The sequence below is a fragment of the Rhodanobacter sp. UC4443_H10 genome, from assembly GCF_052978325.1.
Map to the genome: position 1 here is coordinate 3,576,741 of NZ_CM129668.1, position 56,374 is coordinate 3,633,114.

Annotated in this window: 50 protein-coding genes and 1 tRNA gene (1 of these 51 running past the window's edge); 37 read left to right on the plus strand and 14 right to left on the minus strand. The window is 68.8% G+C overall.

Annotation, left to right across the window (positions count from 1 at the left end; genetic code table 11):
- Positions 1–940 carry the 5' portion of a carbohydrate kinase family protein gene (locus ACVCMB_RS16140; RefSeq protein ID WP_447105695.1) on the minus strand. It extends 56 nt beyond the left edge of the window, so 940 of the gene's 996 nt are visible here — the first part of the coding sequence; its start codon is at positions 938–940; its stop codon lies off the left edge, out of view.
- On the minus strand, positions 930–2,246 hold the full coding sequence (gene fucP / locus ACVCMB_RS16145; protein WP_136259663.1) for an L-fucose:H+ symporter permease: 1,317 nt from the start codon (positions 2,244–2,246) through the stop codon (positions 930–932). The genes ACVCMB_RS16140 and fucP overlap by 11 nt, the downstream gene beginning before the upstream one ends.
- A gap of 155 nt (positions 2,247–2,401) precedes the next feature.
- On the opposite strand from fucP, the gene ACVCMB_RS16150 reads away from it, so the two are divergent.
- The 4 genes from ACVCMB_RS16150 to ACVCMB_RS16165 all read left to right on the plus strand — a co-directional run bounded on the left by ACVCMB_RS16150 (position 2,402) and on the right by ACVCMB_RS16165 (position 8,641).
- Complete coding sequence (locus ACVCMB_RS16150; protein ID WP_447105696.1) at positions 2,402–4,699, plus strand: GH92 family glycosyl hydrolase; 2,298 nt, start codon at positions 2,402–2,404, stop codon at positions 4,697–4,699.
- A 66-nt stretch (positions 4,700–4,765) separates the two neighbouring features.
- Positions 4,766–6,562 carry a sensor histidine kinase gene (locus tag ACVCMB_RS16155; RefSeq protein WP_447105697.1) on the plus strand — a complete coding sequence of 599 codons (1,797 nt, stop codon included), beginning with the start codon at positions 4,766–4,768 and terminating at the stop codon, positions 6,560–6,562.
- Positions 6,559–7,005: a response regulator gene (locus tag ACVCMB_RS16160; protein ID WP_395116774.1), complete on the plus strand. Its 447-nt coding sequence runs from the start codon at positions 6,559–6,561 to the stop codon at positions 7,003–7,005. Before ACVCMB_RS16155 ends, ACVCMB_RS16160 begins: the two co-directional genes overlap by 4 nt.
- A gap of 76 nt (positions 7,006–7,081) precedes the next feature.
- Positions 7,082–8,641: a response regulator gene (locus tag ACVCMB_RS16165; protein WP_395116776.1), complete on the plus strand. Its 1,560-nt coding sequence runs from the start codon at positions 7,082–7,084 to the stop codon at positions 8,639–8,641.
- 150 nt (positions 8,642–8,791) lie between these two features.
- Here ACVCMB_RS16165 and ACVCMB_RS16170 read toward each other — a convergent pair whose 3' ends face one another.
- Positions 8,792–10,186, minus strand: a complete 1,395-nt coding sequence (locus ACVCMB_RS16170; RefSeq protein WP_395116778.1) for a sigma-54-dependent transcriptional regulator — start codon at positions 10,184–10,186, stop codon at positions 8,792–8,794.
- A 91-nt stretch (positions 10,187–10,277) separates the two neighbouring features.
- Entirely contained in the window at positions 10,278–11,921 is a 1,644-nt protein-coding gene (locus ACVCMB_RS16175; RefSeq protein ID WP_395116780.1) for a sensor histidine kinase, read from the minus strand.
- Positions 11,922–12,034: 113 nt separating this feature from the next.
- Between ACVCMB_RS16175 and sucC the strand changes: the two genes are divergently transcribed.
- From sucC to ACVCMB_RS16190, 3 genes are all read left to right on the plus strand, one after another.
- Complete coding sequence (gene sucC / locus ACVCMB_RS16180; protein WP_447110577.1) at positions 12,035–13,384, plus strand: ADP-forming succinate--CoA ligase subunit beta; 1,350 nt, start codon at positions 12,035–12,037, stop codon at positions 13,382–13,384.
- Positions 13,385–13,398: 14 nt separating this feature from the next.
- Positions 13,399–14,271 carry a succinate--CoA ligase subunit alpha gene (gene sucD, locus ACVCMB_RS16185; protein WP_395116784.1) on the plus strand — a complete coding sequence of 291 codons (873 nt, stop codon included), beginning with the start codon at positions 13,399–13,401 and terminating at the stop codon, positions 14,269–14,271.
- A gap of 183 nt (positions 14,272–14,454) precedes the next feature.
- The gene (locus ACVCMB_RS16190; protein ID WP_447100830.1) at positions 14,455–16,125 is read left to right on the plus strand and encodes an NAD+ synthase; all 1,671 of its coding nucleotides are present in this window, start codon (positions 14,455–14,457) and stop codon (positions 16,123–16,125) included.
- Between the two features lie 80 nt (positions 16,126–16,205).
- Here ACVCMB_RS16190 and ACVCMB_RS16195 read toward each other — a convergent pair whose 3' ends face one another.
- Positions 16,206–17,072 carry an outer membrane protein assembly factor BamD gene (locus tag ACVCMB_RS16195; RefSeq protein WP_395116788.1) on the minus strand — a complete coding sequence of 289 codons (867 nt, stop codon included), beginning with the start codon at positions 17,070–17,072 and terminating at the stop codon, positions 16,206–16,208.
- 70 nt (positions 17,073–17,142) lie between these two features.
- Here ACVCMB_RS16195 and rluD point away from each other — a divergent pair, with 70 nt between their 5' ends.
- Both rluD and pgeF read left to right on the plus strand, forming a co-directional pair.
- Complete coding sequence (gene rluD, locus ACVCMB_RS16200) at positions 17,143–18,117, plus strand: 23S rRNA pseudouridine(1911/1915/1917) synthase RluD (RefSeq protein WP_447097095.1); 975 nt, start codon at positions 17,143–17,145, stop codon at positions 18,115–18,117.
- Between the two features lie 82 nt (positions 18,118–18,199).
- Positions 18,200–18,949 (plus strand): peptidoglycan editing factor PgeF, encoded by a 750-nt coding sequence (gene pgeF, locus ACVCMB_RS16205; protein ID WP_447105698.1) that lies wholly within the window; start codon positions 18,200–18,202, stop codon positions 18,947–18,949.
- Here the strand turns inward: pgeF and otsA are convergent.
- The 3 genes from otsA to otsB are packed head-to-tail and all read right to left on the minus strand — an operon-like array spanning position 18,940 to position 22,953.
- On the minus strand, positions 18,940–20,349 hold the full coding sequence (gene otsA, locus ACVCMB_RS16210) for an alpha,alpha-trehalose-phosphate synthase (UDP-forming) (protein WP_447105699.1): 1,410 nt from the start codon (positions 20,347–20,349) through the stop codon (positions 18,940–18,942). The two genes, pgeF and otsA, sit on opposite strands and share 10 nt — an antisense overlap.
- Positions 20,349–22,154 (minus strand): glycoside hydrolase family 15 protein, encoded by a 1,806-nt coding sequence (locus tag ACVCMB_RS16215; protein ID WP_447105700.1) that lies wholly within the window; start codon positions 22,152–22,154, stop codon positions 20,349–20,351. The genes otsA and ACVCMB_RS16215 overlap by 1 nt, the downstream gene beginning before the upstream one ends.
- A complete protein-coding gene (gene otsB, locus ACVCMB_RS16220; protein ID WP_447100827.1) occupies positions 22,114–22,953 on the minus strand; it encodes a trehalose-phosphatase in 840 nt (279 codons plus the stop codon). The genes ACVCMB_RS16215 and otsB overlap by 41 nt, the downstream gene beginning before the upstream one ends.
- Before the next feature lie 160 nt (positions 22,954–23,113).
- On the opposite strand from otsB, the gene clpB reads away from it, so the two are divergent.
- Complete coding sequence (clpB, locus tag ACVCMB_RS16225) at positions 23,114–25,699, plus strand: ATP-dependent chaperone ClpB (RefSeq protein ID WP_395116800.1); 2,586 nt, start codon at positions 23,114–23,116, stop codon at positions 25,697–25,699.
- 113 nt (positions 25,700–25,812) lie between these two features.
- Here the strand turns inward: clpB and ACVCMB_RS16230 are convergent, their stop codons facing one another.
- Together ACVCMB_RS16230 and ACVCMB_RS16235 are read right to left on the minus strand one after the other, a co-directional pair.
- Entirely contained in the window at positions 25,813–28,233 is a 2,421-nt protein-coding gene (locus ACVCMB_RS16230; protein WP_447100826.1) for a TonB-dependent receptor plug domain-containing protein, read from the minus strand.
- A gap of 349 nt (positions 28,234–28,582) precedes the next feature.
- Complete coding sequence (locus ACVCMB_RS16235) at positions 28,583–29,311, minus strand: CsgG/HfaB family protein (protein WP_447105701.1); 729 nt, start codon at positions 29,309–29,311, stop codon at positions 28,583–28,585.
- Positions 29,312–29,736: 425 nt separating this feature from the next.
- On the opposite strand from ACVCMB_RS16235, the gene ACVCMB_RS16240 reads away from it, so the two are divergent.
- From ACVCMB_RS16240 to ACVCMB_RS16325, 18 genes are all read left to right on the plus strand, one after another.
- Positions 29,737–30,060: an FmdB family zinc ribbon protein gene (locus ACVCMB_RS16240; protein WP_447105702.1), complete on the plus strand. Its 324-nt coding sequence runs from the start codon at positions 29,737–29,739 to the stop codon at positions 30,058–30,060.
- A 128-nt stretch (positions 30,061–30,188) separates the two neighbouring features.
- Complete coding sequence (gene aspS, locus ACVCMB_RS16245; RefSeq protein WP_447105703.1) at positions 30,189–31,952, plus strand: aspartate--tRNA ligase; 1,764 nt, start codon at positions 30,189–30,191, stop codon at positions 31,950–31,952.
- A gap of 49 nt (positions 31,953–32,001) precedes the next feature.
- Positions 32,002–32,700: an esterase/lipase family protein gene (locus tag ACVCMB_RS16250; protein ID WP_447097087.1), complete on the plus strand. Its 699-nt coding sequence runs from the start codon at positions 32,002–32,004 to the stop codon at positions 32,698–32,700.
- Positions 32,701–32,739: 39 nt separating this feature from the next.
- Positions 32,740–33,474, plus strand: a complete 735-nt coding sequence (locus tag ACVCMB_RS16255) for a YebC/PmpR family DNA-binding transcriptional regulator (protein ID WP_395116812.1) — start codon at positions 32,740–32,742, stop codon at positions 33,472–33,474.
- Positions 33,475–33,507: 33 nt separating this feature from the next.
- Positions 33,508–34,029 (plus strand): crossover junction endodeoxyribonuclease RuvC, encoded by a 522-nt coding sequence (gene ruvC, locus ACVCMB_RS16260; RefSeq protein ID WP_395121347.1) that lies wholly within the window; start codon positions 33,508–33,510, stop codon positions 34,027–34,029.
- Complete coding sequence (gene ruvA, locus ACVCMB_RS16265) at positions 34,026–34,622, plus strand: Holliday junction branch migration protein RuvA (RefSeq protein ID WP_447097085.1); 597 nt, start codon at positions 34,026–34,028, stop codon at positions 34,620–34,622. Before ruvC ends, ruvA begins: the two co-directional genes overlap by 4 nt.
- A 15-nt stretch (positions 34,623–34,637) precedes the next feature.
- Positions 34,638–36,554 carry a potassium transporter Kup gene (locus ACVCMB_RS16270; protein ID WP_395116816.1) on the plus strand — a complete coding sequence of 639 codons (1,917 nt, stop codon included), beginning with the start codon at positions 34,638–34,640 and terminating at the stop codon, positions 36,552–36,554.
- A gap of 110 nt (positions 36,555–36,664) precedes the next feature.
- Positions 36,665–37,714, plus strand: a complete 1,050-nt coding sequence (ruvB, locus tag ACVCMB_RS16275) for a Holliday junction branch migration DNA helicase RuvB (protein ID WP_447105704.1) — start codon at positions 36,665–36,667, stop codon at positions 37,712–37,714.
- Complete coding sequence (ybgC, locus tag ACVCMB_RS16280; RefSeq protein ID WP_447097083.1) at positions 37,707–38,126, plus strand: tol-pal system-associated acyl-CoA thioesterase; 420 nt, start codon at positions 37,707–37,709, stop codon at positions 38,124–38,126. Before ruvB ends, ybgC begins: the two co-directional genes overlap by 8 nt.
- 40 nt (positions 38,127–38,166) lie before the next feature.
- Entirely contained in the window at positions 38,167–38,850 is a 684-nt protein-coding gene (gene tolQ / locus ACVCMB_RS16285) for a protein TolQ (RefSeq protein WP_136260021.1), read from the plus strand.
- 13 nt (positions 38,851–38,863) lie between these two features.
- Positions 38,864–39,328 carry a protein TolR gene (tolR, locus tag ACVCMB_RS16290; RefSeq protein ID WP_136260022.1) on the plus strand — a complete coding sequence of 155 codons (465 nt, stop codon included), beginning with the start codon at positions 38,864–38,866 and terminating at the stop codon, positions 39,326–39,328.
- Positions 39,315–40,256, plus strand: coding sequence for a cell envelope integrity protein TolA (gene tolA / locus ACVCMB_RS16295; RefSeq protein ID WP_447105705.1), 942 nt, complete (start codon positions 39,315–39,317; stop codon positions 40,254–40,256). Before tolR ends, tolA begins: the two co-directional genes overlap by 14 nt.
- The gene (gene tolB / locus ACVCMB_RS16300; protein WP_447105706.1) at positions 40,253–41,581 is read left to right on the plus strand and encodes a Tol-Pal system beta propeller repeat protein TolB; all 1,329 of its coding nucleotides are present in this window, start codon (positions 40,253–40,255) and stop codon (positions 41,579–41,581) included. Before tolA ends, tolB begins: the two co-directional genes overlap by 4 nt.
- A gap of 249 nt (positions 41,582–41,830) precedes the next feature.
- On the plus strand, positions 41,831–42,340 hold the full coding sequence (gene pal, locus ACVCMB_RS16305) for a peptidoglycan-associated lipoprotein Pal (protein ID WP_395116826.1): 510 nt from the start codon (positions 41,831–41,833) through the stop codon (positions 42,338–42,340).
- Positions 42,341–42,381: 41 nt separating this feature from the next.
- Positions 42,382–43,179, plus strand: coding sequence for a tol-pal system protein YbgF (ybgF, locus tag ACVCMB_RS16310; RefSeq protein ID WP_395116828.1), 798 nt, complete (start codon positions 42,382–42,384; stop codon positions 43,177–43,179).
- A 7-nt stretch (positions 43,180–43,186) separates the two neighbouring features.
- A complete protein-coding gene (gene queE / locus ACVCMB_RS16315; RefSeq protein WP_447105707.1) occupies positions 43,187–43,879 on the plus strand; it encodes a 7-carboxy-7-deazaguanine synthase QueE in 693 nt (230 codons plus the stop codon).
- A 103-nt stretch (positions 43,880–43,982) separates the two neighbouring features.
- A complete protein-coding gene (gene queC, locus ACVCMB_RS16320) occupies positions 43,983–44,669 on the plus strand; it encodes a 7-cyano-7-deazaguanine synthase QueC (protein ID WP_395116832.1) in 687 nt (228 codons plus the stop codon).
- Positions 44,670–44,745: 76 nt separating this feature from the next.
- A tRNA-Lys gene (locus ACVCMB_RS16325) sits at positions 44,746–44,821 on the plus strand.
- A gap of 37 nt (positions 44,822–44,858) precedes the next feature.
- On the opposite strand, the gene ACVCMB_RS16330 is transcribed toward ACVCMB_RS16325, so the two are convergent.
- From ACVCMB_RS16330 to ACVCMB_RS16345, 4 genes are all read right to left on the minus strand, one after another.
- Positions 44,859–46,757: an ATP-binding response regulator gene (locus ACVCMB_RS16330; protein ID WP_395116834.1), complete on the minus strand. Its 1,899-nt coding sequence runs from the start codon at positions 46,755–46,757 to the stop codon at positions 44,859–44,861.
- Positions 46,758–46,883: 126 nt separating this feature from the next.
- Positions 46,884–47,594, minus strand: a complete 711-nt coding sequence (locus ACVCMB_RS16335; protein ID WP_447105708.1) for a TVP38/TMEM64 family protein — start codon at positions 47,592–47,594, stop codon at positions 46,884–46,886.
- A complete protein-coding gene (locus tag ACVCMB_RS16340) occupies positions 47,591–48,151 on the minus strand; it encodes a nucleoside deaminase (protein WP_447105709.1) in 561 nt (186 codons plus the stop codon). The genes ACVCMB_RS16335 and ACVCMB_RS16340 overlap by 4 nt, the downstream gene beginning before the upstream one ends.
- A 10-nt stretch (positions 48,152–48,161) precedes the next feature.
- The gene (locus ACVCMB_RS16345) at positions 48,162–49,910 is read right to left on the minus strand and encodes a glutamine--tRNA ligase/YqeY domain fusion protein (protein WP_447105710.1); all 1,749 of its coding nucleotides are present in this window, start codon (positions 49,908–49,910) and stop codon (positions 48,162–48,164) included.
- Between the two features lie 113 nt (positions 49,911–50,023).
- Here ACVCMB_RS16345 and ACVCMB_RS16350 point away from each other — a divergent pair, with 113 nt between their 5' ends.
- The 9 genes from ACVCMB_RS16350 to ACVCMB_RS16390 all read left to right on the plus strand — a co-directional run bounded on the left by ACVCMB_RS16350 (position 50,024) and on the right by ACVCMB_RS16390 (position 56,272).
- Positions 50,024–50,293 (plus strand): putative signal transducing protein, encoded by a 270-nt coding sequence (locus ACVCMB_RS16350; RefSeq protein WP_395116842.1) that lies wholly within the window; start codon positions 50,024–50,026, stop codon positions 50,291–50,293.
- Positions 50,294–50,393: 100 nt separating this feature from the next.
- Positions 50,394–51,344, plus strand: a complete 951-nt coding sequence (gene ldcA / locus ACVCMB_RS16355) for a muramoyltetrapeptide carboxypeptidase (RefSeq protein WP_395116844.1) — start codon at positions 50,394–50,396, stop codon at positions 51,342–51,344.
- Between the two features lie 39 nt (positions 51,345–51,383).
- A complete protein-coding gene (gene ribH, locus ACVCMB_RS16360) occupies positions 51,384–51,848 on the plus strand; it encodes a 6,7-dimethyl-8-ribityllumazine synthase (protein ID WP_136259631.1) in 465 nt (154 codons plus the stop codon).
- Positions 51,845–52,291 (plus strand): transcription antitermination factor NusB, encoded by a 447-nt coding sequence (nusB, locus tag ACVCMB_RS16365; RefSeq protein WP_447105711.1) that lies wholly within the window; start codon positions 51,845–51,847, stop codon positions 52,289–52,291. The genes ribH and nusB overlap by 4 nt, the downstream gene beginning before the upstream one ends.
- Positions 52,291–52,836: a GNAT family N-acetyltransferase gene (locus ACVCMB_RS16370; protein WP_395116848.1), complete on the plus strand. Its 546-nt coding sequence runs from the start codon at positions 52,291–52,293 to the stop codon at positions 52,834–52,836. Before nusB ends, ACVCMB_RS16370 begins: the two co-directional genes overlap by 1 nt.
- A gap of 30 nt (positions 52,837–52,866) precedes the next feature.
- Positions 52,867–53,835: a thiamine-phosphate kinase gene (thiL, locus tag ACVCMB_RS16375; RefSeq protein ID WP_395116850.1), complete on the plus strand. Its 969-nt coding sequence runs from the start codon at positions 52,867–52,869 to the stop codon at positions 53,833–53,835.
- On the plus strand, positions 53,832–54,353 hold the full coding sequence (locus tag ACVCMB_RS16380) for a phosphatidylglycerophosphatase A family protein (RefSeq protein ID WP_395116852.1): 522 nt from the start codon (positions 53,832–53,834) through the stop codon (positions 54,351–54,353). Before thiL ends, ACVCMB_RS16380 begins: the two co-directional genes overlap by 4 nt.
- 246 nt (positions 54,354–54,599) lie before the next feature.
- On the plus strand, positions 54,600–55,709 hold the full coding sequence (locus ACVCMB_RS16385; protein ID WP_447105712.1) for a catalase family peroxidase: 1,110 nt from the start codon (positions 54,600–54,602) through the stop codon (positions 55,707–55,709).
- On the plus strand, positions 55,706–56,272 hold the full coding sequence (locus tag ACVCMB_RS16390; RefSeq protein ID WP_447105713.1) for a cytochrome b: 567 nt from the start codon (positions 55,706–55,708) through the stop codon (positions 56,270–56,272). The genes ACVCMB_RS16385 and ACVCMB_RS16390 overlap by 4 nt, the downstream gene beginning before the upstream one ends.
- Positions 56,273–56,374: the final 102 nt, after the last annotated feature.

Below are 56,374 nucleotides of genomic sequence, written 5' to 3' on the forward strand. Positions count from 1 at the left end.
ACGAGCCCTGGCGGGTGACCGTGAGCGCGCCGCAGGCGGCGGCGAAGCGCAGCATCGCGTGCAGGCGCGGCAACTGGCTCACCAGGTGGTCGAGCCGGTCGGACGTGGCATCGAGTTCGGCCAGGCGGCACAGCAGGCCGCCGACGAAGGCGTCGCCCGCGGCGGTGCTGTCGACCACCGTCACCGCGTAGCCTGGCAATTCCCCTTCGGCATCGGGATGGAACCAGCGCATGGGCCGCGCGCCGTCGGTGACCACCAGCAGCCGGGCGCGGCCGCGCCACAGGCGGTCCAGCGCTGCCTCCTCGCCATCCTGCGCGAGCCAGGCGAATTCCTCGGCCGAGAGTTTCACCACGTCGGCCAGGTGCAGCGCGGGCCACACCCGCGGCAGCGGATCGACGCCGGCCGGCCACAGTGCCGGGCGCAGGTTGAGATCCATGCTGACCAGCGCGCCGGCGCCGTGCGCGCGCTGCATGCCTTCACGGGTGGCGTCGGCAATGGCCGGCTCGGTCAGGCAGTTGGAGCACACGTGGAACACGGCCACGTCGTCGAACGCGCCGGCGCGGAAATCGACGGCACGGAATTGCAGGTCGGCGGTGCGCTCGCGGTGGAAGATGAAGCTGCGCTCGCCCGCCGCATCCAGCGTGACCAGCGCGAGTGCGGTGGGCGCGTCGGCCGTGCGCAGCACGTCCGCGGTGCCCACGCCGGCGCGTTGCAGGTCGGCCAGCAGGAAATCGCCGAAGCGGTCGGTGGACAGCATGCCGGCAAAGCGCGCGTTGCCGCCCAGGCGCGCCACCGCCACCGCCACGTTCGCCGGCGCGCCACCGGCGAACGGAACGAAGCTCGCGGCGAAACCGTGCGCGTCGAGGCCGCTGGCATGCAGGTCGATCAGCGCCTCGCCGAAGCAGAGGATCGGGCGGGGTGGAGCGAGCTCAGTCGACACTGCTGCGGATCTTCGAGCCGCTGACGCCGTAGAACACGATGTACAGGTAGCACAGCAGCGGCAGCACGAACGCGTGCTGCAGGCCGATGTGATCGGCCAGCACGCCCTGCAGTTGCGGAATGACCGCGCCGCCGACGATGGCCATGATCAGCAGGCTCGACGCCTTGCTGGTCATCGGCCCCAGCCGCTCGATGCCGAGCGCGAAGATGGTCGGGAACATGATCGAGTTGAACAGGCCGATCGCGATGATGCTGTACATCGCCGTGGTGCCGGTGCTCAGCATGGTGGTCAGCACCAGCAGCGCGTTGATCGCGGCGAACGCGGCCAGCAACTTGCGCGGCGAGATCCGGGCCATCAAGGCCGAGCCGACGAAGCGGCCGAGCATGGCGCCGCCCCAGTACCACGAGACGTACTTCGCCGCCTCCTGCTCGCTCATGTGGCCGATGTCGGGCATCGACAGGTAGTTGACCATGAAGCTGCCGATCGACACCTCGGCGCCGACGTAGAAGAAGATGCCCAGCACGCCGAACAGCACGTGCGGATGGCGCAGCACGTCGGCGAAGCCGTGGCGGGCGTGGTCGTCCTTGTCGGTGGACTCGGTCAGGGCCGGCAGCCGGAACATCCACACGAACAGCGCCAGCAGGAACAGCACCACCGCCAGCCCGATGTACGGGAACTGCACCGCCTGCGCCTGCTGGGTGTCGTAGAGCAGGCGTTGCGCCGGTTCCAGCGCGGCGAGTTCGTCCGGGCTCTTGACCACGTTGGAGAGGATCAGCAGGCCGCCGAACAGCGGCGCCAGCGTGGTGCCCAGCGAGTTCAGCGCCTGCGCCAGGGTCAGGCGGCTGGAGCTGGTCTTCTCCGGGCCGAGCAGGGCCACGTACGGATTGGCGGCCACCTGCAGCACGGTGATGCCGGTGGCCAGCACGAACAGCGCGCCGAGAAAGGCGGAGTAAAGATGCAGCGCCGCGGCCGGCCAGAAGCCCAGCGCGCCGATGCCGGCGATCGCCAGCCCGGCCACGATGCCCTTCTTGTAGCCGAGTGCCGCGACCATGCGCCCGGCCGGCATGCCCATCAGGAAATACGCGCCGAAAAAGGTGAACTGCACCAGGATCGCCTGGGCGTAGTTGAGCTGGAAGATCGACTTCAGGTGCGGGATCAGGATGTCGTTGAGGCAGGTCAGGAAGCCCCACATGAAGAAGATCGTGGTGAGCACGCCCAGCGCCAGCCAGCTGCTGGTGTAGGGCTCCCGGGGGGCGCCGTGATCCGGCGCGGAGCGGACGGGAAGGGGCGTAGCGGCATGGGCCATGGCGATTCCGGTGCAGGAGACAGTCGGGTGCGTGTCGCCCGACGGGCGGGCAACCGCGCCAATGTAACCGTTTCCACGCTCGCACCGGTCACGCGCTGCAACATGTCTTCGCGGGATGTTACTTTGCCCGCTTGCCCGCCTCCCCCGAGATTGCCATGACCCGTCGCACCACGCTGATGCTCGCCCTGCTGGCCTGTGCCGCCTGTTCCCCGCTGATGGCCGCGGGCGGCCACGCGGGCGATGTCGATCCGCGCATCGGCACCGGCGGCGACGGCCACACCTTCCCCGGCGCGACCGTGCCGTTCGGCATGATCCAGCTCTCGCCCGATACCGCGATGCCGGACTTCAAGCACGCCTACAAGTGGGCCGCCGGCTACCGGTACGACGACAGCAGCATCATGGGTTTCTCGCACACGCACTTCTCCGGCTCCGGCCATTCGGACCTGGGCGACGTGCTGGTGATGCCGATCGCCGGCGAGGTGAAACTCGAACCGGGCGATCCCGCCCAACCGGGCAGCGGCTACCGCTCGCGCTTCTCGCACGCCAGTGAGGTGGTGCAGGCCGGCTATTACGCGGTGACGCTGAGCGACTACGGCATCCGCGCCGAACTCACCGCCGGGCGCCGCGTGGGCTGGCACCGCTACACCTTCCCGAAGGACAAGCCGGCACACCTGCTGCTCGACCTGCGCCCGAGCATCTACGACTACCCCGGCAAGGTGCTGTGGTCGAAGCTGCAGGTGGCCGACGACGGCACCGTCAGCGGCTGCCGCACCACCCGCGGCTGGGCGCCGGGACGTGAGCTGTGCTTCGCCCTGCGCTTCAACCAGCCGATGACCTCGCGCACGCTGTATGACCGCGAGAACGACATCCTCTACAAGGGCTTCAAGGGCCCCGGCAACCAGCCGCTCGATCACGACGCGCAGAACGGCCGCGCGCTGGTCGGCGTGTTCGACTTCGGTGCGCTGAAGCAGCCGCTGGAGGTGAAGGTGGCGATCTCGCCGGTCAGCGCCGCCAACGCGGTGGCCAACCTCGATGCCGACGGCAAGGGCTGGGATTTCGACGCCCGCCGCGCGCAGGCGAAGGCCGCGTGGGACCGGGCGCTGGCGGTGGTCGACGTCGACGCGCCGGCGACCGTGCGCAGGCAGTTCTACACCGCGCTGTACCACGCCATGCTTTCGCCCACGCTGAGCATGGACGTCAACGGCGAATATCGCGGTCCCGACCACGCCGTGCACAAGGCGGACGGCTACGAGTTCTACTCGACCTGGTCGCTGTGGGACGTCTACCGCGCGCAGCAGCCGCTGATGGTGCTGCTCAATCCCGAACGCAGCACCGACTTCATCCGCTCGCTGATCGCCGCGCGCGAGGCCAGCCCGTTCGGCATCCTGCCGGTGTGGGCCTACCAGGGCCTGGAGACCTGGTGCATGATCGGCTACCACGCCGTGCCGGTGATCGCCGATGCCTACATCAAGGGCGTGCGCGGCTTCGATGCCGACAAGGCGTTGCAGGCCATGGTCGCCAGCGCCACCTACGCGCCCTACGGAGATCTCGCCGACTACATGAAGCTCGGCTACGTGCCGATCGACAAGGAGCCCGAGGGCGCTTCCAAGACGCTCGAATACGCCTACGACGACTGGTCGCTGGCGCAGATGGCGAAGGCGATGGGCAAGACCGACCTTGCCGCCACCTTCGGCAAGCGCGCCGGCAACTGGAAGAACGCGTGGAACCCTCAGACCGGCTTCATGCGCGCGCGGCTCGCCGACGGCAAGTTCCGCGAACCGTTCGATCCCACGGCCGCCGGCTACGGCAGCGACTTCACCGAAGGCAACGCCTGGCAGTATTCGTGGTATGTGCCGCAGGACGTGCCGGGCCTGATCGAGGCGATGGGCGGCGCCGCGAAGTTCGTGGCGAAACTGGACGCGTTGTTCGACGCGAAGGTCGACCCGGCGCACTTCAAGCACGTCGAGGACATCACCGGCCTGATCGGCTGGTATGCCCACGGCAACGAGCCCAGCCACCACATCGCCTATCTGTACGACTACGCCGGCGCGCCGTGGAAGACGCAGGAGCGCCTGAAGCAGATCATGGACAGCCAGTACGCCGCGCGCCCGGACGGGCTCTCCGGCAACGACGACCTGGGCCAGATGTCGGCCTGGTACGTGTTCACCGCGCTGGGCTTCTACCCGGTGACGCCGGCCAGCGACGTCTACGCGATCGGACGGCCATTCGTCGGGCGCGCCACGCTGCACCTGACCGACGGCAAGGGCTTCACCGTCAGCGCGGCGCCGCTGGATGACGCGCACCCTTACGTCGGTGAGGTCACGCTCAACGGCAAGCCGCTGGCCGCACCTTTCCTGCATCACGCGCAGATCCTCGCCGGTGGCGAGCTGCACTTCCGCATGCAGGCCACGCCCGACCGCCACCGGGGCGTGGGCGCCCCGCCGCAGGGATGATGATTCGCCGGGTCGTGCCAGAATGGAGCGGTCGTTGATGCCGGCGGTCGCGGAGGGCTGGATCGAATGAATTTCCGCATCTTCATGAGTTGGCGGGTCGCCGGACTGCTGTCGGCCATGCTGATCATCGTCGGCCTGCCGTACCTGGTGACGCGGCTGAATACGCGCGACACCCTGCTGGCGAACAGCTGGGTCACCCACTCCACCGAGGTGCGTTCGGTCGCCTATCGCGTCGCCTACCTGATCCGCAGCAGCGAGGCGGCGACCTACCGCATGCTGGTCGGCGACGTCGGCGCCGAAACGCGCGCCGAGGCCGAGAGCGCCGCGGCGCAGGTGCCGCAACTGCTGCAGCGACTGCGCGCGATGACCAGCGACAACCCGGCCCAGCAGGCCTTGATCGGCGCGCTGGAAAACAGCGTCACCGGCCGCCTCACCCTGATGACTCGTGCGCGCGAACTGCAGCGGCGCGGTGACGTGGGCCGCGCCGGGCAAGCCATGGGCGAGGCCGCCGAGCTGTTTCCGTTCGCCGCCAAGATCGACGACATCGTCGCCAACGAGAACCAGTTGCTGGAAGCGCGCCAGCAGGCCGCCGAGCATCGGGAGTTCAACGGCCAGCTGGTGCAGGGCATCACCGCGCTGGCGCAGCTGGTGCTGCTGGCGATCATCGTGATCGCCTCGGAACGGCAGATTCGCCAGCGGCGCCGGGCCGAGACGCGCGAGGGCCGCGCGGTGCTGCGCTCGCGGCTGATCCTGCAATCCGTGCGCGAGCCGATCGCGCTGTTCGACGCGAACCTCAACAGCCTGCTGCTGAACAATGCCTTCGGCGACCTCTACGGCGAGGACCCGCAGCAACCGTCGCGCACGCTCGTCGAGATCGGCGGCGGCGTGTGGAACGACAGTGCCCTGCTGCAGCGCTTCCGCGACGTGTTGCTGAGCGACCGCGAGCTGTGGGACTACGACCTGGTGCAGCGCACCGCCGACGGCGAGCAGCGCCACATCGTGGTCAACGCGCGCCGGCTGCAGCAGGATCTCACCGACGAACCGGCGCTGCTGCTCACGGTCAGCGACGTCACCGTGCGCGCGCTGACCGAGGAGAAGGTGATCGAGCTCAATCGCCAGCTCGAGGGCAAGATCAACCAGATCTCCGACATCAACCGCGAGCTGGAGGCGTTCAGCTACTCCGTCTCGCATGACCTGCGCGCGCCGCTGCGCCACGTGGCGGGCTTCGTGCGCAAGCTGGAGCACCACCTGGCCGGCCAGCTCGACGACAAGGCCAGCCACTACATCGGCGTGATCGACAGCGCGGCCCAGCGCATGGCGCTGCTGATCGACGACCTGCTGGTGTTCTCGCGCCTGGGCCGCGGCCCGCTGCGGTTGCAGGCGGTGGACATGCAGTCGCTGGTGGAGGAGGCACGGGCACTGGCCGAATCCTCGGCGGAGGGCCGGCGCATCGTGTGGACGATCGGGCCCTTGCCGATGGTCATCGGCGACGCCAACATGTTGCGCACGGTGTGGCAGAACCTGCTCGGCAACGCGGTGAAATACACCGGGCGCCGTGAGGTGGCGCGCATCGAGGTCAGCGCCGGGCGCAGCAGCCGCGGCGATTACGAGTTCGAAGTGGCCGACAACGGCGCCGGCTTCGACATGCAGTACGCGGACAAGCTGTTCGGCGTGTTCCAGCGCCTGCACCGCGCCTCGGATTTCCCGGGCAACGGCATCGGCCTGGCCAACGTGCGGCGCATCATCACGCGCCACGGCGGCAAGGTCTGGGCCGAGGCCGTACCGGACCAGGGCGCCACGTTCCACTTCTCGCTGCCGGCCATCGACGTGGCCGGGGCGCAAAACGGAGAGTCAGCGGCATGAACAAGAAAGAACTGCGCACCGTGCTGCTGGTCGAGGACAGCCTGGCGGACGCCGAGATGGCGATGGACGCGCTGGCCGAAGCCCACCTGGCCAATCCGGTGGTGCACGTCGAGGATGGCGTGGAATGCCTCGACTACCTGCATTGCACCGGCGCCTGGGCCGGGCGCGATCCGGGCGACCCGGCGGTGGTGCTGCTGGACATCAAGATGCCGCGCATGGACGGACTGGAAGTGCTCACCCGCATGCGCCACGACGAGCACCTGCGGCGCGTACCGGTGGTGATCCTGTCCTCCTCGCGCGAGGAGAGCGACCTGGCGCGCAGTTGGGACCTCGGCGCCAACGCCTACGTGATCAAGCCGGTGGACGTGGACCAGTTCTTCGAGGCCGTGCGCACGCTGGGCCGGTTCTGGGCAGTGCTGAACGAGGCGCCCGAGGCGAATTGACGCATGAACAGACGCGCCCGGGCGGTCGCCCGCGGTGTAGACAACGATGGCCGCACGGCCAGTGACGGAGAACCCCATGCCCAACCGGCAGATCAAGTCGATGCCGACGATACGGGTGCTGCAAGTGGAGGACAGCGAGCTCGACGCCGAGCTGGTGCTGGCCGAGCTGGACGCCGATGGCATCCCGCACGAGGCGCGGCTGGTCGACGATGAAGCCGGCTACCTGGCCGCGCTGGACGAGTTCGCCCCGCATATCGTGCTGTCCGACCTGAGCGTGCCGGGTTTCTCCGGGCAGCGCGCGCTGGAGCTGCTGCGCGAGCGCGACGAGGACCTGCCCTTCATCTTCGTTTCCGCGACGCTGGGCGAGGATGCCGCCATCGAGGCACTGCGCAACGGCGCGACCGACTACATCCTCAAGCAGAACCCCGTGCGCCTGGCCAGTGCGGTGCGTCGGGCGCTGGTCGAGGCGGATGCGCGCAAGGCCAACCGCCGCGCCGAGGCCGACCTGATCCGCGCGCAGCGTTTCGAGAGCCTGGCGATGCTCGCCGGCGGCCTCAGCCACGACCTGCGCAACCTGCTGCAGCCGCTGTTGCTGGCCGGTGACAGCCTGCGCGACTACCAGGACGACCCGCGCCTGATGCGGCTGGGCAACCTGGTGCGCGATTGCGGCAAGCGCGGGCTGGAGATGGTGCACTCGATGCTTTCCTTCGCCCGCGGCGCCCGCCGCGCCGAGCGCGTGCGCGTGGGCACCCTGATGAGCGCGTTCGGCCTGCTGATGCAGGGCAGCGTGCCCCGTTCGGTGGTGATGGACCTGGCCATCGACGACCCCGAGCTGGCCTTCGAGGGCAACCACACCGAGCTGCAGCAATGCCTGCTCAACCTCTGCCTCAACGCGATCCAGGCGATGCCCGACGGCGGCAACCTGCGCATCGAGACCAGCCAGCAGCGGCTGGCCGACGACTTTTTCCTGCCCGAGGAGGTGCCGCACACCGGTTGCTACCTGCGCATCAGTGTGATCGACTCCGGGCCAGGCATGGACCAGGCCGTGCTGGAGCACCTGTTCGAACCGTTCTTCACCACCAAGGACGCCGGCACCGGCCTGGGCCTGATCTCGTGCAAGCGCATCGTGGCCAGCCACGGCGGCGTGATGCGGGTGGACAGCAAACCCGGCAGCGGCACCCGTTTCGACCTCTACATCCCGCTGGACGAAATGGAAGCCGACGCCGAGGCGATGGACGACATGCAGAGCCTTGAAGGCGCCGCCGAACGCGTGCTGGTGGTGGTGGAGGAGGCCGGCCAGCTGTCGCTGCTGTCCGATACGCTCGATGCCTACGGCTACCAGGCGCACGCCAGCCAGAGCGGCACCGCCGCGCTGCAGTGGATCGAGGCCGGCGGCCTGCCCGACCTGGTGCTGCTCGACGCCGACATGAACCTGTTCACCGGCGTGCGCACGCTGGCCGCGCTGGTCGAACAGGGTTACCAGGGCGGCGTCGTGCTGCTCGCCCGCCCGGACGCGCCACCGGACCCGCAGGAACTGCCCCCGCTGGACAACCTGCAAATCGTGGACAAGCCGGTCAGCACCGCGGCCCTCCTGCGCGCGCTGCGCAAGGGATTGGAGGGCGACGACTCCGCGTAGCCCAGGCACGGCGCGCCGCTTTGCGGTCCGCGTGGCCGGAACCGGCGGTTGCCGCCCTGCGCGGCGGTCGCGGGGCATTCCCCGTGCGAACGCCTTCCCTCGTTGCGCGGCGGAAAGCCGTCGCGCGCGGGTAGGCGTCGGGTTGCGCCTTCAGTCGATGCCGAGCTTCTTCAGCTTGTAGCGCAGGGCGCGGAAGGTGATGCCGAGTTTGCGGGCGGCGGCGGTCTTGTTGTAGCGCGATTCTTCCAGCGCCTTGACGATGGCGGTGCGCTCGATGTTGCTGATGTAGTCGTCCAGCCCGCCATCGGCGCTGGGTGCCGCGGCGGCGGCAGCGGCCGGAGCGCCGGCGGTGGCGGCGACCTCCGTCGGCGCCGGGCGCGCGCCGCGCTGGGGCAGCATCAGGTCGGAGGCCTCGATGCTGGCGCCGTCGCTCATCGCCATGGCGCGTTCGAGGATGTTCTCCAGCTCGCGCACGTTGCCGGGGAAGTCGTAGGCTTCCAGCGCGTCGAGCGCGGCCGGCGTCAGCCGCCCGACCTCCTGGCCGCTCTTGCCGGCCAGCGACTTGAGGATGAACGCGGCCAGCTGCGGCACGTCGCCGCGGCGTTCGCGCAGCGGCGGCACGCGCAGCTCGATCACGTTGATGCGGTAGAACAGGTCCTGGCGGAACTGGCCCTGCTCGACCAGTTGGCCGAGGTTCTTGTGGGTGGCCGAGAGGATGCGCACGTCCACCGGGATCTCGTCGCGGCCGCCGATCGGGCGCACCGCTTTTTCCTGGATCGCGCGCAGCAGCTTGACCTGCATGTGCAGCGGCAGTTCGGCCACCTCGTCGAGGAACAGCGTGCCGCCCTGGGCGGCCTGGAACAGGCCTTCCTTGTCCGCGCTGGCGCCGGTGAAACTGCCCTTGCGATGACCGAAAAACTCACTTTCCATCAGCTCGGACGGGATCGCGCCGCAGTTGACCGGCACGAACGGGCCGCCCGCGCGCGGACCGCGCTCGTGGATCAGCCGCGCGACCAGCTCCTTGCCTACGCCCGATTCACCGGCGATGTAGACCGGCGCCTGGTTGCGTGCCAGCTTGGCGATGGTGGCGCGCACCTGCTCCATCGCCGGCGAGTCGCCGATCAGGCGGTCGCCGGAGCCGCCGGCCTTGGCGGCGCCGCCGCCTTCGCGCTTCTCCTCGGCCAGCCGCAGCGCGGTGCGCACCAGGCCGCGCAGCATCTGGATGTCGACCGGCTTGGAGACGAAGTCGAACGCGCCGGCCTTGAGCGCGTTCACCGCCGCGTCGACGTTGCCGTAGGCGGTAATCATCGCCACCGGCGTGTCCGGGCAGGTTTCGGCGATCAGCTCGATGATCTCCTGGCCGTTGCCGTCGGGCAGGCGCATGTCGGTGAAGCAGAGGTCGTAGCTGTTTTCGCTCAGCGCGCGGCGGGCGTCGGCGACGGTGCCGACGGCTTCGACCTGCAGGTCCATGCGCCCGAGGGTGATGGTGAGCAGCTCGCGGATATCGCGTTCATCGTCGATGACCAGGACGGTCTGGAGGCTCATGGCATGTCGCGAGGGGAGGGTGGCTCAAGAATAACCGCGGCCCAAGTCAAGAGCAAAGCCGGCGCGCGGCGTCGGCGGCCTGCCGGAGCGTTCAGGCTTCGGGCTCGCCGTCGCCGGCGCCGCGGTTCATCTGCGCCGGCGTCAGGGTAAGCCGGAAGCAGCTGCCACCGCCGGCCACGCGCACGTACTCCAGCGCGGCCTGGTTGGCCTCGCTCATCTGCTTGGCCAGGTACAGGCCCAGGCCGGTGCCGTATTCGTGGGTGGTGTAGAACGGCTCGAAGATCTGTGCGGCCACCTTGGGCGCGATGCCGGGGCCGCGGTCGATCACCTCGAGGATCGGCACGCCATGCTCGCCCTGGCGTGCGACCACCATCACCCGCGCCGGCTCGCCGGGCAGGCGGCCGTAGCGCAGCGCGTTCTGCACCAGGTTCCACACCACCTGTTGCAGCTGCTGCGGATCGGCCAGCGCGACCACCGCCACGCCGGTGCTGGCGATCGCGCGCAGCGAGTCGGCGCCGAGGTCGTTGCCCTGGCGGTATTCCTCCACGAAATCCTGCGCCCAGTCGCCCAGGTCCAGCGCTTCCGGGCGCGAACGCTCGCGGCGCGACAGCTGCAGGATGTTCTCGATGATCTCGTTGAGCCGCACGCAGTGGTTGTTGATGATCTCGACCATGCGCTGGTCGGCGCCGTCCATGGTGCGCGATTCGGCCAGCAGCTGCGCCGAGTAGCGGATCGCCGCCAGCGGGTTGCGGATCTCGTGGGCGATCGAGGCCGACAGCCGGCCGAGCGAGCTGAGCGTGAGCTCCTCCGCGCGGCGCGACAGCAGCGAGGTGTCGTCGAGGAAGATCAATACGTGCGAGTCGTCGTTCGGCGCCAGCCGGGTGAAGCGCGGCACCACTTCCGGGACGCCGTCGGCGAGCTGGGTGGCGGTTTCGTCGAGCTTGCCCGAGGTCATCCAGTGGTACAGCCGGCGCGACAGCTCCGGCGCCAGCAGCCCGAGGTCGCGCTGGTCGGCGCCGGGATTGCCCAGCAGCATCCAGGCCGATTCGTTGATCTGGTGGATGCGGTTGGCGTCGTCCACCAGCAGCACGCCGGTCTTCATGCGGCGGATGATCAGTTCGTTGATCTGCGACAGGTTGGCCAGGTCGGTGCTGCGCTGCTCGGCCAGCGCCTCGGTGGCGCGCAGCTGCTGGCCCAGCACGCTGCACAGGGCGGTGGTGGCGAAATAGGCCAGGCCGAACAGCGCCGCTTCGAGCAGGTCGCGGTCACCGGCGTGGGGCGACAGCGACCAGCCGAACAGCGAGATGCCCAGCATGCCCAGCGTCGCCAGCGCGGCGAAGAAGCCGGACATGCGCAGCGGCAGGATCAGCGCGCCGGCGCAGAGGTTGACCGCCAGCATCATCGCGATACCGATGCGCGCATCGTGCATCGCCACGATCGCCAGCACCGCGGCGACGACGTCGACCACCAGGGTGGCGGCCACGGCGGTCTTTGCGTGGGCCATGCTGCGCCGGTTCAGCAGCAGCGCCAGCAGCGCGAAGATCAGGTACAGCGTGGCCAGCGTGCGCGCGAAGCCCGGCGCGGCCAGCTGCGGCCAGCCCATGCCGGGCGGGCTGAATGCCAGGGCGACGTACACCAGCGCCTGCACCAGCCTGAAAACATTGAGGAACGACAGCTCGTGGCGGATCGTGGCCGTCCCTGCGCGCGGATCGTTTAACGTAGCTAAGGTAGACACGTAGGCTGCGATTCCGATGCGGTTGCGGTCGAGTATATGACGCCCCGGGCAAGCCCGGGCGGGGGCCGCGCCACCTTCGTGGAGGCCGGAAAATCGCCGCCCGACCGGTCGCGATGCGGCCGCGCCCTTTCCATTGCGGCCCGCTTCCGCGAAAATGGGCGGCCGTTTGCTGCGGTTCGGCCCGTGTCCGGCCCTTGTGCCGCGACCAGGTCGTGTGTGATTCCACCGCCGATCCCCTGACCCACGCCTTTCTTCATGCGTGCGGCCGTCATCGTTTCTCCGTTCGCTCGAGGTATCGAATGAATTTCCACGAATACCAGGCCAAAGAACTGTTCGCGCAGTACGGCATCGCCGTGCCGCCGGGCAAGGTCGCCAACTCCCCCGACGCCGCCGTCGATGCCGCCAAGGCGCTCGGTGGCACGCAATGGATGGTCAAGGCGCAGATCCACGCCGGCGGCCGCGGCAAGTCCGGCGGCGTCAAGTTCTGCAAGAGCTTCGACGACGTGCGCGCCGCCGCCAAGGGCATGCTCGGCACCAACATGGCAACCTACCAGTCGGCCGGGCGTGCGCTGCCGGTGAACCTGGTGCTGGTGACCGACGCCACCGACATCGCCCGCGAGCTGTACCTGTCGATCCTGGTGGACCGCGATTCCAAGGCCATCTCGTTCATCGCCTCCAAGCATGGCGGCGTGGACATCGAGCAGGTGGCGCGCGACACGCCCGAAGACATCCACACCATCGTGGTCGATTTCGTCGAAGGGCTGCAGCCGTACCAGTGCCGCCAGCTCGGCTTCGCGATGGACCTCAACAACAAGCAGGTCAACCAGCTGACCAAGATCATGCTGGGCCTGTACAAGCTGTTCAACGAGCAGGACCTGGCCCTGGTCGAGCTGAACCCGCTGGCCGTGCTGGAAGACGGCAACCTTGCTGCGCTGGATGGCAAGGTCAACTCCGACGACAACGCGGAGTTCCGTCATCCGAACCTGGCCGCGATGCGCGACCTGACCCAGGAAGACGCCGCCGAAGCCGCCGCGCAGCAGAGCAACCTCAACTACGTGACGATGGACGGCAACATCGGCTGCATGGTCAACGGCGCCGGCCTGGCGATGGCCACCATGGACGTGATCAAGCTGGCGGGCGGCGAGCCGGCCAACTTCCTCGACGTCGGCGGCGGCGCCACCAAGGAGCGGGTGACCGAGGCGTTCAAGCTGATCACCTCCTCGGACAAGGTCAACTGCATCCTGGTCAACATCTTCGGCGGCATCGTCCGCTGCGACATGATCGCCGAGGGCATCATCGCCGCGGTCAAGGAAGTGGGCCTGAAGATTCCCGTGGTGGTGCGCCTGCAGGGCACCAATGTCGATCAGGGCCGCGAACTGCTGGCCAACTCCGGCCTGGCGATCACGCCGGCGGATGATCTCAACGACGCGGCGCAGAAAGCCGTGGCTGCGGCCAAGGCCTGAGGAGCAATCGAAACATGAGCGTTCTCGTAAACAAAGACACCAAGGTGCTGGTGCAGGGCTTCACCGGCCAGCAGGGCACCTTCCACGCACAGCAGTGCATCGACTACGGCACCAAAGTCGTCGGTGGCGTGACCCCGGGCAAGGGCGGTTCGGAGCACATCGGCCTGCCCGTGTTCAACTCGGTGGATGAAGCGGTGCTGGAAACCGGCGCCGACGCCTCCGTCATTTTCGTGCCGCCGCCGTTCGCGGCCGACTCGATCCTCGAGGCGATCGACGCGGGCATCAAGACCATCGTGGCGATCACCGAAGGCATCCCGGTGCTGGACATGCTGCGCGTGAAGAACGTGCTGCAGCAGCATCCGGAGATCGTGCTGATCGGGCCGAACTGCCCCGGCATCATCACCCCCGGCGAATGCAAGATCGGCATCATGCCCGGCCACATCCACAGCAAGGGCAGGGTCGGCGTGGTCTCGCGCTCCGGCACGCTCACCTATGAGGCGGTGTTCCAGACCACCAACGAAGGCCTCGGCCAGAGCACGGTGATCGGCATCGGCGGCGATCCGATCAACGGCCTGAACTTCATCGACTGCCTCAAGCTGTTCCAGGACGATCCGCAGACCGAAGGCATCATCATGGTCGGCGAGATCGGCGGCAGCGCCGAGGAAGATGCCGCCGAGTTCATCGGCGAATACGTGAAGAAGCCGGTGGTCTCGTTCATCGCCGGTGCCTCGGCTCCGGCGGGCAAGCGCATGGGTCATGCCGGCGCGATCATCTCCGGCGGCAAGGGCACCGCCGCGGCGAAGTTCGCCGCGCTGGAGAAGGCCGGCGTCACCACGGTGAAGTCGCCGGCCGACCTGGGCAAGGCGCTCGCCAAGCTGATGAAGTAGGCGTTGGCGCAGGAGAACAAGGGCCGCGCATTGCGCGGCCTTTTTTTTGGCTTCGGCGCCGTCACGCGCCGGCAACGATCCGCCGCACGATCGGCGGATCTGAATGCAGCGCCCGCGTGGACGGGCCACCCGGCGCGGCATTCCACTACCATTCGCCGATTGAATCCAAGGAATGCTGCGTCCATGGCAAAGCTGCGACTGGCGCTGGCCCAACACGATTTTGCCGTCGGCGCGGTGGCGGCCAATGCCGCCAAGGCGGCAGGACTGATGGCGCAGGCGCGCGAAGGCGGCGCCGCGCTGGTGGCCTTTCCCGAGCTGACCCTGAGCGGCTATCCGCCGGAGGATCTGCTGCTGCGGCCGAGCTTTCTCGCCGCCTGCGAGCGCGAGCTGTGCGCGCTGGCCTGCGCGGCGCAGGGCGTCGCGGCGCTGGTCGGCCATCCGCACAGCGCCGGCGAGGTCTACAACGGCGCCAGCCTGCTGCGCGAGGGGCGGATCGAGTGCACCGCGCACAAGCAGGCGCTGCCCAACTATGGCGTGTTCGACGACCTGCGCTATTTCCGCCCCGGCAACGGCACCACGACGCGCGTGATCGAGGGCGTGAGCGTGGGCCTGCTGATCTGCGAGGACGTGTGGCAGCCCGAGCCGGCCGCGCAGGCCGCGGCTGCGGGCGCGCAGCTGATCGTGGTGATCAATGCGTCGCCGTGGGACGACCGCAAGCAGGCCGAGCGCGAGGTCGTGCTGGCGGCGCGGGCGCGCGAAACCGGCTGCGCGATCGCCTACCTCAACCTGGTCGGCGGCCAGGACGAGGTGGTCTACGACGGCGCCTCGATCCTGGTCAACGGCGACGGGTCGATCGCGGCACGGGCGCCGGCCTTCGTCGACGCGCTGCTGTGGGCCGAGTTCGACCCGGCCACGCGCACGCTCGCGGCGATCGACTGGCCGGTGCCGGCCGACTCGTCGATGGAGGCGACGCTGTACGCGGCGCTGGTCCGCGGCGTGCGCGACTACATCGACAAGAACCGCTTCGACGGCGTGCTGCTGGGCCTTTCCGGCGGCATCGACTCGGCGCTGACGCTGGCGCTGGCGGTCGACGCGCTGGGCGCCCGGCGCGTCACCGCGGTGATGATGCCCACCCGCTACACCTCGCAGCTCTCGCTCGACGGTGCCCGCGCGCAGGCCGAGCAGCTGGGCGTGGACTACCACGTGATCCCGATCCAGGCGACGTACCAGTCGTTCATGGATGCGCTCACTCCCGCCTTCGCCGGCAAGGCCGCCGACACCACCGAGGAGAACCTGCAGTCGCGCACGCGCGGCGTGATGCTGATGGCGCTGTCCAACAAGCACGGCCGCCTGCTGCTCGCCACCGGCAACAAGAGTGAAATGGCCGTGGGTTACGCCACCCTGTACGGCGACATGTGCGGCGCCTACGCGCCGCTCAAGGACGTGTACAAGACGGTGGTGTATCGGCTGGCGCGGTGGCGCAATGGAGCCGGTAACCGGGAACGCATGTCCTCGCCGACATCCGGCTCTTCGACGATGCACGATTCCCGATTGCCGATTCCCCCCGAAGTCATCGCCCGTCCACCCTCGGCCGAGCTGCGCGACAACCAGGTCGACCAAGATTCGCTGCCGCCGTACGACGAGCTGGATGCGATTCTCGAACGCTTCATCGAGGGTGAGCAGTCGCAGGCGGAGATCGTGGCCGCGGGCCACGATGCCGCCACGGTGCAGCGGGTGGCGCGGCTGGTGCTGCTCAACGAGTTCAAACGCCGCCAGTCCGCCCCCGGCCCCCGCGTCACCACGCGCGCCTTCGGCCGCGAACGCCGTTACCCGATCACGTCAGGGTGGCGCTGAGCCGGGATTCCCGGGAGGACCGCCCGGCGGTCGTGCGTATGTCCTTCCTGTTTACCGTTCCCGGCCGCGCAGCAGCCGGCTCAATGATGCCCGGAGAACGGAATCATCTTGCGCACCAGCGAGGGTGCGTGCGGCCACTTGGGATCGGTGAGATAGGGGTGGTTCGGATAGTTCAGCGCCAGCACTTCGCGGGTCTGCGCAGCCAGTTCCTTGCGGTCCAGCGCCAAGTAGCTGCGGGCGAGGATGGCCAGCGCATCGCCGGTCTGCGGCGCCTGCTGGTAGTGCTCGATCACGTACTGCGAGCGGTCGGCCGCCGCGATGTAGGCCTTGTTCTGCAGGTAGAACTCGGCCACGTTGATCTCGTACTGCGCCAGCAGGTTGCGCAGGTAGATCATGCGCTGGCGTGCGTCGGCGGTGTAGGCGCTGTCGGGGAAGCGCCGCGACAGTTCGGAGAAATCGTCGAACGCCTGTAGGTTGTAGCCCTGGTCGCGGCGAGTCAGCCCGCCGGCGCGCTTGGTGAAGCGCTCGATGAAGCCGCTGGTGCGGTCGAAATTGATCAGGCCGCGCAGGTAATAGGCATAATCGACGTGTTTGTTGGCCGGATAGGTCTTGATGAAGCGGTTGATGGTGGACAATGCCTCGTCCGGCTGGTTGTCCTTGTATTGCGCATAGGCCAGCTCAAGCTGGGCCTGCTCGCTGTACGGACCGGACGGGAAGCGCGCGATCAGGCGCTGGAACGCCCGCACCGCGCCGGAGTAATTGCCCGCCTCCAAGAAGCTGTGGGAGCGGTTGTACAGCGGCTCCAGCGGCATCGTGTCGATGGTGTTGCCCTTGCGGCCGAACATCGAACAGGCGCCAAGCACGGCCACCAGGGCGACCACGGCGAGCAGCCTGGCGGCGTGCAGCGGGAACAACGATGGCGTGGTCGAGCCACTGGATGGGCGCATAGGAATGAATTCGGATGTCGGAACGAACAGGCATGATAACTGAAACCGGTTGCCGCCCGCGGGGGCTGGCATGACCACCATACGGCAGCAGGCGGAGGTTCCGCTGAGTGCAGCAGGCCGTCGCTTCGACCAGGCTTTGGCCGAGATGTTCCCCGCCTATTCGCGTTCGCGGCTCAGCGGCTGGATCAAGGCCGGCGCGGCGACCCTGGATGGCGCCCCGGCTGCGCCGCGGCAACTGCTGCGCGGCGGCGAGCGGGTCGAGCTGGATGTCGAACTGGAAACGGAAGTGCACAGCCAGCCCGAGGCGATTGCGCTGACGATCGTGTACGAGGATGCCGACCTGCTGGTGCTGGACAAGCCCGCCGGACTGGTGGTGCATCCCGGCGCCGGCAACCCGGCCGGCACGCTGCTCAACGGCTTGCTGCACCACGACCCGCAGCTGGCCGAGCTGCCGCGCGCCGGCATCGTGCATCGGCTGGACAAGGACACCTCCGGCCTGATGGTGGTGGCCAGGACGCTGTCCACCCATACCGCGCTGGTCGATCTGCTCTCGCGGCACGAAGTGGAACGCCAGTACGAAGCCGTGGTGATGGGCACGATGGTGGCCGGCGGCACGGTGGACCAGCCGATCGGCCGCAGCATGGGCGACCGCCTGCGCCAGGCCGTGCGTGACGAGGAGGACGGCAAGCGCGCGGTGACCCATTACCGCGTGCGCGAGCGCTTCCGCGCGCACAGCCTGCTGCAATGCCAGCTGGAAACCGGCCGCACCCACCAGATCCGCGTGCACCTGGCGCACATCGGCCACCCGCTGATCGGCGACCCGTTGTACGGCGGCGGCCTCAAGTTGCCCAAGGGCGCCAGTGACGGCCTGGTCGCCGCCTTGCGCGGCTTCCGCCGGCAGGCGCTGCACGCGGAGAAACTCTCGTTCGTGCATCCGGTCACCGGCGAGGCGCTGTCGTTCACGGCCGAGCGCCCCGCCGATCAATTGGCCCTGATCGAGGCGCTGCGTGCGGATCTGGCCGAACACGGTCCGGACCCGTATTGATGGGTCGGTACGCGCCGCCGCCAGCCGTGCGATGCTTGGGGAATCCCCGATCCCCGATCCCCGATCTCCAATCCCGGCCCCCATGACTGAAAGCTGGATCTTTCCCGACTGGCCCGCGCCGCCGCAAGTCCACGCGGCCGTCACCACGCGGCTGGGACCGGGCGTGTCTTCCGCGCCGTTCGAGCGCTTCAACCTCGGCCTGCGCTGCGGTGATGCGGCCGAGGCCGTGATGGCGAACCGCGGCGCGCTGCAGCAGGCGCTGCGACTGCCGGCCGCGCCGCGCTGGTTGCATCAGGTGCACGGTTGCGGCGTGGCCGAACTCGGCCCGCTGCCCAGCGCACACGAGCCTCAGGCGGATGCGGCGGTCTCGCACATTCCCGGCACGGTGCTGGCGATCCTCACCGCCGATTGCCTGCCGGTGCTTTTGTGCAGCGAGGATGGCGGCGAGATCGGTGCGGCCCATGCCGGCTGGCGCGGCCTCGCCGCCGGCGTGCTGGAGGCCACCCTGGCGCAGATGGTCAGCCCGCCGGCGCGCGTGCTGGCGTGGCTGGGCCCGTGCATCGGCGCGCCGTCGTACGAGGTGGGCGAGGAAGTGCGCGCCGCGTTCGTCGCGCGCGACGCGGCTGCCGCGGCGTGCTTCGAGGCCACGCGCCCGGGCCACTGGCGTTGCGACCTGGTCGCACTGGCGCGGCAGCGCCTGGCGCGCGCGGGCGTGACGCGCGTCTACGGCGGCGGCGACGATACCCATGCCGACCCGCGTTTCTACTCGTACCGGCGCGACGGCGCCGCCAGCGGCCGCTTCGCCAGCCTGATCTGGCTCGCTCAGAGCTGATCCGGCGCGGGTTTCCCGGGCGCGCGCAACGCCTCCAGGAAACCGGTGCGCCAATGCGTGATGTCGTTGTGGCGCAGCACCCGCATCATCGCCTTCCAGCGCCGGCGCCGTTCGGTCCGCGGCATGTGCAGCGCCTGCTCCAGGGCGTCGGCGACCTCTTCGGTGTCGGCCGGGTTGACCAGCAAGGCATCGCCCAGCTCCAGCGCGGCTCCGGCGAAACGCGAGAGCACCAGCACGCCGGGGTCTTCCGGGTCCTGGCAGGCCACGTACTCCTTCGCCACCAGGTTCATGCCGTCGCGCAGCGGCGTGACCAGGCCCACGCGCGCGCTGCGGTAGTAGCCGGCGAGCAGGCGGTGCGGGAACGACTTGTTGATGTAGCGGATCGGCACCCAGTCCGGCGCGGCGTACTTGCCGTTGATGTGGCCGGCGCTGCGCTCCAGCTCGCGGCGGATCGCGCGGTACTCCAGCACCGCGCCGCGCGAGGGCGGCGCGATCTGCATGAAGGTGACGTGGCGGTGCAGCTCCGGGTCGCGTTCGAGCAGCCGCGCGTAGCCCTGGAAGCGATGCGGCAGGCCCTTTGAATAGTCCAGCCGGTCGACCCCGATGATCAGCGCGATGCCGCGGGTGCTTTCGCGCAGCTGCACGATTTCCTTCAGCCCCACGGCCTTCTGCGCGATCCCGGCGATGTGTTCGGTGTCGATGCTGATCGGGAAGGCGCCGGCGCGGAATTCGCGCCCGCCGGGCATGCGCATGCGCCCGCCCAGGCGCATCACCGCGCCGGCCTCGTGCAGGAAATAATCCTCCAGCGCGCGCAGGTCGCGATGGGTGTGCACGCCGATCAGGTCGTAACTGGCCAGTGTTTCCAGCAGCTCGTGGTGGTTGGGCAGGGCAATCAGCAGGCCGGCGGCGGGCAGCGGCGTATGCAGGAAGAAGCCGATGCGGTTCTTCACGCCGAGCTTGCGCAGCATGGCGGCCAGCGGAATCAGGTGGTAGTCGTGGACCCAGATCGTGTCGTCCGGGCCGATCAGCGGACGCAGGCGCTCGGCGAAGATCCGGTTGACCCGCAGATAGCCGTCCAGATGGCTGCGCTGGTAGTCGACCAGGTCCGGCCGGTAGTGCAGCAGCGGCCATAGCGCGCCATTGGAAAAGCCGGCGTAGAACGCGTCGTGGTCGGCGCGCGAGAAGTCCACGGTGGCGTAGTCGATGCCGTGGTCGCTGGCCTGGTGCAGTTCGGCGCCGGTCTCGGCGGCGCTCACCTTGCCGCTCCAGCCGAACCACAGCCCGCCGTTCTCGGCCAGCGCCGCGCGCAGGGCCGAGGCGAGCCCGCCAGCGGCGGTCTGGTGGGGCAGTGCGACGCGGTTGGAGACCACGATGAGCCGGCCGGGAGTCTTGCGCGCCATCACATGGCGTCCTCCCAGCGGCGGGAGAGGCGCATCGCCGACTGGATCAGCCCCACCAGCGAATAGGTCTGCGGGAAGTTGCCCCACGGCTCGCCGGTCTTCGGCGCGATGTCCTCCGAGAGCAGGCCCAGCGTGGTGCGCTGGGCGAGCATGTTCTCGAAGGTGGTGCGGGCGCGCTTCTCGCGGCCGGTGGCGGCAAGCGCGTCGATGTACCAGAACGTGCAGATGTTGAAGCTGGTTTCGGGCGCGCCGAAGTCGTCCGGCGCGATGTAGCGGAACATGTAGTCGCCATGGCCGAGCTTCTCGCCGATCGCGTCGACGGTGGCGACGAAGCGCGGGTCGCTCGCCTGGACGAACCCGATGTCGGCCAGCAGCAGCAGGCTGGCGTCCAGCCGCTCGCCGTCGTAGGCGTCGACGAAATGGCCAAGCTTTTCGTTCCAGGTGCGCGCTTCGATGCGCCCGTGCAGCGCGGCCGCCTCGTCATGCCACCAGCGCGCGCGGTCCTCCAGCCCCAGCTCGGTGGCGATGTGCGCCAGACGGTCGCACGCGGCCCAGCACATCGCCGCCGAGTAGGTGTGCACGGCCATGCGCCCGCGGTACTCCCACAGGCCGGCATCGGGCTCTTCGGCCATGCGCAGAGCGGTTTTGCCCAGCTGCTCCAGCCGCTCGAAAGTCACCTTGTCGCCGCGATGCTGCAGGCGCTGGTCGAAGAACAGTTGTGCCGAGGCCAGCAGCACCGAGCCGTAGACATCGTTCTGGCGCTGCTGCCATGCGTCGTTGCCCACGCGTACCGGCCCGTCGCCGCGGTAGCCGGCCAGCGTGTCGACCTGCCGCTCGGGCAATTGCTCGGCAAAGGTGATGCCGAACACCGGGCCGAGTTCGGCCTGCCCGCGGTTGGCGACCAGGTTGAAGGCGTAGCGGATGTACTCCTCCATCGAGCGCGTGGCGCCCAGCCGGTTGAGGCCGCGCACGGTGAAGGCGGCGTCGCGCAGCCAGCAGTAGCGGTAATCCCAGGTGCGCCCGCTGCCGGGCGACTCCGGGATCGAGGTGGTCAACGCCGCCACGATCGCGCCGGTGGCCTCGTACTGGCACAGCTTCAGCGTGATCGCGGCGCGGATCACCGCCTCCTGCCACTCGAACGGGATGGACAGGTAGCGGGTCCATTCGCGCCAGTAGTCCAGCGTGCGTTCCAGTGCCAGGTGGATGAAGTCCGACACGTTGCCTTCCAGCGTCTCATCCGGACCGAACAGGAAGTGCGCGGGCTGCTCCAGGCCGAATGGCAGGCCGCGTTCGACCATCAGCGGCGCCACGTCGCAGGTCAGTCGCTGGATGGTGTCGCTCAGCAGGTAGCGGATGTGGTTGCTGCCGGAGGTGGTCTGCGGCGTGCGCGCGCCGTAGTCGCACAGCGGGCGCATGCGGACGCGGATGCGCGGCGAACCGGAGATCGGCGCCACGCGCCGCGCCAGCATTTCGGGATGGTAGAGCCGGCCGGAGGCGCGGTGGCGCGGGGCGAAGTCGGTGATCTCGATCGCGCCGCCCTGGCGGTCGAACAGCCGCGTGACCAGCACCGCGGTGTTGCGCAGGTAGAACTGCTCGGCATGGTCGAAGTGCTCCAGTTCGATCGCCCAGTCGCCGCCGGGGAGGGTCGGCGAGAGCAGGCTGCAGAAGCTGGCGTCGGCATCGAACCGCGGCAGGCAACACCAGACGATGCGTGCGTGGCTGTCGACCAGCGCGGCCACGCTGCCGTTGCCGATCACGCCCAGTTCAAGACTGGCGCGAGGTTTCTCGTTCGGATGGTCGGGCATGGGTGGGGGCTCCTTGCATCAGTGCGCCCAGGACGCGGGCCAGCCAGGCGATCGTGGCGACCGGATCGGGCAGGGTGAAGCGCGCGGCGCTGGGATGGCGGTCACCGACGCGGACACTGAGTCCGTGCGCGCGATTGACCGCGTCGAAGGCGTGCTCGTCGGTGAGGTCGTCGCCGAGGTAGACCGGCAGCCGGCCCTTGAACGGTTCGCCTTGCAGCAGTTCGGCGACGGCGCGGCCCTTGTCCATGCCGCCGGGCTTGAACTCCAGCACGCGGCGACCGGCCTGCAGTTCGTAGCCGGGCAGATGGGCGATCGCGCCGATGGCCGCCTCGCGCAACTGTTGCCACTCGTCCGACGACCCGCGGCAGTGCAGCGCAACCGCCTGCTGCTTGTTTTCCAGCTGCACGCCGGCAAAGCGCGCGGCCAGCGCCTGCGCCTCGTGTTGCATGCGCGCCTGTTGCAGCGGCATCACCACATGGCGGCGCAGTTCGCCGGTAGCCGCGCGCAGCTCCACTCCGTGCAGGCCGATGGCGGCCCGGTGCGGGCGCTCGAACAGGCGGTCGATGTCGTCCAGCCGGCGCCCGCTGACCAGCGCCAGCGCGCCGTCGGTCGCCCCGTGCAGCGCGTCGAGCAGGGCGAGCAGCTCGTTGTCCACGCGCACCGCATGCGGGTCATCAGCGAAGTCGAGCAAGGTGCCGTCCACGTCCAGCAACAGCGCCCAGGCAGTGTCTGCGGTGGGCAGCGGCGGAGGGGGAAGCGGCGCGTGGGTCGTGGCGTTGGCGGGGCGTGGCGTGGACATCGGGCCGCACCGTAACAGGGTGAATGTGAAGAGCCGGCCATGCGCCGCGTGCGGCCACGGTGAACGGCGATCGGCGGACCGGGCCAGCTTGAATCGGTGCATTCCGGCCACACGTTTGCGCCGTGGCGATTGCCGCCCTACCGATGCGGGGATTCTCGACATGCGAATGGACAAACTCACCTCGCGGTTCCAGCAGGCGCTGGCCGACGCGCAGTCGCTGGCCGTGGGCCGCGACAACAACATGCTCGAACCGGCGCACGTGATGGCCGCGCTGCTCAACCAGCAGGGTGGCTCGACCGGCCCGCTGCTGACCCAGGCGCAGGTCAACGTGCCGATGCTCATGCAGCGCGTGAACGAGTTGCTCGATCGCCTGCCGCAGGTCCGCGGGCAGGAGGGCAACATCAATCTCGGCAACGACCTCAACCGCCTGCTCAACCTCACCGACAAGCTGGCGCAGCAGCGCGGCGACCAGTTCATCGCCAGCGAACTGTTCGTGCTCGCGGCGCTGGAGGACAAGGGCGAACTGGGCGCGGCACTGAAGGCCGCCGGGGCGACCCGGGCGCATCTCGAAGCGGCGATCGAGAAGCTGCGCGGCGGCGAGAAGGTGCAGAGCGAGAACGCCGAGGAACAGCGTCAGGCGCTGGACAAGTACTGCATCGATCTCACCGAGCGCGCCGAGCGCAACAAGCTCGACCCGGTGATCGGCCGCGACGAGGAAATCCGCCGCACCATCCAGGTGCTGCAGCGGCGCACCAAGAACAACCCGGTGCTGATCGGCGAGCCCGGCGTGGGCAAGACCGCGATCGTCGAAGGCCTGGCCCAGCGCATCATCAAGGACGAAGTGCCCGAGGGCTTGCGCGGTCGCCGGGTGCTGGCGCTGGACATGGGTGCGCTCATCGCCGGCGCCAAATTCCGCGGCGAGTTCGAGGAACGGCTCAAGGCCGTGCTCAACGACCTGGCCAAGCAGGAAGGCCGGGTGATCCTGTTCATCGACGAATTGCACACCATGGTCGGCGCCGGCAAGGGTGAGGGCGCGATGGATGCCGGCAACATGCTCAAGCCGGCCCTGGCGCGCGGCGAGCTGCACTGCATCGGCGCCACCACGCTGGACGAATACCGCCAGTACATCGAGAAGGACGCCGCGCTGGAGCGGCGCTTCCAGAAGGTGTTCGTGGGCGAGCCGTCGGTGGAGGACACCATCGCGATCCTGCGTGGCCTGAAGGAGCGCTATGCCGTGCACCACGGGGTGGAGATCACCGACCCGGCGATCGTCGCCGCCGCGACCTTGTCGAACCGCTACATTGCCGACCGCCAGCTGCCGGACAAGGCGATCGACCTGATGGACGAGGCCGCCAGCCGCATTCGCATGGAGATCGACTCCAAGCCGGAGGAACTGGACCGGCTCGAACGTCGGCTGATCCAGCTCAAGATCCAGCGCGAGATGCTGAAGAAGGAGAAGGACAGCGAATCGAAGCAGCGCCTGGCCGACCTGGAAGCCGACATCGAGAAGCTCGAACGCGAGTTCTCCGACCTCAACGAGGTGTGGAAATCCGAGAAGGCCGCGCTGCAGGGCACGACCAAGGTCAAGGAGCAGATCGAACAGGCCAACCAGGATCTGGAAGCGGCGCGGCGCGCGCAGGATTACGCGCGGATGAGCGAGATCCAGTACGGCAAGTTGCCCGAACTGGAAAAGCAGCTCGCCGCGGCGCAGGCCGCCGAGACGCAGGATTTCAAGCTGGTGCAGACGCGCGTCACCGCCGACGAAATCGCCGAAGTGGTGTCGCGCTGGACGGGCATCCCGGTCAGCAAGATGCTGGAAGGCGAGCGCGACAAGCTGTTGAAGATGGAAGACGAGCTGCACAAGCGCGTGGTCGGCCAGGACGAGGCCGTGCACGCCGTGGCCGACGCGATCCGCCGCTCGCGAGCCGGCCTGTCCGATCCGAACCGGCCGAACGGCTCGTTCCTGTTCCTGGGCCCCACCGGCGTGGGCAAGACCGAGCTGTGCAAGGCGCTGGCCGAATTCATGTTCGACACCACCGACGCGATGGTGCGCATCGACATGAGCGAGTTCATGGAGAAACACTCCGTCTCGCGCCTGGTCGGCGCGCCTCCGGGCTACGTCGGCTACGAGGAAGGCGGCTATCTGACCGAAGCCGTGCGGCGCCGGCCGTACAGCGTGATCCTGCTCGACGAGGTGGAGAAGGCGCACCCGGACGTGTTCAACATCCTGCTGCAGGTGCTGGACGACGGCCGCCTCACCGACGGCCAGGGCCGCACCGTGGACTTCCGCAACACCGTCATCGTGATGACCTCGAACCTCGGCTCGCAGATGATCCAGGACGCGGCGGAAAGCGGCGGCGACGCGGAGGAGCAGTACACCCAGATGAAGGCCTCGGTGATGGGCGTGGTGCAGGCGCACTTCCGCCCCGAGTTCATCAACCGGCTCGACGAGATCGTGGTGTTCCGGCCGCTGGACAAGAACCAGATCCGCGCCATCGCGAAGATCCAGCTCGAATACCTGGAGAAGCGCCTGGCCGAGCGGCAGCTCAAGCTGGACGTGGGCGACGACGCGCTGACCCTGCTCGGCAACGTCGGCTTCGATCCGGTCTACGGCGCACGGCCGCTGAAGCGGGCGATCCAGCAGCAACTGGAGAATCCGCTCGCGCGGCAGATCCTGGAGGGTCGTTTCCAGGGCGGCGACACCATCCACGTGTCGACCGCCGGCGGCCAGCTGGTGTTCCGGTAGCCGCGGGTCAACCCGGCGCGGCGGATGCTTCCGGCGCGCCGGGTTCGGTGTCGGTTCCCGTGTGGAGGCCGCAGCGCAGATCCCGCGCGTCGACCTCGCCCCAGCCGATCAGCTCACCAGTGATAGGCCACCGTGCCGTAGTAGTACGCGCCGCTGAAGCCGAACGGCGACGAGCCCGAGTAGGTCAGGATGCCGTGGAAGTTGTTGGCGGCGCTGCTGCGTTCGGGGTAGGCGTTGTTGAGGTCGTTGGCGCCCACGGTGAAGGTCCAGTTGTTCCAGGCGTAGTTCGCGTTGGCATCGAGCACGAAGCGTGCGCCGTAGGTCTGGTCCGTGGCCGGGTTGTTGCCCAGCGTGGTGAACTGGCCGTAGCGGGTCAGCTGGCCGTGGAAGCTCCAGTTGCCGACGTTCCAGTCGGTGGCGAGGAACGCCTTGGTGCGCGGGGCACCCTTGGTGATGCGGCCCTGTTCGGTGCGGTCGATGATCGGCAAGGTCAGCCCGACCAGGCCCAGTTGCGGCGGGTTCGGCGCGATCGCGCGGATGTCGGTCTTGTTGTAGTTCACTCCGCCGGTGAACTTCAGCGCGGAGTGTTCCAGCTGCAGCGGCCAGGTGGCCACCAGGTCAACGCCGCGCGTGCGCGTGTCGACCGCGTTGGTGAAGAAGCGGCCGCCGCTGACAAACGGAATGCCCACCGAGGTGAGGTAATCCTGCACGGGCGTTCCGACCAGGTTGCCGCTGAGGATGATCCGGTGGTCGATGTCGATCTGGTAGAAATCCAGTGTGGTGTACAAGCCGCTGGAAGGGGTCAGCACCAGGCCGAGGCTGTAGTTGCGTGATTTCTCCGGCTTCAGTGCCTGCGCACCCAGCGCCTGCGCGGCGGGGTTGCTGACCGGGAAGGTACGGATCGTGTACGGGATCAGGTTGCCGCTGCCGTCGGCGACGAAGTTGATCGCGGTGCTGGAGTAGTACTCCTGCTGCAGCGACGGCGCGCGGAAACCGTTCGACACGGTGCCGCGCAGGGCCAGCGTGTCGGTCAACGCGAAACGCCCGGACAACTTGGCCGAGGTGGTGCCGCCGAAATCGCTGTAATGTTCGCGGCGCACCGCCAGCCCGGCAGAGAGCTTGTCGGTGAGGTCGCTCTCCAGGTCCACGTAAAGCGCGCGGCTTTTGCGCGAGTGCGAGCCGGCGTCGCCGGGCTGGTAGCCGGGGAACACCTGCGCGCCGGAGCCGGCGTACGAGGCCGCGTCGCCCTGCTTGAGGGTGAACTCCTCGCGGCGGTATTCCAGGCCCCAGGCCACGGACAAGCCGTTCGGCAGCATGGCTGGCTGGAAGTCGCGGCTGAAGTCGGCGTTGTAGACATCCTGCCGGTTGGTCAGGGTGCCGATGTAGAAGCCGGTGGGCGAATCCGGGTCCAGCGAGTAGTTGTAGGTGTCGCTGGTGTGCAACTTCCAGTGGTTGCCGCCGGTGTTGGCGCTGAGGTCGTAATGCCAGCCGGCCACCGTGCCGCGCAAGCCGAGCACTTCGCTGTCGTCGCGGATCGCGCTGTTCTCGATCGGCAGATAGCCGTCCGGATAGACCGCCGCCGCGCCGGGGTAGCTGCCGGCATAGGTCGACAGCGAACGGAAGAAGCCGCCGGCGCTGACGTCGCGCTTGTTGAACAGGCTGAAGGCGTAGAGCTGCGCGTTCGGGGTGAAGTCGTACTGCAGGTTGATCGCCGCCTGCCTGGCCCGCACCAGCGGGATGCCGTAGTGGAAGGTGACTTGCCCGTAGCTGGGATCACCCGGGTAGCGCACGTCGGCACCGGCACGATTGGTCGGGTCCTGGTGGCTGGCGTTCGCGCTCAGGTGCACCCAGCCCTTGTCGCCGAGTTTGAAGCCGCCATCGGCGCCGCCCTGCCAGGTGGTGCCGTCACCCTTGCTGTACTGGCCGCCGGTGAGGCTGAGCGAGCCGTGTTGCGCGCCACCCTTGAGGATGATGTTGATCACGCCGGCGATCGCGTCCGAACCGTATTGCGCCGCGGCGCCGTCGCGCAGTACCTCGACGCGCTCGATCGCGTTGACCGGGATCGCGTTGATGTCCACCGGCGAGGAGCCGCGGCCCAGTGAGCCGTTGACGTTGACGATCGCGGTGGTGTGCTGGCGCTTGCCGTTGATCAGCACCAGCGTCTGGTCCGGCGAGAGCCCGCGCAGTTGCGCGGGCTGGATCGCGTCGGTGGCGTCAGTCACCGAGGGCTGCGGAAAGTTGAACGAGGGCAGCAGCACGCGCAGCGCGGTGGCCAGGTCGGTGGCACCGGTGCCGACCAGGTCCTTCGGCGTCAGCACGTCGATCGGCGCCAGCGAGGTGGCTTCGGTGCGGTCGAACACGCGGGTGCCGGTGACCACCACCGCCTGCAGTGCGGTGACATCCTTGGCGGCAGGCTTGTCCGGCGCGGCGCCGGGGTCCTGGGCGCGCGCGGGCAGGGAGAGGGCAAACGAGGACAGGACGAGGGCGATGGCGGCGGCGAGGCCGCCCCGGATCGGGAATGATTTGGCTTGCATGCGCGAACCCCGGGCAATGGCGAGCATGTAGTCGGCGGGTCCATGACTACGACGTGGCACGCGCATTCGCTCGGGGATGTGGTGTCGTGCGTCCCTGACGGGCTCGAACTTAGGTTGCTGCAGAATGACCTGTCAAGCGCGGCGCCGTCGGCGCGGCGAAGGAACTTGCGAGGGGCTTGCGCCATCCTCCGCACGAGCGCCTCGCGAACGCATCATGGCGCCATCGGTGCCACGCAAACGGCGACATGATGCAGGCGTGGCTGCGCTCGCGCGGATCGGGCACCGGTGTGCCCGATCCGCATCCGGTGGTGCGCGGCCGGGCTTCGACATCGAGAACCCGGCGACCTCTTCAGTCGAGATCCAGCGAATCGCGGTCGCCCTGGCGACGCTTCTGTTCCTTCTGCTCGTAGCGGGCCTCGCAGCCGTCGCGCTTGACCATGGCGCAGTCGAGATAATCGGTGGCCTCGATCAGCGCGGCGCGCACCGCCTTGCTGGCCGGCGTCTTCTCCTTGTGGCCGAAGTCGCCGCCGACGCCGCGGGTGTAGCCGCTCAGGCGAATCGCCTTGTCGGTGCTGCGCCCTTCCACCGTGCGCGAGAACACGACCTCCGAGGTTTCCGCGTCGATCACGCGCAGGTCGATCGCCACATAGGCCTTGGCCTGGCCGCCGCCGACGTGGAAGCCCGCGAAGCTGAGGCCGCCGCCGGTGTTGGAGGTGTCTTCCGTGTACGAGGCGACGCTGCCGGTGATCAGGTACTGCGCACCGGTGATGTTGCCGGTGTGCGGACTGCTGCCCGGGCGCATGCGGTAGGAGCTGGCCAGATCCTGCTCGGCCAGCACGGCGTTGATCTTCTGCCGCTCGATCACCTTGAAGTCGCCGGTGGCGCTGAGTTCGTTGCTGAGCACGTCAGCCAGTTGCGAGCCGACGCCGCCGTGCCACCAGGCGACGGAGTCACTGTTGTTGGTGAAGTCGACCACCGCGACGGTCAAGGTCGGTGCTTCGCGGGCCATGGCGGCGCCACTCGCCAGCACGGCAAGCGCCAGCATGGTGCCGGTGGCAAATCGTCCTGTTCGTTTCATCGTTGTCCCCTCCGCTTGATGGAGCGCTGATAACCCCCTGATTGCCGGCCCTCGCGCCGGCAAGCCGCGGCGCCGACGGCGTGGCCGACGCCGTGGCGGCGCCCACCCGGCTGCACCGCGTGCGGCGCAGGCCATAGTGGCCGTTTTTCGGCTCCCTGTTCAAGCGTGGCGCGCCGTGGACGTGTAGGCGCCGGCCGTGAAACCCTGTCCGCGGTATTCCGCCGGCCAGGTCGTCGCCCCTCCCGCGGCCGCCGGGAACCGCCGCCGCCCGCGGATCTGGCGACCACCCGGTGGCGCCGCTACGATGACGCCCTGTGCGTGCCGGCCCCGCGGCCCGGTCGCGCCGCCCGCGTTGAAATCGGCGCCGGCCCACCCGATATTGCGACCAGTCCCGCTCCATCCTGGTCCGGAGTCCAGAAACCACCATGCCCATCTACGAATTTGAATGCAGCGGCTGCGGCCATCGTTTTGATCGCCTGCAGAAGCTGTCCGATGCCGATCCCACCGTCTGCCCCGCCTGCGCGGCAGCCAAACTGCACCGCCGGGTCAGTGCGCCGGCGTTCCGCCTGGCCGGCAGCGGCTGGTACGAGACCGATTTCAAGAAGGACGGCGAGAAGAAGCACAACCTCGCCGGCACCACGGCGGGCGAGGGCAGCAAGTCGGCCCCGGAAGGCAAGCCGGCGTCGGCGCCGGAGGCGTCCACCGCCAAGCCCGCTGCACCCGCCAAGGCGGCCGCCGCGGCGGATTGAGTCCGCCCGCGCGTCCTCCCGTTCGGCTCCAGCCGCGGCGGCCCGGCGTTTGCCGGAAGGCCGGCGATGCTAAGATTCCGGGTCTTTTCCCCCGTTCATGCCGCCAGTCGGCCCGGAGTTTCCAGCGCATGCGCACGCATTACTGCGGCCTCGTCAACGAGGCCCTGATCGACCAGACCGTCACCCTCTGCGGCTGGGTCAACACGATCCGCCTGCAGGCGCACGTGGCCTTCGTCGACCTGCGTGACCACGAGGGCGTGGCGCAGGTGGTGATCGAGCGCGACAACGCCGCGGCGTTCGCCATCGCCGGCGAGATCGGCAATGAGTACTGCCTGCGTGTCACCGGCACGTTGCGTCGCCGCCTGGCCGCGAACGACAAGCTCAAGACCGGCACGGTCGAGCTGCTCGCCGACACCGTGGAGGTCCTCAACCCGGCGAGGGACCTGCCGTTCGCGCTGCACGAGAATCCCAACGAGGACATGCGGATGACCTACCGCTACCTCGACCTGCGCCGCCCCGAGATGCAGGCGATGCTGCGCAAGCGCACACGGCTGGTGCAGACGCTGCGGCGCTACCTCGACGCGCGCGGTTTCCAGGACATCGAGACGCCGATCCTGACCAAGGCCACGCCCGAGGGCGCGCGCGACTACCTGGTGCCCAGCCGTGTGCATCCGGGCCAGTTCTACGCGCTGCCGCAGTCGCCGCAGCTGTTCAAGCAGATCCTGATGATGGCCGGCTTCGACCGCTACTACCAGATCGCGCGCTGCTTCCGCGACGAGGACCTGCGCGCCGATCGCCAGCCGGAGTTCACCCAGCTCGACATGGAGTTCGCCTTCGTCGAGGAGAAGGACGTGCAGGACATGGTGGAGGACCTGATCCGCCACGTGTTCCGCGAGGTGCAGGGTGTGGAGCTCGATGCGAGCTTCCCGCGCATGACCTGGGCCGAAGCCATGCGCCGCTTCGGTTCGGACAAGCCGGACCTGCGCATCGCTCTGGAACTGGTCGACGTGGCCGACGCGCTGAAGGGCGTGGAGTTCAAGGTGTTCGCCGAACCGGCCAACGATCCGGCCGGCCGCGTGGCCGCGCTGCGCGTGCCCGGCGCTGCGGCGCTGTCGCGCAAGGATATCGACGGGCTCACCGAGTACGTCGCCCGCTACGGCGCCAGGGGGCTGGCCTGGATCAAGGTCGAGGATCGCGCGAAGGGCCGCGAGGGCATCAGCTCGCCGGTGGCCAAGTTCCTCGATGACATGGCGCTCGATGCCGTGCTCGATGCGACCGGCGCGCAATCCGGCGACATCGTGTTCGTCGGTGCGGGCAAGTGGAAGACCGTCACCGACTTCATGGGCGCGCTGCGGCTCAAGGTCGGCAAGGATCGTTCCCTGGTCGAGGAGGGCTGGAAGCCGCTGTGGGTTACCGACTTCCCGATGTTCGAGTACGACGAGGACGAGCAGCGCTACGTGGCCCTGCATCATCCGTTCACCGCGCCGAAGATCGACGACATCGCCGACCTGAAGAGCCATGCAGCCACTGCCGTCAGCCGCGGCTACGACATGGTGCTCAACGGCAACGAGATCGGCGGCGGCTCGATCCGCATCCATCGCCCGGAGATGCAGAGCGCAGTGTTCGGCCTGCTGGGCATCGGCGCCGACGAAGCGGAGGCCAAGTTCGGCTTCCTGCTCAAGGCACTGAAGTTCGGCGCGCCGCCGCACGGCGGCATCGCCTTCGGCATCGACCGCATCGCCGCGTTGATGGCCGGCACCGAGTCGATCCGCGACGTGATCGCCTTCCCCAAGACCACCAGCGCGCAGGACCTGATGACCGACGCACCGTCGCCGGTATCCGCCGCCCAGCTGAAGGAGTTGTCGGTGGCGACCGTCGAGGGCAAGCCCTGAGGCGCGAGGCGCGTACCCTTGCCGACAGCCGGTGGTGGCGAGACGCGTGATGACCGAATCCCGAAATCCCGATCCCGAGTCCCGGCTGCAGGCCCACGTGATCCTGCTGCACGGCCTGTGGATGCGCGGGTTCGCGCTGTCCATGCTGCATCACCGGTTGATGGAGGCCGGCTTTCGCGTGCACCGCTTCGATTACCTGAGCGTGGCCGCCAGCCAGCAGCACATCCTGGATCGCCTGCACCAGCGCATCGCCACGCTGGCCGGCGAGGCCGACGCGGTGCACCTGGTCGGCCACAGCCTGGGCGGGCTGCTCGCGCTGCGGGCCTGCAGCGACGGCAAGGCGCTGCCGCCGGGACGCATCGTCTGCCTCGGCTCGCCACTGCGCGGCAGTGCCGCCGCGCGCGGTTTTGCCCGCTGGGGTCGCGGCGGCGAGCTGTTGCTGGGACACAACCGCCAACTGCTGGAAGAAGGGTTCGAGCGCTGGGATGGCGAGCGCGAGGTGGGCGTGATCGCCGGCCGCGTCGCGCTGGGGCTGGGCGCCGTGCTGGGTCAGCTGGAGGGCGAGCACGACGGCACCGTGGCGGTGGCCGAGACGCGCCTGCCGGGGTTGGCCGACCATTGCGTGGTCGAATCGAGCCACACCAGTCTGCTGTTCTCGCCGGAGGTGGCGCGGCGGGTGGCCTGTTTCCTGCGCGAGGGGCGATTTGCCGCGGAGCCGGGCGCCGGCACACCTGCCGATTTCAGGTAAAATTGCCCGCTTGTCCAATCGCTTCATGCAGGAATCGCCATGGGTAGAGGCCCGTCCATCGAAGGTCGCAAGAACGCCGAGGACGCCAAGCGCGCCAAGGTGTTCACCAAGCTGATCCGCGAGATCACCGTGGCTACCCGCGCGGGCGTCGCGGACCCTGGCGGCAACCCGCGCCTGCGCGCGGCGGTGGACAAGGCGCTGTCGGCCAACATGACCAAGGACACCATCGAGCGCGCGATCAAGCGCGGCTCCGGTGCCGACGGCGGCGCCGACATGCAGGAGCTGCGCTACGAGGGCTACGGCCCGGCCGGCATCGCGCTGATCATCGACTGCTTCACCGACAACCCCACCCGCACCGTCGCCGACGTGCGTTACGCGCTGACCAAGCACGGCGGCAACCTGGGCACGTCTGGCTCGGTCGCGTTCCAGTTCACCCGCTGCGGCGAACTGGTGTTCGCCACCGACAACGACGCCAGCGCCGAGGAGTTCGTGCTCGATTCGGCGCTGGAAGCGGGCGCCGACGACGTGATCAACGAGCACGGCGAGAGCATCGTGCTGTGCGCGCCGGAGCACTTCGAGGCGGTGCAGCAGGCCCTGATCGACGCCGGCCTCAACGCCGTGCACGCCGGCGTGGTGATGCGCCCGAACAATCGCGTCGAGGTGCCGGCGGAAGCGCTGGAGCCGCTGCTCGACCTGCTCGAGAAGCTCGATGCGCTGGACGACGTGAGCGAGGTCTCGCACAACGCCCTGCTGCCCGCCGGGACGGCCGAATAAGTCGGAGGCCTCGCGCCTTCGCATCGCATCGTGATGATCCGCATCATCGGCATCGATCCCGGCAGCCAGCGCACCGGCGTGGGCATCATCGACGTGGACGAGGCGGGCCGGCTCGCCCATGTCTTCCATGGCGCGCTGGCGGTGGCCGGCGAGGCCAGCTTCCCGCTGCGCCTGAAACGCATCTTTGACGAACTGTGTGACATCATCGCCGCCCATCACCCGGTCGAGTGCGGCATCGAGCGCGTGTTCATGGCGCGCAATGCGGATTCCGCGCTGAAACTGGGGCAGGCACGCGGCGCCGCGATCTGCGCGGTGGTCAGTCGGGGGATCGTGGTGCACGAATACGCGGCAACCGAGGTCAAGCAGTCCGTGGTCGGCAGTGGCCGCGCCGACAAGGCGCAGGTGCAGCACATGATCGGCGTGCTGCTCGGCCTCAAGGGCCCGCTGCAGGCCGACGCCGCCGATGCATTGGCCATCGCGGTGGCGCATGCGCACACCCGCGCCAGCCTGGCCCGCGTCGGCATCCCGCGCACGGCGTGGAGGCGGCGCCGGTGATCGGCCGACTGCGTGGCACCCTGGTTTCCCGCCAGCCGCCCTCGCTGCTGGTGGAGGTGGCCGGCGTCGGCTACGAGGTCGAGGCGCCGATGTCCACGATCTACGACCTGCCCGCCACCGGCACCGAAGTGACCTTGCTGATCCATCACGCGGTGAAGGAGGACAGCGTCGCGCTGTACGGTTTCCTGCGCGAGAACGAGCGCACGCTGTTCCGCAGCCTGCTCAAGGTCAGCGGCATCGGCGCGAAGATCGCGCTGGCGGTGCTGTCGGGGGTTTCCACCGATCACTTCGCCCGGCTGGTGCATGCCGGCGACGTGGTGGCGCTGACCAAGATCCCCGGCATCGGCAAGAAGACCGCCGAGCGCATCGTGGTGGAGCTGCGCGACCGCGTCGACGGCTTGTCCACTCCCGGCGGCGTATCCCTGCCCGGTGCCGCCGCGGCGCTGGACGCGGCGGGCGAGGCCACGGTGGCGCTGCAGCAGCTCGGCTACAAGCCGGCCGAGGTGAGCCGGCTGGTGCAGAAGGTCGCCGCCGACGGCGACAGCGCCGAGGCCATCATCCGCAAGGCCTTGCGCGCTGCGTTGGGCAACTAGGCCGTCAGGATTTCCATGAGCGAACAAGTGCACGACCAGGCGCCCGCTTCCAGCGGCACCGACAACGGCCACGGCGCCAAGTCGGCCTTGATCCTCGGGGCGCTGGGCGTGGTGTTCGGCGACATCGGCACCAGCCCGCTGTACACGATGCACGAGACCTTCCTGCCCGACCACGGCCTGCACCCGCACCCGAGCACGGTGCTGGGCATCCTGTCGCTGGTCACCTGGTCGTTGATCATGGTGGTGGCGGTGAAGTACGTCAGCCTGGTGATGCGCGCCGACAACAAGGGCGAGGGCGGCATCATGGCGTTGATGACCCTGGCCCAGCGCGCGGCCGGCAAGTCGGTGCGTGCACGGCGGGCGATCATGCTGATGGCCTTGCTCGGCGCCGCGCTGTTCTTCGGCGATGGCGTGATCACGCCGTCGATCTCGGTGCTCTCGGCGGTCGAGGGCCTGCAGGTGGCCGCGCCGGCGCTGTCGCACTACGTGGTGCCGATCACGGTGGCGATCCTGCTCGGCCTGTTCTGGCTGCAGCGCCACGGCACCGCGCGCATCGGGGTGCTGTTCGGGCCGATCATGGTGTTGTGGTTCCTGGCGCTGGCGGTGATCGGCGTGCACAACATCATCAAGGCGCCGGGCGTGCTGTGGGCGCTCAATCCGTATCATGCGGTGCAGTTCTTCATGAGCCACGGGGCGGCGTCGTTCCTGGCGCTGGGTTCGGTGGTGCTGTGCGTGACCGGCGCCGAGGCGCTGTATACCGACATGGGCCACTTCGGTCGCTACCCGATCCGCGCGGCGTGGTTCGGTTTCGTGATGCCGGCGCTGCTGCTGAACTACTACGGGCAGGGTGGCTTGCTGCTCAACCACCCCGAGGCGATCGCCAACCCGTTCTACCATTCGGTGCCGGGCTGGGCGTTGTATCCGATGATCGGGCTGGCCACGCTGGCTACCGTGATCGCCTCGCAGGCGGTGATCTCCGGCGCGTTCACCGTGTGCCGGCAGGCGATCCAGCTCGGCTTCCTGCCACGCATGCAGGTGGTGCACACCTCGCGCGAGGCGATCGGGCAGATCTTCCTGCCGTGGGTCAACCGCGGCCTGATGGTGGCGGTGATCGCCACCGTGATCGGTTTCGGCTCCTCCAACGCCCTGGCTGGCGCCTACGGCATCGCGGTGACCGGCACCATGGCGATCGACACCGTGCTGACCATGATCGTGGCGCGCCGCATGTGGCACTGGAGCCGCACTGTGGTGATCCTCACCGGCCTGCTGCTGCTGGTGATCGACCTGAGCTACTTCGGCGCCAACACGCTGAAGATTCCCGACGGCGGCTGGTTCCCGCTGGTGCTCGGCGTGCTGTTGTTCACCGTGATGACCACCTGGCGCCGCGGCCGCGAGCTGGTGGTGCGCGAGATCAAGCAGGGCGGCCTGGCACTGGCGCCGTTCATCGAGAACATGACCGAACATCCGCCGATGCGGGTGCCGGGCACGGCGGTGTTCCTGACCGCCAACCAGGAGGCCGTGCCGCATGCGCTGCTGCACAACCTCAAGCACAACAAGGTGCTGCATGAGCGCAACGTGCTGCTCACCGTGGCAATCCTGGAGACGCCGGTGGCCGATGCCGAGGAGCGCATCCACATCAGCCGGCTGAGCGACGATTTCTACAGCCTGGAGCTGCGCTTCGGTTTCGCCGAGGACCCCAACATCCCGCTGGCACTGTCGCGCTGCACCCGCGAAGGGCTCGGTTTCGACATGATGGATACCACCTTCTTCCTGTCGCGCGAGAGCATCGTTTCCAGCGAGCGGCGCCCCGGCATGGCGCCGTGGCGCGACAAGCTGTTCGCCTTCATGGCGCGCAATGCGCTGCCCGCCACCGCCTTCTTCCAGATCCCCGGCAACCGGCTGATCGAGCTGGGCGCTCAGGTGGAAATCTGAAGCTGCAGGACAGCGCCCTGTGTGCGCGAAGCTTTTGCGCGCCGTGAAGAGGAGCATCGGGCACAAGGTGCGCTCCTACATACCCGGTGTGAGCCTGCCATAATCCCCGCATGACCGAAGCGCGCATCATCACCGCCGCCGCCCAGTTCGACGACGAAGCGCTGGAGGCGACCATCCGCCCCAGGCGGCTGGCCGAATACCTGGGCCAGCAGGCGGTGCGCGAGCAGCTCTCGATCTACATCGAGGCGGCGAAGAAGCGCGGCGGCGCGCTGGACCACGTGCTGGTGTTCGGTCCGCCGGGCCTGGGCAAGACCACGCTGAGCCACGTGATCGCCAACGAGCTGGGCGTGAACCTGCGCTCCACCTCCGGCCCGGTGCTGGAACGCGCCGGCGACCTCGCCGCGCTGCTGACCAACCTGGAGGCGAACGACGTGCTGTTCGTCGACGAGATCCACCGCCTGTCGCCGGTGGTCGAGGAGGTGCTCTATCCGGCGATGGAGGATTTCCAGATCGACATCATGATCGGCGAAGGCCCCGCCGCGCGCTCGATCAAGCTCGACCTGCCGCCGTTCACCCTGATCGGCGCCACCACCCGCGCCGGCATGCTCACCGCCCCGCTGCGCGATCGCTTCGGCATCGTGCAGCGGCTGGAGTTCTACACCACCGACGAGCTCACCGCGATCGTGCGGCGGGCGGCGAGGATTCTCGGCATCGTGTGCGCGGCGGACGGCGCGCAGGAGATCGCCCGCCGGTCGCGCGGCACGCCGCGCATCGCCAACCGCCTGCTGCGTCGGGTGCGCGACTACGCCGAGGTGCGCGCCGGTGGCGAGATCACCCTGGCAGCGGCGCAGGCGGCGCTGGACATGCTGAAGATCGATCCGCAGGGTTTCGACGAACTGGACCGACGCCTGCTTGCCCTGATCATCGAGAACTTCGACGGCGGCCCGGTCGGGGTGGAATCGCTGGCCGCCGCCCTGAGCGAGGACCGCGGCACGCTGGAAGACGTGGTCGAGCCGTACCTGATCCAGCAAGGCTACCTGGTACGCACCGCCCGCGGCCGCATGGTCAGCGCCCGGGGCTGGCGCCATCTTGGGCTGACCCCGCCGCCGCGGCAGGCGCAGGCGGCCGACCTGTTCGACGGCGGGACCGACGATGCCTGAGCTTGCCGCGGAGCCCCCCTTCAGCTGGAAGGTGCGCGTCTATTGGGAAGACACCGACGCCGGCGGCGTGGTCTACCACGCCGGCTACCTGCGTTTCATGGAACGCGCCCGCAGCGAGTGGATGCGCGCGCTGGGCGTGGACCAGATGGCCTACAAGCAGGCCACCGGGCTGGCCTTCATGGTGCGCGACATGCACATCGACTTCCTGCGTCCCGCCCTGCTGGATGATGAACTGTCGGTAACGGTGGAAGTCAAAGAACGCCGCGCTGCCAGTATCCTGTTCGCCCAGACGATCATGAAGGCGGACGGCAAGTGCCTGGTTCGCGCCAGCGTGCGCGTGGCGTGCGTGGAGCTGGAACGCATGCGGCCGGCGGCGATACCGCCGGATCTGATCCCGCAACCCGAAGCCTGACACCCGTCCCTCGTCGAAATCCGCGGAGTACCTGCAAGCCATGAATGGTGGACTGAACATTTTCACGCTGGTGGCCGATTCGAGCCTGCCGGTGCAACTGGTGCTGCTTATCCTGCTGGTGTTCTCGTTCCTGTCGTGGGTGATCATCATCCGCAAGTACACCCAGACCAAGGCAGCGCTGGAAGACGCCGAGGCGTTCGAGGAGCGCTTCTGGTCCGGCGGCGATCTCGCCCAGCTGTTCCGCGAGGTCAGCAACCGCGGCGACAGCGGCGGCATCGAGAATATCTTCGAATCGGGTTTCCGCGAGTTCGCCCGCCAGCGCCAGCGCAAGACGCACGACGCGCGCGCGGCGATCGAGGGCTCCGAGCGCGCGATGCAGGTGGCCGGCACCCGCGAGATCGGCCTGCTCGAGCGCAACCTGGAGTTTCTCGCCAACGTCGGCTCGATCAGCCCGTACGTGGGCCTGTTCGGCACGGTGTGGGGCATCATGGGCGCGTTCCAGGGCCTGGGCGACATGAAGGACGTGACCATCGCCGTGGTGGCGCCGCACATCTCCGAGGCGCTGATCGCCACCGCCATGGGCCTGTTCGCCGCGATTCCGGCGCAGTGGGCGTACAACCGCTACGCCACCAAGGTCGAGCGCATCGCCTCGCGCTACGACGTGTTCCAGGAGGAGTTCTCCTCCGTGCTGCAGCGGCAGATCCAGACCGACGACGCAGCCTGAGCGGAGAGCGATCATGCGAACCTCCGGGCGCCACAAGCGCTACAAGCTGAAATCCGAGATCAACGTCGTGCCCTACATCGACGTGATGCTGGTGCTGCTGATCATCTTCATGGTCACCACGCCGATGCTCAACAACAGCGTCGACGTCCAGCTGCCGCAGTCCGATGCCAAGTCGCTGCAGCAGAAGAAGGACCCGGTGCTGGTGTCGGTGCTGCAGGACGGCCAGCTCTACCTCACCCTGAGCGGGGCGAAGAAGGAGCTGGTGGACGAGGACACGCTCAAGCTCAAGGTCGGCGCCTTCGTGCGTGAAAATCCGCAGGTGAACGTGCTGGTCGGCGGCGACGAGCGCGGGAGCTATGGCGGCGTGTTCAAGGTGCTGGCCGACCTGCAGGCCGCCGGCGTGGCCAAGGTCGGCCTGATGGGTCAGCCGGGCCCCGCGAACGAGCCAGGCAAGGGCGCGTCCGATGGACGAAAGTAGGGCGACGCCGAAGGCGGTCGTGCTGTCCGCCGTATTGCATATCGGCATCGTGGGGTTCCTGTTCCTCGCCGTGCTGCCGTGCGCGTCGTACGAGAGCTTCTTCAACGCGCTGCACCTGCCGTCGTGGATGAACCCGATCACCTGCTCGGCACCGCTGAAGCTGCAGGGTCCGATCATCGAGGCCACCCTGATCGGCCCCACCGGCAGCCCGCCGCCGAAGGCGGTCAAGGTCAAGCCGGTGCCGAACACGGTCCCGCCGCCGCCCACCGTGACCCCGCCCAAGCCGACGCCGGAGAAGCCGGCGGTCAGCCAGTTGCCGCCGCCGCCGAAGCATCCGGACACGGTCGACCAGGAGCGCGTGGTCGAGGATGCCGCACTGAAGGCCGAAGAGGCCAAGAAAGTGCAGGAGGAGAAGGAGCGCCAGCGCCAGGCCGAACTGGACGCCCAGGCGGCCAAAAAGAAGGAGGAGGAGCGCAAGAAGCTCGACGCGATCTTCGCCAAGATGGCGGCCGCTTCCGCGCAGACCCGGCAGCTGGACAACAAGGCCAAACAGGCCCAGCAGCAGCTGGCCGACCTGAAAAACGCCCAGGACAACGCCCGTCCCGACCTGCCGGCCACCGACCAGCTGCAGAGCGGCAACAACAGTCCGGACAGCGATCTGAGCAGCGAGTACGCAGCGGCCATTCAGAATGCGGTCACACCGAACTGGCTGCGTCCGGATAACATGCCCGAGGCTCCCTGCGATGTTCACATCGTGCAATCACCCGGTGGTGACGTCCTGAGCGCCACAGTCGACTCCAGCTGCCCGTACGACGAGGCCGGAAGGCGCTCGGTGGAAAACGCCGTGCTGCGCACCAAGACCTTGCCGTACAAGGGTTTCGAAAAAGTGTTCCGGCGCAATCTCACCTTCACCTTCAGGCCGCAATGACCAAGCCCACGCGAAAGTTCAGCCTAGGCATCGCCCTACTCATGGTGGCCGCGGCCGCGTTGTTTGCCGGCCCGGTGGTGGCCCAGTCGCCGCTGACGGTGGACATCATCGGCGGCGTCAAGACCGCCACGCCGATCGTGGTGGTGCCGTTCGCCCAGCAGGGCGGTGCGCCGCTGTCGACCGACGTGGCCGACGTGATGCGCAGCGATTTCAACCGCTCCGGCAAGTTCCGCTCGCTGGCCAGGAGCGACATCGTGGAGACGCCGGCGCAGGGTTCGGAGATCAAGTTCGCCACCTGGCGGCTGCTCAAGCAGGATTACATCGTGGTGGGGCGTATCGCGGATGCCGGCAACGGCACGCTCACCGTCACCTACGAGCTGTGGGACGTCAACAAGCAGCAGGAACTGCTCGGCGGCACCTTCACCACGCCGGCCGGCGACCTGCGCGGCGTGGCGCACCGGATGGCCGACAAGGTCTACGAGAAGATCACCGGCGTGCGCGGCGCGTTCTGGACGCGCATCGCCTACGTCACCTCGGTGGGGCTGGGCAACAGCACGACCTATTCGCTGATCGTCGCCGATTCGGATGGCTACAACCCGCAGGTGGCGGTGCGCTCGCGCGAGTCGCTGCTGTCGCCGGCGTGGTCGCCGGACGGCTCCAGCATCGCCTATGTCTCGTTCGAGGACGGCAACTCCTCGATCCGCATCCAGAACATCCTCACCGGCGCGCGCCAGCTGGTATCGGCCCGCAAGGGCATCAACGGCGCGCCGTCGTGGTCGCCGGACGGGAAGAAGCTGGCGGTGTCGCTGTCCTATGTCGGCAACCCGGAGATCTTCGTGATCGACCTGGCCAGCCACCAGGCCACCCGGTTGACCAACAGCCTGTCGATCGACACCGAGCCGGTCTGGGCGCCGGACGGCCAGAGCATCTACTTCACCTCCGACCGGTCCGGTCGGCCGCAGATCTACCAGGTCCCGGTCGCCGGGGGCACGCCGCAGCGGATCACCTTCCAGGGGCAGTACAACGCCAAGGCCTCGGTGAGCTACGACGGCAAGCAGATCGCGATGGTGCAGGGCGGCGGGAACGTGTATCGTATTGTCATTCAGGATCAGAGTCTGGGCGGGCAGCAGCGGTTCATTTCGCCGGGCCCGCTGGACGACTCGGTCAGCTTCGCACCCAATGCCAGCATGCTGCTGTATTCAGCCACCGAAGGTAGTCGTGGAGTCCTGTATTCCGTGTCCAGCGACGGCATGGTGCGTGATCGCCTGCGCCTCGCCGAGGGCAACGTGCAGGAACCCGCCTGGGGGCCTTATCGGGAACCTTGAATTTTCATGTCGCCGTGCGGTCAGCCGCACGGCGGCATGATGCCCATGGAACGGGCCCGGACGGCGCCATCGGCGCGTTTCGGTTTCGGGTGGGACGCAGTTGCGGACCCGCCGGGCAGAGCGGCATGCAGCGTCACGCATCGTCGATCTTTCGCATGTGAAAATAACAGCCGGTCAACCGGCGGCCAGCGTTTGTAACCTCCTCGTCATCTGTTTGTCGGAACTCAACTCGTTATAAGGAACGTCACCATGAACAAAACCGTTCGCATTGCCCTGGTTGCCTTGCTCTGCGTGGGTGCAGCAGCGTGCAGCAAGAAGCAGGAAGTCAAGCCGCAGCCGCCGGTCGAGCAGACCGCACCGGCGCCGACCGCGCCCGCGTCCGATGGCAAGTACACCCCCGCCGACCTCGATACCGATGCCTGCCTGCGTCAGCGCGTCGTGTACTTCGACTTCGACAAGTCCGAGATCAAGCCGGAGTTCCAGCAGATCATGGCGTGCCACGCCAAGTACCTGCAGGATCGCCCGAGCGCCCAGCTGCGTCTGGAAGGCAACACCGACGAGCGCGGCACCCGCGAGTACAACCTGGGCCTCGGCGAGCGTCGTGCCAATGCCGTCGACAGCGCGCTGCAGGCCAACGGTGCCTCGGCCAGCCAGATGACGGTCATCAGCTACGGCAAGGAAAAGCCGGTCTGCCGCGAGCACAATGAAGACTGCTGGAGCAAGAACCGCCGCGTCGAGATCGTCTACACGGCGCAGTAATGATGAAGCGACTGGCTAAGGGTTTTTCGGCCAGGATCAGCATGGCGGGCGCCTTGGCGTCCGCCATGCTGTTCGCGTTCCCGGTACTGGCCCAGGACGCCCGGCTCAGCCTGGCGGATCGTGTCAGCCGGCTGGAGCAGCAGACGCAGAATCGCGACCAGAGCGGCACCGGCCTGGTCAACCAGATCCAGCAACTGAGCTCGCAGGTACGCCAGATGCAAGGTCAGATCGAGGAGCTGCAGCATCAGTTGCAGGTGCTCGAGGACAAGAACAAGGCCCAGTACGGCGACCTCGACGCGCGCCTGGCGCGCCTCGAAGGCGGCGGTGCGGGCAATCCGCCGGCGCCATCCGGCACCCCGGCAGCGGCAGCGGCGACGACAGCGGCAACTTCCGCCAGCGCGTCGAGCGCGCCAGCGCCGGCGTCGAGCAGCGCTGCCACGGCCGATCCGGCCGCGGCACAGGCAGCTTACGACACGGCATTCCAGTCGATCCGCGGTGGCAATTACGCGGCGGCCTCGCGGCAGTTCCGTGCCTTCATCCAGCAGTATCCGAACCATGCGCTGGTGCCCAATGCCTGGTACTGGCTGGGGCAATCGTATTTCGTCACCACCAACTACGGCGTGGCGCTGGATGCGTTCAAGCAACTGGTCGGGCAGTTCCCGCAGAGCGACAAGACCCCCGACGCGCTGCTCAAGATCGGCTATTGCCAGATCGAGTTGAAGCAGGTCGACGCGGCCAAGGCCACGCTGAAGCAGGTCATTGCCAAGTATCCCGGATCGGACTCGGCGAGCCTGGCGCAGGAGCGCCTGCAGCGCCTGCAAGTCCAAGCCGGCGGTTGAGGCGGCGGTGAGCGGTGACGATACGCGCGTGGCCTCCGCCACGCCTGCGACGGCAGTTGCCGAGCGCCTGCGCATCACCGAGATCTTCCATTCGATCCAGGGCGAAGCCGACGCCATCGGCTGGCGCACCGTGTTCGTGCGCCTCACCGGTTGCCCGCTGCGCTGCGTGTGGTGCGACACCGAGTATTCGTTCCACGGCGGCGACTGGCACGCGATCGACGACATCATGGTCGAGGTCGCGCGGCACGGCGCGAAGCATGTCTGCGTCACCGGCGGCGAGCCGCTGGCGCAGAAGCGCTGCCTGATCCTGCTGCGCAAGCTGTGCGACGCCGGCTATGAGGTGTCGCTGGAGACCTCCGGCGCGCTGGACGTGTCCGCCGTGGATGCGCGCGTGCACAAGGTGATGGACCTGAAGGCGCCCGATTCCGGCGAGAGCGGCCGCAACCTGTGGTCCAACCTGGATCATCTGCTGCCGCACGACCAGATCAAGATCGTGCTCGCCAGCCGCGGTGACTACGAGTGGGCGCGCGCCATGCTGACCGAGCACGCCCTGACCGGTCGCTGCATGGTGCTGTTCTCCCCGGTGCACGGCGCGGTCGAACCGCGCGAGCTGGCCGAGTGGATCCTCGCCGACAAGCTCGACGTGCGGTTCCAGCTGCAGCTGCACAAGCTGCTGTGGAACGACGCGAAAGGCAAGTAGAGGAAGCGAGAAGTGAGAGAACAGCGGCGAGCAACGCCTTTTCTCACTTCTCACTCCTCTTCACTCGTTTCTCGCCGTTTTTCTTTTTCCATGGATGCAAACCATGCCTGACCCACAATCCCGCAAGGCCGTCGTACTCGTTTCCGGCGGCATGGATTCGGCCGTCACCATCGCGATCGCCCGCGAGCAGGGCTACCAGGTGCACGCGTTGAGCGTGGCCTATGGCCAGCGCCACCGTTCCGAGCTGGCGGCATCCGATCGGGTGGCGAGCATGCTCGGTGCGGTCGAGCACAAGACCGTGGCGGTCGACCTGCGCAGCATCGGCGGGTCGGCCCTCACCGCCGACATCGAGGTGCCGCTGGATGCGGGCGACAGCAGCGAGATCCCGGTGACCTACGTGCCGGCACGCAACACGATCATGCTGTCGATCGCGCTGGGCTGGGCCGAGGTGCTCGGCTCCAGCGACATCTGGTGTGGCGTCAACGCGGTCGACTACTCGGGCTATCCGGATTGCCGGCCTGCCTTCGTCGCGGCGTTCGAAGCGCTGGCCAACGTGGCCACGAAGGCCGGGGTCGAGGGGGCGGGTATCCGCGTGCACGCGCCGCTGATGCACATGAGCAAGGCCGACATCGCGCGCGAAGGTCGTCGCCTCGGCGTCGACTTTTCGGCCACGGTCAGCTGCTACCGCGCCGATGACGAGGGTCGCGCCTGCGGCCACTGCGACGCCTGCCGGCTGCGCGCGCAGGGCTTCCGCGAAGCGGGCATGGCCGATCCCACGCGCTACGCCTGAGCGCGCGTTTGCTTGTGCCATCATGGAGCACACCGTAAAATCGAAGGCTTGCCCGGCCACGGCCGGGCGCTTGCACGGGTCGTTAGCTCAGTTGGTAGAGCAGTAGACTTTTAATCTATTGGTCCCGGGTTCGAATCCCGGACGACCCACCAACTCCCCACGCGCCGCCGTTCGCGAATCCAGGCGGCGTCACGCCCCGTCACGGGCGGCCAGCGCGGCCAGCATCGCACTGCGCAAGCGCTGCGGCGAGACCGGTTTGTACAGCACCGTCAGCTTGTCGGCGAGCACCTCCTGCAGGCGCTCGGCGCGCGTCTCGCCGGTCACCAGCAGACGCGCGAAGCGCGCTTCGCCGTCGCGTTGGTAGAGGCGGTCGAGTTCCGCGAACAGGTCGATGCCGCGCTCGCCCGAGCGCAGGTGCAGGTCGCAGATCACGATGTCGACCGGCGCCGGCCAGTTCTCGATCGCCTCCTGCGCCTGCTGATGGTCTTCGGCCACCGCCACGTCGCAACCCCAGCTGCGCAGCAGGAAGCGGATGCCGGAGAGGATCGCCGGATCGTCGTCGAGCACCAGCACCCGGCGGCCCGCCAGGTCGCCGGCGGGCTCTTCCTCCGCCTCCGTCGGCGGCGGCAACATCTGCGCGCTGGCCAGCGGCAGCTCGAAGTGGAACATGCTGCCGCGGCCGGGGCGCGAGTCCACCCCGACCACGGTGTCGAGCAGTTGCGCCAGGCGCTGTACTGTGGCCAGGCCCAGGCCGAGGCCCGACTGGGAGCCGTCGGCGAGCCCGGGGTCGCTGTGGTCGTCGATGCGGTAGAACTCGTCGAACACGTGCGCCAGGTGTTCGGCGGCGATGCCGCTGCCGGTATCCCACACCTCGATGCGCAGGCGGTCGCCGCCGCAGCGGCGCGCACCGATCAGGGCGCCGCCGCGGTGGGTGAAGCGCAAGGCGTTGCTGACCAGATTGTTGAGCATGCGCGTGAGCATCGTGCGGTCGCTGCGTACCCAGTCGCGCACGGGGTGGAGGCGCAGCACCAGCCCGCGTTGCTCGGCCACCATGCTGAAGGTGCGGCTGACCGCGGCGAACACCTGGTTGAGCGGAAATTCGCTGATCTCGACCTGCACCGCGCCGGCTTCCAGCCGCGACAGGTCCAGCAGCTCGCCGAACAGATGGTCGAGCGAGTGCACGCATTCCTGGATGTGTGCGATGCGGTCCAGCCGCTGCGGGTCGTGTTCGTCGAGCGCCAGCGCGGCCGAGAACAGGGTCAGCGCGTACAGCGGCTGGCGCAGGTCGTGCGCGGCGGCGGCGAGGAAACGCGAACGGGCCTCGCTGGCCGCTTCCAGCGCGGCATTCTTGTGTTCCAGTTCGAGCGTGGCCTCCTCGATGCGCTCGCGCAGGCCGCGGCGACTCTCGAACAGCGCGGCGGCAGCGTGGTTGAAGCCCCGCTGCAGCTCGCCGATCTCGGTGTGATCGGTCACCGGCACGCTGGCGGGCTGGTCGTCCCGACCCAGTTGCCCCACCGCGCCGGCCAGGCGCCGCAGCGGTGCGCTGATCCAGCGCGCCGCCTGCCAGCCGATCACGCCGGCCACCAGCAGGCTCAGCAGCAGCGCGATCAAGGCGTGGCGCAGCGTGGCCCGTTGCGCGGCGACGGCGTCGCGCAGGCTCACGTTGACCAGTACCGAGCCCAGCACCTGGGGCGTCGCCTGCGCGGTGTCGACGACCTCGCGCACCACGCTGGTGACGTCGTGGCCGTCGTCGGCGGCGCGATGATCGGCCAGGATCTGGCCGTCCGCGGTGCGGATCTGCACGCGTGTCACATGGGGCAGTTCACCGATCGAATCGGCGATGCGCAGCAGTTCGCGCAGCCGCATCGTCCGCAGAGGCTGCACGCACACCGACGCGGTCTGGGTGGCGATGGCGTTGGCGTTGCCGCGCGCCATCTGATGCAGGGTGTCCAGTTGCCGCTGGGTGAGCAGGGTCACCAGCAATGCAGCCGTGATCAGGGTGGGCACCAGCGCCACGAAGGCCATGCGCTGGACCAGCGACGTGTGGTGCCACAACCTTGCCAGCCACGAGTTGCCCGCCAGATCCATCGTCTGCCCGCCCCGTCGGAACACCCCGCCGATACCCCGGTACCGCCGCGGGATGCGTCGTGCACGCCGGGCGCCGTTGCCGGGAATGTAGCGCAACCCCGCGCAAAGGGAAGCGCCGGCGCGCGCTTACTCCCCCGTGCGGCGACGCCGGTGGCGGGCCAGCCGCTCGAACAGCAGCGGCAGCAGGGCGAGCAGGGCGATCGCGCCCAGCGGCAGCAGGACTTCGCGGTGCATGAACAGGCCCAGGCCGATGCGGTCGCTCTCGCTCATCGCGTCGGCCAGGCCGGCGCCAACCGACGTCTCGAACACCAGCGACACCGTGCCGCCCAGCCAGCTGGCGCCGAGGAACAGCCACAGCGGACAGCGCAGCCAGGCCAGTGCCACGGTGACCGCGCCGAACGGCAGTACCGGCACGAAGCGCAGGAACAGGGTGTAGCTGACCGGATGGCGTTCGAAGCCGTGGTGCAGCCGCGCGACCAGCGGCGGCGGCTGCGCGCTGCCCGGGCCGAACGCCTGGCGGCTGGCGAGATACAGGATCAGCGCGCCAAGGGTGAGCCCGAGCGACGAGGTCAGTGTCGCGTCGACCACGCCGAAGGCGAAGCCGCCGGCCAGGATGATCACGATGGTGCCGGGGATGCCGGTAGCCACGCCGAGGGTCAGCAGGCCGACGTAGGCCAGCCGGGCCAGCCACGGGTGTTGCTCGATCAGGGCGTGCAGCTCGGCCTGGTGGGCCAGCAACTGGCGCGGGGTCAGCGCGTGCAGCGAGCCCGAGGCGAACAGCAGCACGCCTGCCAGCAACAGCAGGGCCAGCGGCAGCGCGGCGCGCCAGCGGCTCAATACGGCGTGCCGGTCGCGCCGTAGCTGGCGAGCACGTCACGGGCCTGGTCGCGCAGGATGTCGCGGCGCACGGCGATGTGGCGGCGGGCCAGTTCGCCGATCCAGTCCGCCGGCAGCGGGCCTTCGTCGAACTGGGTGAGCTCCTCCACGTCTTCCGCGCGTGCGCCGATCAGCAACTCGTCGATGCCTGCCCACACGCTGGCGCCGTAGCACTGGCAGCACGGCTGCGAGCTGGTGGCCAGCGCGTATTGGCTGCCGTCCTCGTTGAGGCGGTGCCGGCTGAGCCGCTGCTGGGCGATCATGATCGCCATCATCTCGGCGTGGGCGACCGAGCAGCCTTGCGGCACCACGCGGTTGACGCCGACGGCGACCAGCCGCCCGCTGTGGTTGTTGAACACGGCCGCGCCGAACGGCCCGCCGCCGCCGCGCTCCACGTTCTGCCGGGACAGCTCGATCGCCAGCCCCACGCGCTCCTCGTCGCTGTGGTAGCGCTTGTTGGTATCGGTCACGTCGCCGATCCAGGGCGGCAGGGTCAGGTGGATCTGCAGCGGCAGCATCGCGGTCTTCCTACTGGCCGGCCGCGCGCGCCCAGACGTCGCGCAGGGTCACGGTGCGGTTGAACACCGGCGCGTCGGCGCGGTGGTCGTGGCGATCGGCGACGAAGTAGCCCAGCCGCTCGAACTGGAAACGTTGCTCGGGGTCGACGTTCGCGGCGGCCGGCTCCAGCCAGCCGCTGACCACGCGCTTGGCCTCGGGGTTGATGTGCTCCAGCCAGCTCTTGCCATCGTCCTCGCCATCGGGCGCGGGCACGCTGAACAGGCGGTCGTACAGGCGCACCTCGGCGGCCACCGCGTGCTTCGCGCTGACCCAGTGGATCGTGCCCTTCACCTTGCGGTCCGCGCCGGGCAGGCCGTGGCGCGTGTCCGGATCGAGCGTGCCGTGCAGTTCGGTCACGTTGCCCGCGGCATCCTTGACGACTTCGGTGCACTTGACGATGCCGATGCCGCGCAGGCGCACCTCGCCGTCCGGCTTCAGCCGGTGGAAGCCCTTCGGCGGCACCTCGGCGAAATCGTCGCGCTCGATCCATACCTCACGGGCAAACGGCACCTGACGGGTGCCGAAGCTTTCGTCCTTGGGATGGTTGGGGAAGGTCAGGGTTTCCTCATGGCCCGCGGGCAGGTTGGTCAGCACCAGCTTGAGCGGGTCGAGCACCGCCATGCGCCGCGCGGCTGTGGCGTCCAGATCCTCGCGGATGCAGCCCTCCAGTACCGCGTAATCGATCACGCTGTTCTGCTTGGAGACGCCCACGCGCTCGACCAGCAGGCGCAGCCCGGCCGGGGTGAAGCCGCGCCGGCGCAGGCCGCGCAAGGTGTTCATGCGCGGGTCGTCCCAGCCGTCGACGAAGTTCTCGCTGACCAGCTGCGCCAGCTTGCGCTTGCTGGTGATGCAGTAGCTGAGGTTGAGCCGGGAGAACTCTATCTGCCGCGGCTTGGCCGGCTTCGCCTCCAGCCCGGCCTCGACCACCGACTGCCACAGCGACGGGTTCGCGGGCAGGTCGACGTTGTCCACGCACCAGTCGTACAGCGGCCGGTGATCCTCGAACTCCAGCGTGCACAGCGAGTGGGTGATGCCTTCCATCGCGTCGGACAGCGCGTGCGCGTAGTCGTACATCGGGTAGATCGGCCACGCGTCGCCGGTGTTCTGGTGGGCGATCTTGCGGATGCGGTACAGCGCCGGATCGCGCAGGTTGATGTTGCCGGCGGCCATGTCGATCTTCGCGCGCAGGGTCTTGCTGCCGTCGGCGAATTCGCCGGCGCGCATGCGCTTGAACAGGTCGAGATTCTCTTCGATCGAGCGCGTGCGATACGGCGAGTCGCGGCCCGGCTCGGTCAGCGTGCCGCGATAGGCACGCACCTGCTCGGCGTCGAGGTCGTCGACGTAGGCCTTGCCGTCCTCGATCAGCTTGAGCGCGCCGCGATAGAACACGTCGAAGTAGTCCGACGCGTGGCGCAGCTCGTGCCACCGGAAGCCGAGCCAGCGCACGTCCTCCTTGATGCCTTCGACGAACTCGGGGTCTTCCCTGCCGGGGTTGGTGTCGTCCAGGCGCAGGTTGCACCAGCCGTCGAACTCGCGGGCGATACCGAAGGAGAGGCAGATCGCCTTCGCGTGGCCGATGTGCAGGTAGCCGTTGGGCTCCGGTGGAAAGCGGGTATGGATCTCCACGTGCTTGCCCGAGGCCAGGTCGTCGCGCACGATCTGCCGGATGAAGTCCTGCGGCGCGGAGGCGGGGATGGGGGCGGGGTGGTCGGTCGGCATCGAGTGACGCTCGCGCGCGGTGGTGGAAACCGCAAAGTTTACCCCGTCGCTCGGACCGGGCGAAGAACGCCGTGGCCTTGCCCCGCGCCGCGCCGCGGGGTAGCTTGCCGCTCATGCACACCGTCTACCGCGCGCAGAACCTGTTCGACGCCCATCTGGTCAAGGATGCGCTGGAGGCGGCCGAGATTCCGGCGTTCATCGCCGGCGAGTACCTCACCGGCGGCGTCGGCCAGTTGCCGGCGATGGATTTCATCGCGGTGATGGTGCCCGAAGCGGGGCTGGCACGGGCGCAGGACGTGGTGCGAGAGGTCGAGGCGGTGCTGGGCGAAGCCCGCCACGCGATCGACGAGATGCCCGACGATCCGCTGGCCGTACCCTGCTGAGCGGCGTGCGCCCGAACCGCCGAACCGCCCTGCGGTTGCCCCTGCGCCGCCCGGTCGTGCGCGGGATACTTGCCGGCATTCCGGTCGCCGAGAGCTTGCGATGCATCCCGCCCACATCCGCCTGATCGCCCCCTCGGGCCATGCGCATGATCCTGTCGCCATGGCGCGCGGCGTGGCGCGCCTGCGCGAGGCGGGCTGCACGGTCGACGGCGAGGAGGTGCTGGCGCGTTTCGCGCAGCGTTTCGCCGGCAGCGACGCCGAGCGGGCGGCCGACATCAACGCGCTGGCGACGGCGCCGGTGCTGCCGGACATCGCGCTGACCACGCGCGGTGGCTACGGCGCGGCGCGCTTGTTGCCGCAGCTCGACTACCCTGCGCTGCGCGAACGCCTGCACGGCGCACCGATCGCGCTGGTCGGCCACAGCGATTTCACCGCGCTGCAACTGGCGCTGCATGCGAAGAGCGGCCTGTGCACTTTCAGTGGCCCGCTGCTGGCCGACCTCGGCGCCGAGGTGCCGGATGACTTCAGCTGGCGCCAGTTCTGGGCCACGCTGACCGCGCCGACGGCGCAGGTGTCCTGGGCGACTTCCGCCCGCGCCGAGCTCGACCTGCACGGCCCGCTGTGGGGCGGCAACCTGGCGATGCTGTGCAGCCTGCTCGGCACGCCGTACTTCCCCGTCATCGACGACGGCATCCTGTTCGTCGAGGACGTCGGCGAGGCGCCGTACCGGGTGGAGCGCATGTTGTACCAACTGCATCTGTCCGGCGTGCTGGGGCGGCAGCAGGCGTTGCTGCTGGGCAGCTTCAGCCAGTGCGCGCCCGGCCATCGCGACAACGGCTACGAATTGCGCGACGCGTTCGCCCAGATCCGCGCCGTCGCCGGCGTGCCGCTGGTCGACGGCCTGCCGCACGGCCATGGCGCCGAACAGCTCACGTTGCCGTTCGGCGCGCCTGCGCGCCTGCGCGTCGAGGACGGCCGCGCGCGGCTGGAAATCGGCGGCTATCCCCACCTCGATTGCGCCAACCCGGCCGGCCCGCCCGAAAAGCCGTAAAATGGCCGGCCCGCACGGGCTTGCTCCCAGGAACAGACCATGAAGACCATCGAAGGCGATTTCGCCACGCCCAACGGCCGCTTTGCCATCGTCGCCGGACGCTTCAACGGTTTCGTGGTGGAGCCGCTGGTTGCCGGCGCCCGCGACGCGCTGCTGCGCCATGGCGTGGCGGATGACGCGATCGAGCTGGTGCGCGTGCCCGGCGCCTGGGAAATCGCGCTGGTCGCGCACAAGCTGGCGCATTCGGGTGAGTACGCGGCGGTGATCGCGCTCGGCGCGGTGATCCGCGGCGCCACCCCCCATTTCGATTTCGTCGCCGGCGAATGCGCCAAGGGCCTGGCCTCGGCCGCGCTCGGCTCCGGCGTGCCGGTGGCGTTCGGCGTGCTCACCACCGACTCCATCGAACAGGCGATCGAGCGCGCCGGCACCAAGGCCGGCAACAAGGGTGCCGACGCCGCCCTGGCGGCGCTGGAGATGGCCAACCTCTACCGGAAACTCGGATGAGCGCGCGCGTCCACGGCCTCGACCTGCAGGCGCGCTCGCGGGCACGCCGCCGTGCCTTGCAGGCGCTGTACGCATGGCAGCTCAGCGGCAGCCACATGGATGCGGTGATCGAGCAGTTCCGCCACGAACAGGACATGGAAGTGGCCGACCTGGAGTATTTCGAGGACCTGCTGCACGGCGTCGAGCAGCACGTCGACGAGCTCGATGCCTGCCTGCGTCCGCACCTGGATCGCGAGGTGGCGCAGGTCGATCCGATCGAACGCGCCGCGCTGCGGCTGGCCGCCTACGAACTGAAGCATCGGCCCGACGTGCCTTACCGCGTGGTGCTGAACGAGGCGATCGAGGTGACCAAGCGCTTCGGCGCCGATCACGGTCACAGCTACGTCAACGGCGTGCTGGACAAGCTGGCCGCCGAGTTGCGCGCGCTCGAGAAGGGCGCTTGATGCAGCCCGCCGTCGTGCCTGCGGGCATCGATCCGGTGCCTCCGCTCGAAACCGCGCGCCTGCGCCTGCGCGGCCATCGCGCCGACGACCACGACGCCCTGCTGGCGATCTGGTCCGATCCGGTCGTGGTGCGTTACATCGGCGGTCGCCCGTCCACGCGGCAGGAAGCCTGGTTGCGGCTGCTGCGCTATCCGGGCCTGTGGTGCGTGCTCGGCTACGGCTACTGGGCGATCGAGGAGAAATCCAGCGGTCGCTGCATCGGCGACATCGGCTACGCCGATTTCCGGCGCGAGATCGAACCCTCGCTCGAAGGCATGCCCGAACTCGGCTGGGTGCTGGCCGCGGACAGTCACGGCAAGGGTTACGCCAGCGAAGCGCTGGCAGCGGTGCTGGCCTGGGGCCAGGCGCATCTGGGCGACCACACCGCGGTATGCATCATCGATCCGGACAACGCCGCCTCGATCCGCCTTGCCGAAAAGGCCGGCTTTGCGCTGCGCCAGCAGACCACCTACATGGGCGACCCGGTGCTGCTGTTCACGCGCTGACGGGCCCGGCAACAGAGGCGAGCGACGCTGATGGAATTCGACCTGATCGAGCTGATCCGGCAGCGCACCGTGCAGGCGCGCGACGACGTGCGGCTGGGCATCGGCGACGACGCGGCCGTGCTCGCCGTGCCCGCCGGGCAGGAGCTGGCGGTGGCGATCGACACGCTCGTCGAAGGCGTGCATTTTCCGCGCGGTACCGATCCGGCCGACATCGGCTGGAAGGCGCTGGCGGTGAACCTCTCCGACCTGGCGGCGATGGGTGCCACGCCGGCCTGGGCGCTGCTGGGGCTGACCCTGCCGCAGGCGGATCGCGCCTTCGTCGAAGGCTTCGTCGACGGATTTTCGCGGCTGGCCGCTGTGCACCGGCTGGCGCTGGTCGGTGGCGATACCACGCGCGGCCCGCTGACCGTGAGCGTCGCGGTGCACGGCTTCGTGCCGCCGGGCAAGGCATTGACCCGGGCCGGTGCGCGCGTGGGCGACGCGGTGCTGGTCACCGGCACGCTGGGCGATGCCGCCGCCGGCCTGAACGTGCTGCAGCAATGGCGCCGTGAAGAGGATGATCGCGGCCAGTTGCGCGACTACCTCGTCGAACGGCTGAACCGGCCGACGCCGCGGCTGGCCGCCGGTGTCGCGCTGCGTGGGCAGGCGCATGCCTGCGTCGACGTTTCCGACGGCCTGCTCGCCGACCTGGGCCACATCTGCGCCGCCAGCGGCGTGGGAGCCGAGATCGACGCCGCGCTGCTGCCGCGCTCGTCGGCGCTGCTGGGTCTGTACGACGACGCCACCGCGCTGCACTTTGCGCTGGGCGGCGGCGACGATTACGAGTTGTGCTTCTGCGTGCCGCCCGACCGGTTGAGCCAGGTGCAGGCCGACCTGTCGCGGCTCGGCTGCGGTGCCACTCGCATCGGCCGGATCGTGGCCGGCACCGGGGTGCGCGTACGTGGCCACGACGGTGGCTGGATGGAGCCCGGCACGCCGGGCTGGGAGCATTTCGCGTGAATGACAGAAAGCGCCTGAGCGCCACGCAAAGGCGTGCCCTGCTGGCCACGCCGTGGGGCTGGCTCGCCTGCGGTTTTGGTTCCGGCCTGGCGCCGCTGGCGCAGGGCACGTTCGGTTCGCTGGCCGCGCTGCTGCCGTGGCTGGTCCTGCGCGGCCTGCCCGCGTGGGGCTACGTGCTGGTGCTGCTGACGGGCTTCGCCGTCGGCGTGCGTGCCTGCGACATCGCCGGCCGCGCGCTGGGCGTGGACGATCATCGCAGCCTGGTCTGGGACGAGTTCATCGGCCAGTGGCTGGCGCTGCTGCCGCTGCTGGGCGCGCTGCTTCCCGCCGATGGCCTCGCGTGGTGGATGCCGGTGGCCGGTTTCGCGCTGTTCCGCCTGTTCGACGTCTGGAAGCCATGGCCGATCCGCTGGCTGGACCGGCGCGTGAAGGGCGGTTTCGGCGTGATGGTCGACGACGTGATCGCCGGCGTGTTCGCCGCGATCGCGCTGGCCGCGCTGCTGCGCATCCTGGCCTGAGTCCCGCCGGCCTCGGGCATTCGGCCCGGGCCTGGATGCACAACCGCGTGCGCATGGGACGAAGCGATGTTCCGGCACGGCGGTTAGCCGGCGCCGATGGTCGATCAGGGGCAGTCGCGGCAGCAGGCGCCGGACGCGTACGCGGCGTCTCCGGCCGGCGCCGGCGGCGTGTCGGGGTAACCGCGGCCGTCGTACCAGCGAAAGGAACCAGGCACCCTCGTTTCATCTCCATTGACCGGAGGCTCCATGCTTGATTCCGACCCCGCCGCCACTCCCGCCAGCCGTCGGCGTGCGACCTTGGCATGGCTTGCCATCGCGCTGATCGTCGCCGCGCTCGCCCTTGCGTTCGCATGGGTCGGCGGCTGGCTGGGTTCCAGCCGTCTCACGTCGCAACGTTTCACCAACGCGATCGAAACCGCCAACGGCCAGGTCTGGCGCGGGTTTCGCCGGGCTCACGCCAAGGGCGTCTGCGTGGCCGGCTATTTCGAGGGCAACGGGCAGGGAACGGCGCTGTCGAGCGCGCGATTGTTCGCGCCGATGCGCACGCCGTTCGTCGGCAGATTGTCGATCGGCGGCGGCTCGCCGTACGGCCTGGACGCCAAGGCGCGCGTACGCAGCATGGCGCTCAAGCTCGACGGCGGCGACGGCCAGCAATGGCGCATGGCGATGAACAGCTTTCCGTTCTTCGGCGTGTCCTCGGTCGAGGCCTTCTACGAGCAGACCCGCGCCAACACGCCCGATCCGGCCACCGGCAAGCCCGATCCGGCGCGCCAGGCGGCGTTCGCCAAGGCGCATCCGGAGTTCGCCCGCTTCGCCGATTGGGCCGCGCACGCGCCGTGGTCCACCAGCTGGGCCAACACCACGTTCAACGGCGTCGACACCTTCCGCTTCGTCAACCGCGCCGGCGAGGTGCGCAACGTGCGCTGGTCGATGCAGCCGCAAACCCCGTTTGCCGGGATGACGCCGGAACAACGCGAGCAGGCCGATGCCGATTACCTGGCCGAGGATCTTGCGGCGCGTCTGGCGAAGGGCGATCTGCGCTGGGACATGGTGGTGACGCTGGCGCAGGCCGACGACCCGGTGAACCCCTCGCAGAGCTGGCCGGAGGATCGCCCGCGGGTCACGGTCGGCACCGTGGTGGTGGAGAGCAGCAGCGCGCAGGCCACCGGCGCGTGCCGCGACATCAACTACGATCCGCTGGTGCTGCCCACCGGCGTGGAGGCTTCCGACGATCCGATCCTGGCGGCGCGTTCAGCCGTCTATTCGGTGTCGTTCAACCGCCGCGAGCACGACATCGCCAGCGGCGAGGCTGGCGCCGCTACCGGCCACGCCGCGACGCGGGAGTCGGACCGATGAACCGCGCCGGCAGCTCCGCCCATTTCAACCTGCTCGCCCGCGTGCTGCACTGGACGATGGCGCTGGCGATCGTGGCGATGCTCTTCGTCGGCGTCGGCATGGTCGCCTCGCTGAGCCTGCGTCCCACCCTGGTGAGCCTGCATCGCCCGCTGGGCATCGCGATCCTCCTGCTGGTGGCGGTGCGCCTGGCCAGTCGCCTGCGCCATCCGCCACCGGCGTTGCCGGCCGATCTGCCGGCCATCCAGAAGGCTGCAGCCAGGGCCTCGCACATCCTGCTGTACGCCTTGATGTTCGCCATGCCGCTGGTGGGCTGGGCCATGGTGTCGGCTGGCGGCTATCCGGTGACCATGCCCGGCGGGTTCAGCCTGCCGGCGATCGCACCGCACGACCCGACGGTGTACGCCGTGCTGCGCACGGCCCACACCTGGCTGGCGCTGCTGCTGTTCGCCGTCGTGCTCATGCATCTGGCGGCGGCGCTGTACCACGCCTGGATACGCCGCGATGGCGTGTTCGCCAGCATGGCAAGGGGAGCGGCGCGGCACCGGAGCGATATCGGCTCCTAGGCCGCCGACGCCGCGCCTGGTGGCGACAGGGCATCCAAATGCGAACGTGCGCCGTATGAGCTGCATGTAGCGGTCCTGATCGCAGCAGACGAGGTTGCCCCG

Excerpts from the sequence above, each read along its gene's own strand:
- fucP (WP_136259663.1), bottom strand. The coding sequence starts at position 2,246 with ATGGCCCATGCCGCTACGCCCCTTCCCGTCCGCTCCGCGCCGGATCAC.
- ACVCMB_RS16150 (WP_447105696.1), top strand. The coding sequence starts at position 2,402 with ATGACCCGTCGCACCACGCTGATGCTCGCCCTGCTGGCCTGTGCCGCC.
- ACVCMB_RS16155 (WP_447105697.1), top strand. The coding sequence starts at position 4,766 with ATGAATTTCCGCATCTTCATGAGTTGGCGGGTCGCCGGACTGCTGTCG.
- ACVCMB_RS16160 (WP_395116774.1), top strand. The coding sequence starts at position 6,559 with ATGAACAAGAAAGAACTGCGCACCGTGCTGCTGGTCGAGGACAGCCTG.
- ACVCMB_RS16165 (WP_395116776.1), top strand. The coding sequence starts at position 7,082 with ATGCCCAACCGGCAGATCAAGTCGATGCCGACGATACGGGTGCTGCAA.
- ACVCMB_RS16170 (WP_395116778.1), bottom strand. The coding sequence starts at position 10,186 with ATGAGCCTCCAGACCGTCCTGGTCATCGACGATGAACGCGATATCCGC.
- sucC (WP_447110577.1), top strand. The coding sequence starts at position 12,035 with ATGCGGCCGCGCCCTTTCCATTGCGGCCCGCTTCCGCGAAAATGGGCG.
- sucD (WP_395116784.1), top strand. The coding sequence starts at position 13,399 with ATGAGCGTTCTCGTAAACAAAGACACCAAGGTGCTGGTGCAGGGCTTC.
- ACVCMB_RS16190 (WP_447100830.1), top strand. The coding sequence starts at position 14,455 with ATGGCAAAGCTGCGACTGGCGCTGGCCCAACACGATTTTGCCGTCGGC.
- ACVCMB_RS16195 (WP_395116788.1), bottom strand. The coding sequence starts at position 17,072 with ATGCGCCCATCCAGTGGCTCGACCACGCCATCGTTGTTCCCGCTGCAC.
- rluD (WP_447097095.1), top strand. The coding sequence starts at position 17,143 with ATGACCACCATACGGCAGCAGGCGGAGGTTCCGCTGAGTGCAGCAGGC.
- pgeF (WP_447105698.1), top strand. The coding sequence starts at position 18,200 with ATGACTGAAAGCTGGATCTTTCCCGACTGGCCCGCGCCGCCGCAAGTC.
- otsA (WP_447105699.1), bottom strand. The coding sequence starts at position 20,349 with ATGGCGCGCAAGACTCCCGGCCGGCTCATCGTGGTCTCCAACCGCGTC.
- ACVCMB_RS16215 (WP_447105700.1), bottom strand. The coding sequence starts at position 22,154 with ATGCCCGACCATCCGAACGAGAAACCTCGCGCCAGTCTTGAACTGGGC.
- otsB (WP_447100827.1), bottom strand. The coding sequence starts at position 22,953 with ATGTCCACGCCACGCCCCGCCAACGCCACGACCCACGCGCCGCTTCCC.
- clpB (WP_395116800.1), top strand. The coding sequence starts at position 23,114 with ATGCGAATGGACAAACTCACCTCGCGGTTCCAGCAGGCGCTGGCCGAC.
- ACVCMB_RS16230 (WP_447100826.1), bottom strand. The coding sequence starts at position 28,233 with ATGCAAGCCAAATCATTCCCGATCCGGGGCGGCCTCGCCGCCGCCATC.
- ACVCMB_RS16235 (WP_447105701.1), bottom strand. The coding sequence starts at position 29,311 with ATGAAACGAACAGGACGATTTGCCACCGGCACCATGCTGGCGCTTGCC.
- ACVCMB_RS16240 (WP_447105702.1), top strand. The coding sequence starts at position 29,737 with ATGCCCATCTACGAATTTGAATGCAGCGGCTGCGGCCATCGTTTTGAT.
- aspS (WP_447105703.1), top strand. The coding sequence starts at position 30,189 with ATGCGCACGCATTACTGCGGCCTCGTCAACGAGGCCCTGATCGACCAG.
- ACVCMB_RS16250 (WP_447097087.1), top strand. The coding sequence starts at position 32,002 with ATGACCGAATCCCGAAATCCCGATCCCGAGTCCCGGCTGCAGGCCCAC.
- ACVCMB_RS16255 (WP_395116812.1), top strand. The coding sequence starts at position 32,740 with ATGGGTAGAGGCCCGTCCATCGAAGGTCGCAAGAACGCCGAGGACGCC.
- ruvC (WP_395121347.1), top strand. The coding sequence starts at position 33,508 with ATGATCCGCATCATCGGCATCGATCCCGGCAGCCAGCGCACCGGCGTG.
- ACVCMB_RS16270 (WP_395116816.1), top strand. The coding sequence starts at position 34,638 with ATGAGCGAACAAGTGCACGACCAGGCGCCCGCTTCCAGCGGCACCGAC.
- ruvB (WP_447105704.1), top strand. The coding sequence starts at position 36,665 with ATGACCGAAGCGCGCATCATCACCGCCGCCGCCCAGTTCGACGACGAA.
- ybgC (WP_447097083.1), top strand. The coding sequence starts at position 37,707 with ATGCCTGAGCTTGCCGCGGAGCCCCCCTTCAGCTGGAAGGTGCGCGTC.
- tolQ (WP_136260021.1), top strand. The coding sequence starts at position 38,167 with ATGAATGGTGGACTGAACATTTTCACGCTGGTGGCCGATTCGAGCCTG.
- tolR (WP_136260022.1), top strand. The coding sequence starts at position 38,864 with ATGCGAACCTCCGGGCGCCACAAGCGCTACAAGCTGAAATCCGAGATC.
- tolA (WP_447105705.1), top strand. The coding sequence starts at position 39,315 with ATGGACGAAAGTAGGGCGACGCCGAAGGCGGTCGTGCTGTCCGCCGTA.
- tolB (WP_447105706.1), top strand. The coding sequence starts at position 40,253 with ATGACCAAGCCCACGCGAAAGTTCAGCCTAGGCATCGCCCTACTCATG.
- pal (WP_395116826.1), top strand. The coding sequence starts at position 41,831 with ATGAACAAAACCGTTCGCATTGCCCTGGTTGCCTTGCTCTGCGTGGGT.
- ybgF (WP_395116828.1), top strand. The coding sequence starts at position 42,382 with ATGGCGGGCGCCTTGGCGTCCGCCATGCTGTTCGCGTTCCCGGTACTG.
- queC (WP_395116832.1), top strand. The coding sequence starts at position 43,983 with ATGCCTGACCCACAATCCCGCAAGGCCGTCGTACTCGTTTCCGGCGGC.
- ACVCMB_RS16330 (WP_395116834.1), bottom strand. The coding sequence starts at position 46,757 with ATGGATCTGGCGGGCAACTCGTGGCTGGCAAGGTTGTGGCACCACACG.
- ACVCMB_RS16340 (WP_447105709.1), bottom strand. The coding sequence starts at position 48,151 with ATGCTGCCGCTGCAGATCCACCTGACCCTGCCGCCCTGGATCGGCGAC.
- ACVCMB_RS16345 (WP_447105710.1), bottom strand. The coding sequence starts at position 49,910 with ATGCCGACCGACCACCCCGCCCCCATCCCCGCCTCCGCGCCGCAGGAC.
- ACVCMB_RS16350 (WP_395116842.1), top strand. The coding sequence starts at position 50,024 with ATGCACACCGTCTACCGCGCGCAGAACCTGTTCGACGCCCATCTGGTC.
- ldcA (WP_395116844.1), top strand. The coding sequence starts at position 50,394 with ATGCATCCCGCCCACATCCGCCTGATCGCCCCCTCGGGCCATGCGCAT.
- ribH (WP_136259631.1), top strand. The coding sequence starts at position 51,384 with ATGAAGACCATCGAAGGCGATTTCGCCACGCCCAACGGCCGCTTTGCC.
- nusB (WP_447105711.1), top strand. The coding sequence starts at position 51,845 with ATGAGCGCGCGCGTCCACGGCCTCGACCTGCAGGCGCGCTCGCGGGCA.
- ACVCMB_RS16370 (WP_395116848.1), top strand. The coding sequence starts at position 52,291 with ATGCAGCCCGCCGTCGTGCCTGCGGGCATCGATCCGGTGCCTCCGCTC.
- thiL (WP_395116850.1), top strand. The coding sequence starts at position 52,867 with ATGGAATTCGACCTGATCGAGCTGATCCGGCAGCGCACCGTGCAGGCG.
- ACVCMB_RS16385 (WP_447105712.1), top strand. The coding sequence starts at position 54,600 with ATGCTTGATTCCGACCCCGCCGCCACTCCCGCCAGCCGTCGGCGTGCG.
- ACVCMB_RS16390 (WP_447105713.1), top strand. The coding sequence starts at position 55,706 with ATGAACCGCGCCGGCAGCTCCGCCCATTTCAACCTGCTCGCCCGCGTG.